This is a genomic window from Acinetobacter sp. YH12064 (genome assembly GCF_013419735.1).
Lineage (GTDB): Bacteria > Pseudomonadota > Gammaproteobacteria > Pseudomonadales > Moraxellaceae > Acinetobacter > Acinetobacter amyesii.
Map to the genome: position 1 here is coordinate 1 of NZ_VOZP01000005.1, position 57671 is coordinate 57671.

Below are 57671 nucleotides of genomic sequence, written 5' to 3' on the forward strand. Positions count from 1 at the left end.
AACCACCTGATCCCTTCCCGAACTCAGAAGTGAAACCTCTTAGCGCTGATGGTAGTGTGGGGTTACCCATGTGAGAGTAAGTCATCGCCAGCTCATTATTCGAAACACCCCCTGATATCTCAGGGGGGTGTTTTTTTATGTGCGGGGAAAAAGGGAAAGTTATCAAAATAGAAAATAATAAGAGAAGCAAATTCAAAAAATAAGAAAACGAGAGATATTTAAAGAAAATAAAACTAAAATGCTCAATCCATCTATATCATTTTAAAATCTTTTGCTAATGAAAATGTGTAATAAATCAATATAATAAAATCGTTTATTTCATTAATAATATATAGGGTATTTAAGATGTTTTTAAAAAAATTATTAACTATAGTTTTATTTGCATTTGTTTCTTTAAATACTACAGCTGGTGTGTATCAGGATAAACTAAGTGAATGTTTGGTAAATAAAATTTCAGCAGAAGAGAGTCAGAACTTAACGGCTTGGATTTATTTGGCATTTTCAGCACATCCAGAAATTTCTAAGTATAGTAAAGTGACGTCCGCTGAGATGCAAAAGATTGATAAAAATATGGCAAATTTATTTCAAGATTTATTTACTAAACGTTGTAATGCTGAAATCAAAGCTGTTACAGAAAATGAAGGAACAAATGCTTTGGGTAAAGCATTTGAACTATTGGGGAATCGTGCAGCTGAGAACCTGATGAAAAATCCAGTTGTTGAAAAACGTATTGCATCATTTGCACAATATTTTGATGAAGATAAAATGCGTGAATCGATGAAATAAATTGAATTGGACTAGGTGAATGTATTTGACAGTTGATATTCGCTTAGTTCATTACTCACTCTTTTTAAAGAATATAATAATTGCCCTAATAATACATTTTTTGATGTCAAGACAACTAATATCATAGGGTGCTGAGGGTGAGAGATCGCTGTGAGTAATGCTTTACCATTTTCTGCATCTAATGTAATGGTTTGACAACCGACTAAATTAATTTCATTAGTAAAAGCTTGAACCATTGCTAAGATTGAACTGCTTACAGCTGCAAGTTTTCCAGAATTTTCAATATTTTTCTTTTCTATAGATTTTAATTCAAAACCATCAGTTGAACATAACATCATATATTCAACACCGGACACATCAGAAATTAACTCCTTCATGAGTTTATGTACCTGTTCAATAAGCTGTAGTGGTGCTGAACGTGTTGTACGAATTGCTGTATTCATAATATCTTCATTAGATTGAAAGTTGAACTTCGGCTTTTGCAATAAGTGCTTCTAGAATAAAAAGAATGTCTTTTTTATTTCTAGCATCGATATAAAAAATGGGGTGATGTATCTGTTGTGAATCCTGCCATTCTTTATAAAGTTTGGTGGATTTATACTGCGTACTGTCTAAATGTGTAATCGCGATGATGATGTTTTCATTATTTTCAGAAAAATAATTTAAATAATCATTCAGCTGATGAATTGGATGGTCATGTGTATGATCAATCAAAATAATTGTACCAATCGCGCCGTTACAAATGGTATTCCATATAAAGTTAAATCTTTCTTGGCCAGGTGTACCATATAAACCAAGTTTAGTACCATCGGCGAGAGTAAGTTCACCGTAATCGATTCCAACAGTAGTCAACATTTTTTGATGCGCATTTTGATCAGTATTAAGCGCTTCTGTACTCAGTACAGGAATATCAGAAATACTTTGAATAGCAGTGGTTTTTCCGGCACCCATCGTTCCGGCAAATACGATCTTGTATTGCTGTAAAATCATAATGAAATTTTAGATTCCTAATTTTTTTCGAAGACTACGGAAAAAACTCTGTAGTGGATTTGAAGATTCTTGAGCTGTTTTTTGGCTATGATATACACTCGCCATGGCCGGTATCTCTTCTATGATTTGAGCTATGTGGCATGCAAATAAATAACGATTAATAAAGTTTTGGCTTAAATGTATTTGTTCAGCAATATATTGAGTAGAACTACCTTCCATAAAAAAAGCGGATATTTTCAATAGTGATTGTCGCTCAGCACAATGTATAGGCTGTGGCCAATGCAAAAGTTTATAGTGGCTTGTGTAATTGGGGGGAGTACCATCTACGTAATCCCAAACAAATTGCCATAATCCATGCTGTAAATTTATTGATTCCAACCCATATTTAAAAGCAACAACTGTATTTGTATCTGCTGGAATGAGTGTGATTTCAGAATTTTGTGTGATTTGAATATTTTGTTCTATCCAAAACTCATTGCTTAAGTTATCAATGAGTAAGATTGGTTTTTGATCTAAAAGCAATAGTTGACGTTGATGTTTATTTAAATCTTTAAAAGCCTGTGAGATCTGGAGTGCATTTAATTTAGGTTTTATGTCTTTAACAACAATAGGATTGGAGACATTTACAGGATTAGTATCACGGAACCTTAACGCAACTAAATGCTCTAACCAATGCTCAAAATGATTGGTATTTGTTAGGGGTAAAAACAGGGTATCGTGTTCGATTTGATTTGCTTTCAATTCATTTTTTTTAAGTCTAAGTATGATTAAAGCTTCGTGCCTTATTTTATTTATATTCGGCAGGTCGATAAAGTCATCATTGATTAATAGGACTTGGAGTTTCGAATCTGCAATGTTTGTCCAATGAATAGTAAAAGTTTCAGATAGCTTATTTGAAATAATAGATTTAATGTCATTGATAACATTTAGATTTAAGCCAAAGACAGAAATATATAATGTGCTATTCACGAAATGGTCCAGAAAAACTGGGTTATTTCTGGTGAAATAACCCAACTTTAAATTAAGAAAAATCTAATTCTTTTTCGAAATGTTTAAGTTCATGGCGCGCCATAGCAAGGTTTGATTTACTACGGTCTAAGACGAGGTAAAGAAATAATGCTTCATTTGAGTCAAGTGGGCGGATTAAGTGATATTGTTTACCCAGAGTAATTAGAATGTCTTCAATAGAGTCATTTAAATTCAACGCTTTGGCAACTTTACGCTTTGAGCGTACAACTTCAGTATTACCAGCAGCAGCTAATTCTAAATCGATGTCGTTATTGCCTTGTGTCGCCATAGCAAGGCCACTTTCGCTGTCAACCAAAGCTGCAGCAATAAAACCGTCAATGTCTGTTAAAGCGTTTAAAGATAATTTGGCCATTATTAACCCCAATAAATTATATGTTAATCAGTAATATAGTTTTACTGACCTATATGATATTAGCTAAAAATAATGAATAAACAATGCTAAAAAAATCAGCTGGTTGATTATTGTTAATAATAAATAAAGTAAAAATGGTCTTTAAACGATTCTTGGCTGCTAATAGTTGTAGGATTGTGTAGAATATTTAAACCTTTTATAGAATTGTTGTATATGAAATTCAATTAAGGTTGTTGTTTTATAAGAGTTTTTTTATTAATAGATTTAATGTATTATTTCATTAATTTAATATGCAAAAAAGATTATATAAGATGAAATAAATATTAAAAATATATGCTGTTTGTTTGTTTATTGCTCATTAATATACATCATATAATATTATTCCAAAATCTATATTTGTGATTTAAGTCTATTAAATTCAAGTATTTGTGATATATGTTAAAAGTTCAATCATGGGGTAATAGGATTGAACTTTACTTCTTATAATGCACTTTTTAAATTATTTCGATGTTGTTTCACTTGTTTTGCATAACGTTTGCCTTGTTTTTTCATTTTTCGATTGGTGTTATAAGCGGTAGGTCCGACATTATAGTAGGCTAAAGCTTTTGGCATGCTGCCAGCGGCATTTTTATATTTAGTTAAAATAAATGACCCACAATTAATATTGGTTAATTCGTCATATAAATCCCCAGGGCATATTGCTTGCCAATAACGTGGCATCACCTGAGTTAAACCGACTGCACCTGCAGGTGAACTGACATAAGGGCGGAAAGTTGATTCTTGGCGAATAACAGCAGCCAGTAGTAAAGGATCTAAGTTGTATTGATCAGCAGTTTGCACAATGTAGGGTGACACTCGATTTGCAGTTTCAGGATTGACTGAATAGGCCTTTTGGATCCCTGATGAAAGTTTAACAGCACGTTTTTCTACAGAGCCACCACCGAGTGATGAACATCCAGAAATCAGGGTTACAGATATAATAACAGTTGAAAACTTTAAGCTGTGAGCGCTTAGGAGCGACGAAAGACGAGTTGAAAGGCGAGTTTTATTCAGTACATTCTGCATTTATATTCACTTTAAAATAATCATGGCTAAGTGTAATTTCTAAAGTGATAGTATGAACTGGAGACTCAGAGGTCAATATTTTCTTAAGTTGCTCTATACAGTGTAATTGTAAAAATTGATGGAAATGTACTCAAATTACATGATTGTCTAAGTGAAGAGAGAAAAGCAGATCGTGTTAATTGAGTTAGTATTTCTCTCTTTACATTCTTACTTACTTAAGATTGTGGGTTATTCAAAAGCGGAGATCTTTAATTATAAAAAACTTGAATATCCACTCATTAAATATCTCTATTTGAAAAAGCTCTAAAACCTTTTCAGCGAAATTAATTAAATCTAAGTTTATTAAAGCGTTTTAAGCATCCAAATTTCACATGCTTGGCTATGACCTGTATTGCCCTTGGGAGCTTGTAAGTGTTGAAATCCTACTTTTTCATAGAGTTTCACCGCTTGCCCAAGTGTATGTGTGGTTTCTAAATAACACGCTTTAAAATTATGATCTTTGGCAAATTGAAAACAAAGTTCTAAAATATCTTTGGCTAAACCATGACCACGTAATTCAGGCAAAAAATACATTTTTTGGATTTCTAAAATGCTTGAATCTCCAGCTAAAGGAGAAAGGCCGCCACCACCTAAAATTGTACCGTGTTGATTTTCAATAACCCAATATTGTGCATTTGCTTGTGCATAAACGTGATATAAATCATCTAAAATTGGATCTGCAACGGCAAATCCTGATTCAGGTGCTAATCCAAATTCTTTGGAAACTGTGCGAATGACATTGGCAATGCTTGCATTGTCTTCAAGTTGAAGTGGTCGGATCTGAAACATAATCATCGAAAAACAAAAAGATGGATTGTTTATAGACTGATCCTATAAAAAAATCCATCTTTAAGTTTCAAATTGCTCAAGCAAAGTAATTATTTTAATTCGCTTGAACTTTTACCCAGTTCACGTCGTGCAACGATTAATTGTTGAATTTGCTGTGTTCCTTCAAATATATCAAGGATTTTTGAATCACGTGCCCATTTTTCCAATAATTCATCTTCGTTATAACCAACTGCAGCTGCGAGCTCTACACATTTTAATGTGATTTCATTACCAACACGGCCTGCTTTTGCTTTAGCGATGGATGCTTCACGTGAGTTTGGTTTTTTGTTGTCAGCCATCCATGCAGCTTTGAGCATGAGTAGACGTGCTGCTTCCCAGTCTGCTTCCATACGGTAGATTTGTGCAGCAATATTCGAGCTTTGTAAGATCGGTGTTGAATACTGCTCATCTAATTCACCTTCAAAGATTTCTTTAATTCGCTCTAAAGATGCCTTTGCACAGCCTATAGCCATCGCAGCAACGAGTGGGCGAGTATTATCAAAAGTTTCCATAACCCCAGCAAAACCCTTTGCTACATCAATTTCAGCATTGCCTAATAAGTTTGCAGCAGGGACACGACAATCTACAAAGCTAATGGCAGCAGTATCAGAGGCTTTAATACCCAATTTATGTTCTAGGCGTTCTACAGTCATGCCCGGCGTACCTTTTTCAACAACAAAGGATTTAATCGCTGCACGACCTAAATTTTTATCTAGTGTTGCCCAAACAACTACTGAATCAGCACGTTCGCCCGAGGTGACAAAGATTTTTTCCCCATTGAGAATGTATTCATCGCCATCTTTCGTCGCTGTTGTCCGAATTGCTGCTGAATCAGAGCCGCAATTGGGTTCTGTAATGGCCATAGCGGCCCAAGTTCCTTTTAAGCGTTCGAGTTGATCATCATTAGCTACTGCTGCAATAGCTGAGTTGCCAAGCCCTTGTCGAGGCATACTGAGCAACAGACCTGTATCTCCATAGCACATCTCGATGATACTGAGGGCTGTTGACATATTGACACCGTTTTTATTACCCGTGTCTGTGTCGCCACGTTTATTGACGGCAGCACCTGCATTCATGCCATCACCGCCATCATTCATACCGTCGACGAGGGAAGACAACATGTCTAACTCTTTAGGATAGGCATGTTCGGCTTTGTCATATTTACGTGAAATAGGACGTAGAACATTTAAAGCAACTTCATGGGCTTGGTCGATCAGCAATTTAAATTTTTTCGGATTTTGTAAGTTCATGGACATTTCCTTGTTTTTTATTTTGCTGAATTACGCATGTAAGCCAGATTGAAGAATCGCTGTGGCACGTAAGTCTCGATACCAACGTTCTACGGGATGTTCTTTGGTAAAGCCGTGACCACCTAATATTTGCACGCCATCGGTCCCAATTTTCATTGACTTTTCAGCACATAGCACGCGAGCTAAATAGGCTTCACGATGAAAGGGCTTGCCAGCTTCGGCTAGACTTGCTGCGTTTAGGATGAGCATATGCATGGCATCAATTTCGATTGCCATATCTGCAATCATAAATGCCACACTTTGACGATGTGAAATTGGCTCTCCAAAAGCTGTACGTTCGTTTGCATATTGAATGCAATATTTCTTGACTGCAGTTGCGGTACCAACAGCCATGGCACACCACATTAAATTGCCAAGATCGATAAATGATGTGTAGTTGAAATCTTGATCGCCTAAGCGTTGGGCAGGGGTCTGATCAAATTTTAACGTTACCGTTTCAGTGGCTTTCAAACCCATAGCAGGTGTTTTTTTTGCGCTAATGCTCTGGTCACGTTGCACAATAAAAACTTCAGGCTGCCCATTGAGCATGGCACTCACTAACAGCACATCTGCCTGTTCACCTAAAAGGACTAAGGTTTTCTCCCCACTGATTTTATACTGCTGGCCATCAGCAATCGCGTGAGTTTTAAGTTGATAGGGATTAAATGCCGCTGTTGCCTCTTGAACCGCAAAGCTTGCATGGAGGGCTGAATCATCTGCAAATGCTGCTAAGTAGGTTGCTTGAACAGATTCTGAACCCCATTGGGTGATGGCATTGATACAGCTAAATGTCGACAGTAAACCTGCTGTTAAACTAAAGTCACCTTCAGCTAGTTGTTCAGCAATTAAGATATTGCTAGTGATGTTTTTTTCTGCTGCGACGCCACCCAAATCTTCAGGTAAGGCATAATAATTTAGACCTAGATCTTGGATATGTTGCCATAACGCTTCAGGAAATTTTTCCTCTTGATCGGCTAGATGAGCAAGTGGATACAAGACTTCTGTGGCAAACTGCTGCATCGCATCAGCAGTCATTTGCTGTTCTTCAGTCAGGTTTAAATCAAATAATGATTTTTGTTGATTTGGCAAACGTTGCTTATGCACACCTTTGTTGGTCTGAAATGCTTTTTGTGTCTGGCTCAGGGTTTTAAAACCAGCTTTTGAGCTTTGATACAAAGATTTTTCAACAAATTTGCGCAGTTTAAACTGATCGAGTACATCACTTCCGGCAATTTTAGTTAAAAGTGAGAGCCCAAATCCTTGAGCCTTGTTTACCATATTGGTCATTGTTGTTTTCCATTTGCGTTGTTCTTATTTAATGCTGACATGCCAAAGATAGAAAAACCATGTCATAAATGACATGCATGATTGTCAAAGATAAACGGCAAGATTAGGTGGGGTTTTATAGGTAAATGATTAATTAAGAATAAAAAAGTAAAAAGGCTTAAAAGGATTGTTATTTTGAAATTGACTTGGCTGACATTTGAGTCAGCCAAGTTTTAAGGTCTGTATTGAATGATTATTGATATTTTTGAATCATACGACGAACATTGGTTTTTGCTTCAATGACGGTCATAAAGGTATATGCACCGATAAATTTACGGCTAATAAACATAAACTCTTTAGGTGGAACAGAGAAGTAACGAGATGCCATCGATTTTGACGCTTGTTGCATCACACGGCTATGTAATTGGCTTTTTTTCCAATCATAGCGTTGTTGTTCGTCCATAACACCAGCAGGGATGTCCGGGTTATTTGCAGTGCTACTAAATGCCTCTGTCGCTAACAGAAAGACTTTGGCCATATCGGGTTTAATACTTTGTGGAATACCATCAAAGAACTCATAACCTGTCATCGCTTTGACCATTCGCTCAGAGCTGTGATGGTAACCCGCGGTAATCAAATTACGCGCAACGCCTAATAGATGCTCATCGAACTGACGGATCGCACCAAAGTCGAGGAGAACAATTTTATCTGGCACATCCGCACCATTGCCTAAACGGACCAAATAGTTTCCGAAGTTAGGGTCGGTTTGCATTTCACCCCATTCAAAAATTTCGCGTACGGCAATTTCAAGTGATGCTTCACCTAAGGCATTACGGCGCTCTTGAGGAAGTGACAGCATTACTGGGCTGTTAATCGGTACACCACGTTCAAAGGTCATACACAGTACTTGAGGTGTTGAATAACCTTCAATGATTTGCGGCACGATATAGCGGGGGTCTTCTTTTAAGCGTGCAGCAAAACGGCGAGTGGTATCTGCTTCGATTTTATAATTTACTTCACGATGCATCATTTCACGAACTTCATCAAACCACTGATCAAATTCACGCGTTTGAGGCACCATTCGTGTCAGTTTGAGCATGTTTTTGAATAGATTCATATCCGAATCGATTGCATCTGCCACACCCGGATACTGGATTTTTAAAACCAGTTCTAAACCATCAGATTTGCGTTTTGCACGGTGAACTTGTGCCAAAGATGCTGTACCAAGTGGCTCATGATCAATCACGAGATCATCAAGCTTTGAGCCAAGTTGATTTTGTAATTGGACTTTGATGGCTGGCCATGCCAATGCAACTGTTTGATTGTTCAGCGTGTTGAGGGCTTGGGTGATTTCTTCAGGCAGAAAATGTTCACCATACAACGCCATCATTTGCCCAATTTTTACAATTGAACCTTTTAATTTACCAATTTCTGCGACGAGATATTCAGCCTGATCTTTCATGGCTTTTTTACGCTTTTTCTCTTTTTCTTCTTCACTCGAAAAAATAGAAGTGGCGTTTGATGCTGCCCAACGAGTTCCCGCAAGTAGCGATGCCTTTGCGATAGATAAGCGTCGATCCATAGAAGACGTTTTCAAGTGTTTGAGCTTATCGTTCTGATCTGACATGTAAATTAAATCCTTTAATCAGCAATTCGCAGAAAAATACATTGTAGCTAATTTTAACGTTTCTTAACGTATTAAAATAGTTCAACTTACTGAATATGCAGTAAGCATTTGCAAACTTAAGCAAGATGCCACGTAGACAGGCACATTGGAAATAAAACTATAAACGATATTTGATTTTTACCGTATCGTTTTGCATCAATGCGGCTTTATGTTTTTCAATATGTTGATGAATAAGATGTTGGACAGATTCGTCTTTAAATCCGGCAGCATAACCTTTGACAATAATAATGCTCGGTAAGCTAAAAAATAGGGTACGTGCGTTTTCTAGACTCGGATCAGGGAAAACTTGATGTTCGATCAGTAGTTGCTGAAAAAATGCCTTTTCGGTTTGCACGTTTAAAGACTGAGTGTCTTCCCAATAGCTCTGACGCATAGCCATGAGGTTATTGTGCTTATAGCTCATTGGAGCCCCGCATTTAAAATTTAACTGTTTGTATGGGGATGATTTTATAAAATTAAAGCTTGGGATCAAGTACAAATTGCTAAACATTTGAGCTTGAATTGGTTTTTATTCGTAATTTTCATCTATTTGGTTTTATAGCATGCTGAAGAAAAGCCTAAAGTACAAATTTCATTTCAGCGAATGTATCTGACCTATATATGCAGGTTATGAAATGCTTGCAAGCGGTGAATAATGCCGTATTTTTATTATAAATAGCATCAAAACAAGGTATCATAGGGCGTTTAAAAAATTATGAACTGGAGACGCCTTAAGTGGATCGACCGACTATTAGCCCTGAACATTTACAGGAAGCAGCTGAAAACCTATCTACAATTCGTGATTATATCCGCTTTGGGGTAACAGCTTTACGTCAATATGATGCCCACTTAGGACAAGGTACAGAAGACTATTTTGCTGAAAGCTCAGCATTGGTTTTACAAACGTTATCTCTAGATTGGAATGCAGATGCGGAAATCTTAGATGCGAAATTATTGCCAAGTGAAGTTGCAGAATTTTTAGCATTGTTAGAACGTCGTATTAATGAAAAAGTTCCGACGTCTTATTTACTAAACTTGTCATATTTCTTTGGTAAGCCATTTTATGTCGATGAACGTGTACTGATTCCACGTTCTCCAATTGCAGAGTTAATTGAAAACCGTTTTGCGCCATATTGCTTAGGTGAAAATGGCGAAATGGGTGCTGCGGTTAATAATCTACCTGAAAATGCCAATCCAAAAACTCCTCAGCGCATTTTAGATATGTGTACGGGTTCAGGTTGTATCGCGATTGCTTTAGCTTATGCATTCCCAGATGCTGAAGTTGATGCAACAGATTTATCTAAAGATGCACTTGAAGTGGCGCAAATTAACTGTGAACACCACAATAAACAATATCAAGTGGCTTTACTCGAGTCTGATTTATTCGCCAAAATTCCAGCAGAAAATCAATATGATTTGATCGTGTCGAATCCGCCATATGTGGATGCTGAAGACATGGCAGATTTACCAGAAGAATTCCACCATGAACCTGAAATGGCGCTTGCTGCGGGTCAAGATGGTTTGGATCTTGTCCGTAAAATGTTGGCACAAGCTGCAGATTACCTGACTGAAGATGGCTTAATTGTGATCGAAGTGGGTAACTCAGAATGGGCAATGCGTCAAAACTTCAATACCGTTGATTTTTACTGGTTACAGTTCCAAAAAGGCGGTACAGGTATCTTTGCATTGACTGCTGCTCAATGCCGCGAATACCGAGATTTATTCATTCAATCTGTTCAAGCATAAGGAGTCGTTTGACATGGCAGGTAATAGTATAGGGCAACTCTTCCGTGTAACGACTTGTGGTGAATCTCATGGCGTTGGTCTGATGGCCATTGTGGATGGGGTTCCACCGGGTATTGAACTGACTGAAGCCGATTTGCAAAAGGATCTGGATCGTCGTAAGCCGGGAACATCTAAGTTTGCAACTCAGCGTAAAGAACCCGATGAAGTTGAAATTATTTCAGGCGTATTTGAAGGCAAAACGACCGGTACATCGATTGGTCTATTGATCCGTAACACAGATCAAAAATCAAAAGATTATGGCAACATCGCGCAAACCTTCCGTCCGGGTCATGCAGACTATACATATACACATAAGTATGGTTTCCGTGATTATCGTGGTGGTGGTCGCTCGAGTGCTCGTGAAACTGCGATGCGTGTTGCTGCGGGTGCGATTGCTAAAAAATTCTTGTTTGAGAAATTCGGCATCGAAATTCGTGGTCATGTAACCCAAATTGGTACCGAAAAAGCAGAGAAATTGGACTGGAATGAAGTTCCAAATAACCCATTTTTCTGTGGTGATGCAGATGCTGTCCCACGTTTTGAAGCTCTCGTAACTTCACTTCGTGAACAAGGAACGAGCTGTGGCGCCAAACTGGAAATTATTGCGACGCAAGTACCAGTTGGTTGGGGCGAGCCTGTATTTGATCGTTTAGATGCAGATATTGCACATGCTATGATGTCCATCAATGCCGTAAAAGGTGTGGAAATTGGTGATGGCTTTGGTGTTGCTGAGCAGTTTGGTCATGAAACCCGTGATGAGTTAACTACGGATGGTTTCTTGGCAAACCATGCAGGCGGCATTTTGGGTGGTATTTCGAGTGGTCAAGACATTCGTGTTGCGATCGCCTTGAAACCAACAGCTTCCATTACTACGCCGGGTAAAACCATTACGATTAATCGTGAAGATACAGATGTGTTGACCAAAGGTCGCCATGATCCTTGTGTTGGTGTTCGTGCAACACCAATTGCAGAGGCGATGTTAGCAATTGTGCTCATGGATCACTTCATGCGTAACCGTGCACAAAATGCGGATGTAGTTGCACCATTTGCCCCAATTGAACCCAAGTGAGGAAACAAAGCGCTGCTTTGTTCCGAACGCGGTTTGGTGAGTAACGTTAGAGAGTCATAGAGGATAAATAACAAAGCACTGCTTTTTGTTCCGATGCGGTTAGTGAATAGCGTTAGCAAGTCACACTGATGAGCACATTGCTTTAAAAAAACCAGACAATTGTCTGGTTTTTTATTTCAGTAAAATAGGCCTATGAAAATAAATAGCTAAAAAATATAAATATAAGACATGCTTTACTTGGTGATATTCAGCAGCTTGAAAGCTTAATGAATACAGCCTATCGGGAAAATTATCCTAAGAGCTGGACCACGGAACATCATATTGTTCGAGGAAATCGAATAAATGTGTCTCAACTCAGTCAACTCTTACAAAAAAGGGATTTTCATTTATATGTGATTGAGTCGGTACATGCGCAGATCAAGGGGTGTATTTGTATTCAAATGCAGGGGATGAGCTGTGAAATTGGTCATTTTGCAATTCATCCAGATAAGCAAGCTCAGGGCTTTGGAAAAAAATTATTGCAATTTGCAGAACAGCAAGCGATGTTGATGGAACCCAATGTTGAAGAATTTGTCATGTATGTGATTGATCGGCGTTTAGAATTAATAAAATATTATCAACGACGTGGCTATAACATAACAGATGAAAATCAAGCCTATCCTCTTCATCTAGAGGTGGGTCAACCGATATATGAACTGACAATTAAACAATTAATTAAACGAATAAAATAAAGATCATGTGATGTATTTGATCAATTTATAAAGCGAGATGAATAAAAAATCCCAAAAGAAAACATACACTAACTTTTGGTATTTTTATTTTAGACTATTTGAGCTTAAGAATAAGCACGTAAAAATAGTCGATAGGCATCTGAAGATTTTTGGTTTTTTAACATATAGTGTGCGATTTCACCTTGGTTGGTATTCATTATCACAGCAATATTTTTTGCGTCCCGAAATTGTTTAAGCACAGCATCTGGGATCATCACGGTATTAGAAGAATCAATCACATTTGAATTATCTAAGCGACGATAATTTGTTTGACCAATTGCAGGATAAGACAAAACTTTGCCGTCAATCACAAAAGATATTTCACTCATATCAAGCTGCTGTTGATCATAAGAATGCAGTGAAAGTGCATACTCACCTTTGTTTTTTTGCCAATCAATTGCAAGTTCAGGACATTTTTGCCCAGCTTCACATAGTAACTGACCCCGAGTAATGGTTCGTTGGATCACTTTGCTGTTTTCAACGGTATTCACACCATTTAGCTTCAAGGTTCTTGTTTCAGGTTTATTTTTAGGTACGGTAATACAACCTGTGAGTAGTAGGAGTGTAAATCCTAGAACTAAATAATTTTTCATGTGTTGTTCCATGTTAGTGTTATTTTTATGAGCAATATTTATTTTGGCGCATATTCACGCAGAAAAACAAAAAACTAAAATACATCACAATTTTCTAGTTTTGTTCGAGCACTGCTTTGATATAAGTAGTGGATATTCAAATAAATAATATTTTTCAGTGATGTTAAGCGAACTTCATAGAAATTTAGATATCTTAAGCAAAATCTGTGATTTCGCGCTATCAACCTGCTCGGGATTGGTTTGTCGAGATAATTGTTCACGTGGTTTTTCACCTAAAAAATATTTGATCCGTTCGGCATTTGCACCTGATGGATGGGGAAGTCCAGCTAAAATCTGTTGATCATTTAAATAGCCTAAGCTGCTTACATAATTTAAAACCTCATCTACACCTTTGCCTAGCGGGATATAAATTGCGTTAGGAAGCTGTTGGACCATAGGAATAAAATAATCATTAATATGTTGTTTTAATAATTCATTTTTTAGCATTGCGGGTGTTGAGCCAGCATAATTTTTTCCATTGACCAAAATGCATTGCTGTAAAACCGAGCACATTTGCACTATATCTTGATGATTGCTAAATAGCTCAGCAGTGGTCTGTATGCCTAATTGATTGTGTAATCGAATATGATCTAGCAGTTGAGTTAAATTTTTACGAATAGGGCCGCTAAAAGCACCACTATTCTTGGCAAGTTTAAGAATGTTTTCCTCAGATAAATGCTGCTCTAAGCCGTCCTTCGCTGCAATTAATGCATTACGCCATTGTTGTTGGCCTGGGCAGATGCCGACAACGACCACTTTTGCATCATGATTTATGGCCTCAAATGGTGTATAAAAACTTTGAATAGTTCCCAGAGTCTTAAGAAGGAGTAAATCACTTTGGGTTAATTCTTCAATAGAATGTGTTTTTATCAAAGATGCAAAGCGAGAGAAAAGCGTAGAATCCGACATAAAACTTCAATCTTTCTAGTTATAAATTTCATTTAATATTTTAAACCTTTATTTTAAAGATGAAGTATTTAGGTGTAGAAAAAAATGATTTTAAATTTATAGACTAACAACTTAAATTGATAAAAAATAATATTTAACAATATTGACCCAAATAGGACTTGAGATTTGGTACAAATATTGCTCATATCTAACTAAGGCAATACCAAGATGAATGCCGAATAAAAACGAATGGATGATTGCAGGAGAGAAGCACAGATCGTGCTCGCCGAAGGAGCAAGTTCCCCCCAGGAAACTCTCAGGCAAAAGGACTGTAATCATATAAAAAATCTGGAGAGAAGTAGGCCGGATCTACTCACCGAAGGGGAAGGTTCACATTGCTTCGCAAGGAACCAAAGCTCTCAGGTACCAATGACAGATGGGGCGAGCATAGGAAATATAATTTCCAAGGAGCCTATATGTGTCATATTGTTGTGATTGGTGCAGGTATTACTGGGGTAACGACAGCTTACGAACTCGGATTACTCGGCTATCGTGTCACTGTGGTCGATAAACATCTTTATCCTGCAATGGAAACGTCGTTTGCCAATGGTGGACAATTATCAGCCTGTAATGCTGAAGTCTGGAACCAAAAAGCAACGGTAGTGAAAGGCATCAAATGGATGTCACAAAAAACCGCGCCATTATTATTAAATCCAAGTTTTAATCTACACAAATATTCATGGCTCTTTGAGTTTATGGGACATATTAAAGATTATCGTGAAAATACTCACGAAACCGTCCGTCTCGCATTGATGGCACGTCAGCGTTTATTTGAAATTGCTGAGCATGAAAACTTACAGTTTGATTTAGAAAAACGCGGCATTTTACATTTCTTTCATAATCAACATGATTATGAGGTAGCGACTCAAGTTAATAATATGCTCTGTGAGGGTGGCTTAGAGCGTCATCCTGTGACATTAGCTGAAATCCGTGATATCGAGCCTAGTCTGACAGGTGAATACTATGGTGGTTTTTATTGTCCGGGGGATGCCACGGGCGACATCCATAAATTTACGACGCAGCTTGCTAAAGCAACAGAACGCTTTGAAGTGAAATATATGTGGGGTTTTGAGGTGACTGACTTTGAACATCATGCAAAAGGTGTCAATGTTCAGTTAAAAGCCAGTGATGAAAATATGGAACATCCTGATGCTGATACCATACTTGAAGCAGATGCCGTGGTGGTCTGTGGTGGCGTAGGTAGTTATGAACTTGCGCACAAACTCGGTGATCGCGTAAATGTGTATCCAGTCAAAGGATATTCAATCACCATTAATTTAAATGATGAACAAAGTCAGGCCAATGCGCCTTGGGTAAGTTTGTTGGATGAAAGTGCCAAAATTGTGACTTCACGCTTAGGTGCGAATCGACTCCGTGTTGCAGGCACGGCAGAGTTTAATGGCTATAACCGAGATATTCGTGCCGATCGCATTCAGCCTTTAATTGATTGGTCGAATCGCAACTTTAATCTATCAACTGAACATGTAGTGCCGTGGGCGGGTTTACGACCAATGATGCCCAATATGATGCCTGTGGTACATGCTGGTAAGCGAGATCATATTTTCTATAATACTGGGCATGGTCACCTTGGATGGACCTTATCTGCGGCAACAGCTGCAATGATCAGCCAGCAAGTGCAGCAAACACATCCGATTTAACTGACATATTGTAGACATCAAAAAAGCCTCAATGTTGAGGCTTTTTTGTATTTTTCTATGTCATTCGAATTTGATCTTAATCATATAAGCGATAAATCCCTGCAAAACGTTCACAGCCTTTTTGTTCGGTTTTTACTGAGAGTAAAGCTTTACTGTAATTGAACTGATATTTGCAGTCGTGTTCATTATCGGTGATTTGATTTTTTTGTTCGGGTGTTGTGTAAGCTAAAAATGGAATGGTTTGTGTTTCAACACGATTGTTCGGATTACGATAGGCAATGCCTTCTATTTTGATGCTGTCTTTGCCCAGTTGATGCACTTTTAAATGTACAGGTGATGTCGCAAAATGACCATTTTCAAATTTAAGATAATGCTGCGTTAAACTTTGGTTCATCGAGGTATAAATATTCAAATCTTCATGGCGAAGCTCAAATTGTTGTTTAAAACACTCCAAGTTTTTGCATTGCTGAACACGACTGTACCATAATTTTTGCGTATCTATCAGTAAGCGTATTGGGGCATCGGTAATTAACTGCGCTGTTAAAAAAAGCCCATCTAACTTTTCACGCTGTTCTTCAAAACCGTCAGAACAGTAATTTTTTTTTGCCTGAGTATTGGCCTGATCACAGTCTATTTTTTCTGCATGCGTAAACATCGCTAGGCCAGAACCTATTAGCAGAACCAGTCCGAATTTTTTGATGATATTTATTTCAGTTTTCAACAGCATGATCGCTTATACTTTCACTATGTTGCGCTTGCCCACACTATAGCGAAATAGAAAGCGTGAATACAAGATTTCAATCATTATTTTCTCAAGGAACTCAAGCATGATAGCTCAAATTCGTATCGGTCAGGGCATGGATGTGCATGCATTTGAAGAAGGTGACTTTGTAACGCTTGCTGGTGTTCAAATTCCACATACACATGGACTCAAAGCACATTCAGATGGTGATGTGGTACTGCACGCGCTTTGTGATGCATTATTAGGAGCTTTGGCACTTGGAGATATTGGTCAGCATTTTCCAGATACAGATCCAAAATTTAAAGGTGCCGATAGTCGAGTACTTTTAAAACACGTCTACCAAATGATTTTAGATCGTGGATATGTACTTAATAATGCTGATATTACCGTAGCTTGTGAGCGCCCTAAACTAGCAAAACATAATTTAGAAATGCGTCAAAGTATCGCAAATGTTATGGATGTTGAAGTTACACAAATTAGCATCAAAGCGACCACCACCGAAAAATTAGGGTTTACTGGTCGCCAAGAAGGTATTCTTTCTACTGCAACAGTACTGATTTCTCACGCAAAATGATCTGGATGGATCAGTGCATGTTGTAAATCTTGAGTTGCTTTACGGCCTTGAAGTTGTAAGGCAACCGCATGGATTAAACCTGTCCATGTTTCATTGGGTTCCCAAATTTGATGCATCAAATCTTGAGCCTTTGGCATATCAACATCCATATAGTATTGACGATATAAATACATCAAACTGCTGACACGGAAGTTTTTCGCACAGTGTAGCCAAACCGTTTGACCTTGAACCAAATGGTCAATCATATCGAGTACTAGAAGGCATTGATCATCTGAAGGGGTATCCCAAGAGATTGGAACTTGGATATAGTTCAGGCCTAGATCTAGGCAAATACGGTCTTCATGCTCGATATGATTGGATGCATCAGTCAGTGCTAAATTAATAACTGTTGAAACACCATATTCTTTGATCGTTTGAAGCTCAGAAGGAGATGGTTGACCGGACGTTAATAAGTGTTCATGTATATATTGGAAGTTTTCAATGTGACTTAACGCATTTTCGATTTCATTCATCTGACAAATAATCCTTCAAAGTAAAACGCCATCTCGAAGATGGCGTTTTTCATTCACTTAGCGTGTCGGTAACACGTCTTTAAGTGCTTCATGCATCTCTAACAAGACTTTTTCAGTCGTATCCCAATCGATACAGCCATCAGTCACTGATTTACCATATTCGAGGTCACATAGGTTGGCAGGAATATCCTGACGACCACCTTTTAAGTGACTTTCTACCATAATACCCACGATTGACTTGTTTCCGTCAAGGATTTGTTCAGTAATATTTTTCAGAACAAGGGGTTGTAGGTACGGGTCTTTGTTTGAGTTTGCATGACTGGTATCAATCATGATTTTGCCACTAACTTTTGCTTTGGCTAATGCCGCTTCGGCATCTGCAACTGAACCTGCGTCGTAGTTTGGTTTACCGTTACCGCCACGAAGTACAACGTGTGCATATGGGTTACCACTGGTACGAATAACAGAAACTTGACCTTGGTCGCTTAAGCCCAAGAAGCTATGACCATGTTTAACAGATTGCATGGCATTGGTCGCAACGGTTAAACCGCCATCTGTACCATTTTTAAAGCCCACAGGTGAAGACAGGCCAGAAGACATTTCACGATGTGTTTGGCTTTCAGTGGTGCGCGCACCAATTGCTGACCAAGAGATAAGATCTTGGTAGTACTGTGGTGAGTTTGGATCGAGTGCTTCGGTTGCACAAGGCAAACCTTTTTCATTCAATTCAAGTAAAAGTTTACGACCAATACGTAAGCCTTTTTCGATGTTGAAAGAATCGTTCATGTCAGGGTCATTAATTAGACCTTTCCAACCCACAGTGGTACGTGGTTTTTCAAAATACACACGCATCACGACATAAATCGTATCTTGGATTTTGTCACTTAAAACTTTTAAACGGTCAGCATAATCATGTGCAGCGACTGTGTCGTGAATTGAACATGGACCAATGACAACAAAAAGACGTTTGTCATTTCCATCTAAAATATTACGTACAGTTTCACGGCCCTTAAGGACTGTTTGATAGGCAGTTTCAGTCAGAGGTAGCTCTTTTTTTAGTTCTGCAGGAGTAACAAGTGGCTGAATGCTTTTTACATTCACGTCATCAATGTCGTTTTGGGTAATAGAATTTGACTGTAAAGTATTCATTGCCGTCACTGGTTTGATTATACAAAAGGTTGTTTCGTGAGCTGAATATAACATGAATATAGCATTCAAATGTTATAAAAAAGATCAATAAGTCTCTGAAAAAAAAGTGATGAATCGGGCAGTTAATTTAAACCTGCTGACTATTCACCGTCGGTGCGATCAACATTGCAGTTGTTGGTTTTTCGACAGGTTTTGATTTTACTGGATTAATGATGAAATTCATGCCTAAAACAAACAAGGTAATGCCTAAGACTTTACGAATAACTTTTTCAGGTAAACGTGAGCTGATCAAAGTTCCGACAACAATCGCTGGAATAGAACCCACCAATAACCAACCCAATAAATGAAAATCGACATTACCTGAGCTCATATGACCCAAGCCTGCAACCAGTGTAAGAAGCACGGCATGTACGACGTCAGAGCCGATAATACGAATCATCGGTAAGTTCGGGAACATAAGTACCAAAGCCATAATACCGAAGGCACCTGCACCCACAGACGATAGGGTAACGAATACGCCTAAAATAATCCCCATGATGATGATATATACACGCTTATTTTTAGCTTGGAAATTGATACGCTCCAGATCAGCACTCATATCATCCAACTGATCAGTTTTTCGAAATTTATTAAAGAATTTTTCGATATGACCACGGAAAATAATTGAGATCCCTGTAATCGTCAGCATAAAACCCAAAAACATGGTTAACACGGTTTTGTAATGTGTCGATTGGCTGAGATAGTTTTCCAGTACCCAATGGGTCGCAAAAGACGCAGGGATACTGCCGACAGCAAGCCAAATAACAATGGTCCATACGATATTCATTTTACGTGCATGAACTAAAGAACCACAAAATTTTGAAATAGCGGCATACAGCAGGTCTGTACCAATCGCAATATGGGGTTCAATTTTATACAGGCTGATCAGGATCGGGGTCATCAATGAACCACCGCCAACGCCGGTAATACCTACGCAGAAACCTACAATTACACCTGCCAGAATGAACTCTAAAGGACCGACCATCGCTGAATGCCAAATATCAAAAAACGTGCATATCTTATGACTAATTGATATAAGTCGTTGTCTCGATTAGTGATTTGCTTGTGAAAAAAATAGATAAAGAATATTTTTAATTTTGAAATAAATGAATTTTATCTAAACTAAGTTATTGATTATGGTTTTCTCAACTGGTTGATAGTTCAAATGTAGATTATGCTGCAGTGAAATCATATATTTTGAATATAAGGCTTTGAATATCTGAAGTGGATATCCAATACCTAAATGCACTGTAGGTTTTCAATTCTAAACTTTTGATTTGATATTTATCGATATAAGCAACAGTGTATATAAATTCCACTGCTGCTAAGTCTCATACGCCTTAAAAAGATAAGGTTTCGCCATTATTCGAATATGAGTAGAAGGACACTAACTAGACATTTTAAACATGCGACAGGGCTACCAATTGTCACATGGTTAAATAATGAAAGACTGCGATATGCGGCTGAATTGCTCGAATTGACAGATTATTCAGTTGATAAACTTGCGGAAAGCACGGGTGTTAAAACCGCAGTGCTATTTCGTAAATTGTTTAAGAGTAAATACGGTAGAAATCAGAACCATTAGTATAAAAATTTTAGTTAGTAGCTAAGCAGCAGTGAGGAATATTTCTAAAATGGTGAATTAACGCTGTGCAGCTTTTTTCAGGAAATCTATTAACTTTGTGAAGGACTCGTATAGAATCTATAACTAAAGAACATTAAGTTAAAAGGACAGACTTTTGCAAAATCGGAAACTTAAAATTGGCATCGTGGTTGGGGAAGTATCCGGGGATACATTAGGCGCCAAGCTTATCCGTAGTTTTCGAGAGCAAGGGATCGATGCGGAATTTGAAGGCATTGGTGGTCCGCAAATGATTGCAGAAGGCTTTAACAGCTATTATCCGATGGATATTTTATCGGTGATGGGGATTGTTGAAGTCTTAAAAGATATTAAAAAACTCTTTGCTGTACGTGATGGTCTGGTTGAAAAATGGACTGAAAACCCTGTCGATGTTTTTGTAGGGATAGATGCACCGGATTTTAATTTGCGTTTATCTAAGAGCATGAAGCAAAAACAGCTACCAATTAAAACAGTGCAATATGTCAGCCCTTCAGTATGGGCGTGGCGTCAAGGGCGTGTACATGGCATTAAAGCAAGTATTGATTTAGTCCTTTGCTTATTTCCATTTGAAAAAGCGTTTTTCCAAAAATGGCAAGTTCCGGCTGCATTTGTCGGACACCCATTGGCAAGTCAGTTGCCTTTAGATAATCCACTCGTTGCGGCTAAACACGAGTTAGGCTTAGATGAGCATCAAAAACACATTGCATTACTTCCGGGCAGCCGTCGCGGTGAAATTGAGCGCTTAGGGCCTTTGGTACTGTCTGCCGCACAGATTTTGACGGAGCAGCATCCAGACTATGTGTTCCTGATTCCTGCAATCAATGATGCACGTAAACAGCAAATCGAATTGTTGCTCAAGCAGTATCCTGAAGCATTACAAGCCAAAGTTCGCTTGATGGAAAACACAGATTCGGAATCTAAAATTGGCCGTCAGGTGATGAATGCATCGAATATTGTTGCTTTGGCATCTGGTACAGCAACCTTAGAAGCGATGTTTTTACACCGCCCAATGGTGACCTTTTATAAGTTAAATTGGCTGACCTACCATGTGGTGAAATTGCTGATCAAAATTCCTTATTATTCATTGCCAAATATTATTGCGGGCAAAAAGGTGATTCAGGAACTCATCCAACATGATGCAACGCCTGAAAAATTAGCAGCAGAAATTGAAAGCTTGATGGATGTTGAAAAATCGCAAATTCAAGTGATGCAGCACATCACCATGCATAAACAACTGCTTTCAGGTAACAGTGAAAACCCTGTGGAAGCGATTTTAAAGCTTTTAGATTAAACCTTTAAGGTGACTCAGTTTTTGCGAGTTGATGCTGCTGTCGATACTGGCTCGGTGTTAGATCATAAAACTTTTTAAAAGTTTGGCTAAATGCCGTTTCAGATGAGTAACCGATACGATGGGCAATTTGCTGAATAGTCAGTTGCCCCGTTTGTAAGTGCTGTGTTGCCAGTCGCAAACGATGTTGCTGCAAATAGGCGAGTGGTGATTCACCGAGCATTTGAGTAAATAAACTGGCAAATTTAGAACGCGACATACAACATTGTTCTGCCAAACTTTCGACGGTCCAAGCATGCTGTGGTTGTTCATGAATCGCGGCTAAAGCATTGGATAATTCAGGATGACTCAAGGCATGCAACCAACTGCTTGAATCTGACAAGGCTGCAATATAATCACGCACACATTCGATAAATAAAATACTCACCAAATGATCCAAAATTTTGTCGCGGCCTGGACGGATCTGATGCGCTTCAACGGCCAGAAAATGTAAGCCAATTTGCAACCATTCCGGTGCGGTACTGCTCATGATATGTGGTGTATGTAACAGCGTGGGGAGGGCATTCACTAAAGGTTTTGCCATAATGCTGTCGACATGTCCACGGATCGCGAGTACAAATAATTCTTCTGCTTCATGAGACTCAGTAGAATTTAATTCAATGGTTTTATTTCGTTGCTCTTGAAACAGTGGCGTGATGTTTATTGATTCGACCAAGATATCAGACTGTATAGATTTGCAGTGGTGGTTTTGCCCTGACGGAATAAGGCAAAGATCGCCAGCTTCAAGCAAAACCTGCTCTTGATCTATATGCACAACACACTGGCCTTGAATCACCACATAAGCAACCATGGCATTGTGATCTTGAAAATGAAAAGCCCAAGGATGCTGTGATCTCAAATAAATATATTCAGATCGGTGGAGATGAATATCATCAAAAATTTTACTTAAAGCATCCATATTTCAAATATTTACTCATATTAATTTTCTATTTATAGATGGTCACTATGTGCTTAAAGGTCAACATTTATCCTTAAATGCCAAAGACGATCACATAGTTTTTTTGGACGCTTAAAACTGTTCTGGCTGCCCATATTTTACGAATATAAACACAGAAGAAGTTATTAGGGAAGTCTAGCGCATGAATGCACCAGTAAAATTAAATGAACAGCAGCTCGCTCAGTTAGAAAGCAAAATCGGTAGTGTTTTAGATAAAAAACGTTATGGTTGGCTATTGAGTCCAGGTTTACCAGTCATTGGTATGGGGATCTTGGCGGGTTATCATTTTGGTCCAAAACCGACAAAAAAACTATTTGCCATGGGTGGGCCGCTTCTACTGCATGTCATTATTCCTGCACTGGATGCACTGATCGGTGATGATGCCAATAACCCGACAGATGATGACATCAAAGTTTTAGTGAATGATCCCTATTATGATCGGATCGTCAAATTATTTATTCCACTGCAAATGGCAGCGAACGCTTTTGCAGGCTATGTAGTTACCCGTAAAGATGTTTCATTATTAGATCAAGTTCTACTTGGGGTTTCGATGGGTGCCATCAATGGCGTTGGCGTAAATACAGCACATGAACTTTGCCATCGACCACATAAAAAAGACCATTACTGGGCACATGCGACGCTCGCACCATTAGGTTATAGCCATTTCCGCATTGAACATCCTTATGGACACCATAGACGTGTGGCAACGCCTGAAGATCCTGCATCTTCAAAAATGGGCGAAACCTTTTATGAGTTTTGGCCACGCACTGTATTTGGTGGAATTAAATCGGCGGTGCAGATTGAGAAACAACGCTTAAAACGTAAAGGTTTAAGTTTCTTTTCGAAGGACAATGAACTGTTTCATGGTTGGGCGATGAGTGCAGGTTTTCATGCCTCGATGCTGAAAATGTTTGGTAAAGGCGTGACACCGTATTTAGTTACACAGGCCTTTTATGGAATCAGCCTTTTTGAAATTATTAATTATATTGAACATTATGGCCTGAAGCGTGAGCAAAAACCGGATGGAAGTTATGCGCGAACCATGCCTGAACATAGTTGGAATAACAATAATATTGTGACCAATCTATTTTTGTATCAATTACAGCGACATTCAGACCATCATGCATATCCGACTCGTCCATTTCAGGCTTTAAGACATTTTGATGAAGCGCCAGAGTTGCCTAGCGGCTATGCCACTATGCTAATTCCTGCTTTAGTACCCTCTATTTGGTTTAAGATGATGGATAAACGTGTCTATGATCACTACCAAGGCGATTTAACTAAAGCCAATATGCATCCTAAACGTCGTGCAAGTATTTTTAAAAAGTTTGCAATTTCAGACGTTTAAATCGAATACCTGATAAGAAGAATCCCAAGCTTGTTTAGTTGGGATTTTTTATTGTGCGTATTATTAACCGATGCTACGCAGTAACATCAGAAGCGCACGTTGATTCAAATAAAAGAACGATACACGGTAACGTCATCCGAAATTGTTTGAGACAAGACTTATTGTAATCAAAAATGTTTCTGCGATTCTTTGAATAATTAGACGTTAGTGAACGAGTTTTGTCGGTGAGGTGCATTGCACCGCAAGATGGTTTCCTTGCGAAGCTTCGCTTCTCATTTTGCCGAATGAGAAACAACGTTTCGTAAGAGTACCTCCAGCCGAAGGCTAATACCTTTATTCAATCCTTAGATGTAAGACACCGTCGCATTGACTTAAAAATCATCTTTAAAATGTAAAAGTAATTCTACGTGCGTAACATCATTTAAAATCCCAAATTTTCTATTTGAAACTTAGTCACTTTTTAAGACCACCAATAGCGCAAAATGTGGAAAAAAATCGGTGCTGAAAAGCAGATGGAATCAATTCGGTCGAGCATGCCACCATGGCCTTGGATAAGTTGTCCCCAATCTTTTACACCACGATCGCGTTTAATGGCTGACATGACAAGACCACCAAAGAAACCGAATATACAAACAATAAAACCAATACATGCAGCCTGTAGATAGCTAAAGGGTGTAAGCCATGACATAGCAACACCTAGTGCAGTGGCTAAAGCAATGCCTCCGATTAAACCCTCAACGGTCTTAGATGGTGAAAGTATCGGTGCGACTTTATGTTTTCCAAATAGCTTGCCACAGACATATTGTAAGACATCGGAGGCTTGTACCACCATGATCAGCCAGATCGCTAGCCAAATTTTTTCACCTTCAAATCCGGGAAGTTTAAGATTTAATAGCGCAGGCACATGCGAAATACAGAATACGCTGATCATCAGACCCCATTGAATTTTTGAACTGCGCTCTAAAAATCGCGTGGTATCTTCGGCTTTGAGTGTAGCGATTGGGATAAGAAGAAATACATACAGCGGAATAAAAATAGAATATAGCCCGTACCAGTCGATATACACCAAGTAATATTGGTATGGAATGACAAAATAAAAAGCGATCAATAAAGGAAGATAATCACCGCGACGGGTTGGCAGTAAACTGATAAATTCGCGTAAAGCAAAGAGTGAAATCAACGCAAACAGGATCACAAAAGCAATTTTGCCTAATGAAATTGCTACACCAAGTACCAACAGCATGACCCACCATGCATTGATCCTTGCATTTAAATTGTCGATGACCGGTGCAGGTGCATAACCCGCTTTAAATTTTAGTATTGAGCCAATAGTTGAGGCAATAATCAAAATAACCGCAAAGATACCAAACAATACATAGGTCATTTGCGCATTGGTGAATTCCATTATTGATACTCCAATGCTTTTAATTTAAGTAATTCTTCCTGAGCGTAGTTTAAAAACTCGGTTTTACTCTGTTCATTATGGGCTTCTAAAGGTTTGCCAAAAATAACGGTAGATAATAATGGCAATGGTATAAGGGCGCCTTTAGGCATAACACGTTTTAAATTAGAGATCCATACCGGTACAATTTCAACATCAGGAAATTGATTTTTGAGATGAAATAAGCCGCTTTTAAAGGCTAATAATTCAACGTCATCATTTAAATTTCGAGTACCCTCAGGAAAGAAAATAATCGAGTCACCTTGAGCTAATACGGTTTTGATCGGTTCTAATGGATCTTGATTTTGCTCTCGATTTCGCTGAATAGTGACGCCAGTAAACGTGTCTTGAATGAGAAAACGTCGAAAGCCATCTTTTAACCAATAATCCGAAGCAGCTACAGGACGCGTCTTTCGTCTGAGATCTGTCGGCAGTGATGACCAAAGCAAAATAAAGTCGATATGGCTATTATGATTTGCATAATAAATACGCTGTTTCATAACCGGTTTGCACCCGACCCATAGACTCCGCGCGCCCGTGAGCAGCCGCGCACCACGACGAGTGAGAAAGGCAATATAGCGAGCAATTGAACGGCTTAAAAAATTACCTTTCATTGGTGAGTGAGCATTCCCTGAAGTGTCTAATGGATTTGGCATAGCTTCAAATTATTGTGAATTATTTATACAGTAAAAATATGCAGATGAATGCGATGTATTGCAAGCAAAGCACAAAGATCTGCCATTTAAATAAAGCCAGACAACCTAACTCACGTAGTTCCCAGGCGCGGCCACATTTATTTGTAGACATTAATTTTAGGTTAATTAAACTTAAGTCCAGCTCTTTGGTGGTTTGTTCAAGGCTTTGGGTTTGGCTGCATTCAGCGACAGTGGCTAAAAGTGCCGAATCAAATTTGATTCTCAAGCTTAAATAATGCTGTATTCCGAGCAAAACTAGACAAATCAATACATATAGCAAATCGAATAGCATCACATTGCCAAACTGGATGATGAGCGAGAGCGTGAGGATCGCTGCTACATAAGCTGAAATGAGCAATCCAGTGGTGGATTGTAACAACTTTGATAGCACCACAAGTTGTAAATTCATGGTGCAAGTCCTTTAAGTTTTAAACGATAAGTATTTAAATGTTTTATTTGCGGTGTTTTAAGCACAACCCAAGGACGGTTATGGCGAATAATTCGTAAAACATCTTCGACTGAATATTCAGGATGTTGTTTCAATAATAATGCGGTAACTACAGCACTACTTCGTGAATATCCCAAAGCACAGAAGACCAAGATGTTTTGTGCTTCATCATTGTTATTAGATGTTAAGAGTAGTTCTAAATACTCTACAGCATTATGCAGCTGATTGGCCTGTAAAGGAATTAGGTCTAAACTCAAGTTTTGGGCATAAGAGCACTTTGGATAAGTGGGTAATTCTGCGCAACAATCGAGTAAAGCATCATATTGTTGCATGACCTGTTTGGACGGATAGCGACCTAAATAAATATAACTCTGATTGATTTTGATGATTTTAGAATCTTCAGGATGGCGATAAGTCCAGATTCGGCTATTGATCCAAGCAAATATAAGGTAGGGTGCGAACAGCATTTTTGCAGCAATGGTCATATCACCATGACTGAGTTTTTGAAAAAAATGCGGTCGATTGAATAAATATGCAAACGAAACTAAAAGCAGACTGCTTGCAGGATAGAGCAGCCAAAGCCACCAACCTTTTGCATGTGCGATTGCGCTACACAATAAGGCAGCAAACAGATAAAGGATGCCGATTTTAATGTGCTTTAAGCTTAGACGACTCTGTATATTTTTAGCCCATGGCGCAGAGCCAGACATTGGGAATAGCCATAAACATAAGGCACCGACCAATAAACCCGTTGGGATATCTATAAAATGGTGCTGCCAAGTGGTTAGAACCGAGAGACCGATCAAAAAGGACCAACCATCTACCAGATATTTTAGCTTGCCTGTGCTATGCCGACGGTAAAAATCCCAAAGTATCACCAGTAGTACAATGTGCAGAGAGGGTGCTTGATTGAACGGTTTATCAAAACCCATCAAGACATCAAACCACAACCCGAAAAAACCTGTGAGTTCGGGGCGTTCAAAGCTAAAGCGTAATGGGAAAAGTAAAAAGCAGCTGATTGAAATGATTTGTGCTGAGAATAGTCGCAATACATGTTGTTTTAATTCAAACTTATTCCAACAAAGTAATAAAGACAAACCATAGAACAGATCAATCGACCAATAAGGCACAATACTCCATGGCCAAAGTGGAATATATTTTTCCCATTCAAAGACGATAACAGGTACAGACGCTAAACCCGCAGCGTATTGGTTGGCAAAACCATAACTTAAGAAGAAAAAAGGTGCCAGAAATGCCAAACACAGTAGGCCGTATTTCCAAGTTCCTGTATCCGTATCCAGTTTATGCATAAGATTGACCATCCAAGCTTAAATTTTTTGTGCAACGGAAACTGTGAAAATACCAAACTCATCAATGACTTGATCGACTTTCTTGAAACCGGCTTGCTCAACCAAGGCATCCATTTCTGCTTGTGAGCGCAAACGCATGACCCATGCATCTCCTTGGCGATGTGAGGTCAGGGCACGGGCGATAAACTCTTGTTGCGGATGCCAAATTTGACCTGTGTAGATGAGATAACCATCTTTCTCAATGGCCTGACTCAAGCCTGATAAGGACTGTCTAAGTAAATCATTATCACTAAATAATTCGTATAAACCTGAGACCACGGCTAGAGTGGGTTTAGGTTCAACACTGGCTAAAGAAGTGGTATCAAATGCATCCGCTTCTACAAATTTGGCAATCTGGCTTAAACCTCTTTGCTCAATCATTGCTTGACCCGCTTGTACATTGATCGAGCTATAGTCTCTAAGCAAGATGGATTCAGGCTGTTGAGGTAGTTTTTGTACAGCATCTAAAATATATCGGCCATGGCCTGCAGCAATATCCATAATCCGTACCGCGTGTTGGGCATCATGTAACTTAGAAGCATATTTCGTTAATAGTGCTTCAATATTTTGTTTTCTAACGCGAATACCACGCCAACCGATCGCATTTAAATATTGTCGATCGATGATGTTACCAAGAGCATTTTGGCTTTCTGATTGATCTCGATAAACAAAATCTAAGGTGCTGCCAGAGTCATATCCTGTCTCTTCACCAATTTTTAAGCCCTTGGAAAAGAGACTACCAATTTTAAGATTTTGTTTGGTTAAGCTCCAAAATGCATGTTTTAAAGAATGTTTTGGAAGCGTTGAACTTAAGGTTTCTGCTACAGCACAGCTCGGGCCAATTTTATCTGCATCTAAAAGTTTAGGTGCGGAATAGGGTTGTTTAAAACATTGTTGAATAAAGCGATGGATTTTATCTGTGGCGATTTTGCGATGTTTTTCACCCAAGGTATCATGATAAAAACCATCTAAGACGTGAAATTCCTTCATTGGATGAGGGAGTTTTTGATAAAACGCCAATTGCGGTTTTTGATGCACCACGTAGTCAGATCCCGAACATAAAACCTGTGTAGGAACAAAAATATTTTGTGCATCTTTAACGATTCGATCTGAGGCTGCATATAGCCCCAGCAGCATCCGGACTGATATGGCCCGAGCGATCTGCGGGTCTGTGTCATAACTCTGCGCACGTGCAGTATCGTGCGTCAACATTTTGGCTTTGACATAACTATTAATAAAAAAGTTGCCAGCGAATTTATTTATGAGTGTTAAGCCGGGTTTTGCAAAAGGCACATAGAGTTTGATGTCAAATGCAGGCGAGGCAAGGCATAAAGCACGGATTTTAGGGGCATAATCATGCACCCATGTCGCGGCTAAAACAGCGCCAACGCTTTGAGCTACAATTGCTATATTTTCTGATCGGATTTGGTAAGTCTGTTCAATATGCTGAACAAAATATTGAATGTCTTGAACGCATGCGGAAAAACTAGGAGCATCACCACGTTCACCTGGGGTATTGCCGTGACCTCGCGCATCCCAAGCGAAAAAATCAAAATCAGGCAAATTCAATTCATTGACCAAATGCGCCATTCGTCCCGAATGTTCATGGCCACGATGAAATAAGATCACCGCTTTTTTCTTACGGTTGCTTTTTAAACTGCTATTTTCCCAATGTTGATAAAACAAGGATGTTCCATCATGGCTCGTAAAGGTATGCTGAGTATTGTTATACATTGTGTTGTTCTCAAAATAATGAATCGACTGACGATCTAAACTGAAATTTATTGTGGGTTGATAATGCTATTTTTAATGCGGTTATAAATCGTGATAAATAATAAAAAGATGATAATAATCAAAATACTATTGCAAATAAGAGACAATGTATTTAAACCGAAGTTAAATATAGAAGAAGTCACGATCACGATACAGATGATGCTAAATACAAAAGCACGGTCACTTTTTCCCATTGGACCATCGTAGCGACGTTCTTGACCCACTAATGGCGCCATCACACCTGTATATTCAGCAAGTATGGCGAGAAAACAGGTCAAAATTAGCAGTTCGGCTTGAATAAAAGCAAAACAAATTAAACTAAAATAGAGTGTTGAGTCAGAAATCACATCACATAATTCATTATAAAAAGCACCGAGTTTGGATTGTTGGTTGAACTCACGTGCCAGCATGCCATCTATAGCATTGAAACCCATACGAATAAGCATCCATACGGGGAAAATCAACAGTAAAATACCAATACCGTTGTGAGAGAAATAGATATAAATAAAAAATGCCACAGCTAGCGAAATGAACATTGCCAGTAGGGTTACTTGATTTGCTGTAATACCAAGATGATGAAGTGATTTAACCAAAGGTCGAAGCAGTTTTTGAAATGCAGGTTTAAGTTGGTAGATCGAAGGCATATTATTGTTATAGCGGTATGATTTGCATGAATTTTATACGCTTGATGCTTAACTTAACAAGAATTTGAATGTTAAAGATTGTCACAAGGCTGACGATTCGCCTGTATAACGCATTAAATTTTCTTGTGTGGTGCTTGCGACTAATTTTCCATCTTGCCACATTTGCCCATGAGTAAGCCCACGTGATTGCGAGATTCGAGTGGTATTCATGTCATAGAAAATCCAATCATCCACCCGAAAGGTATGATGAAAATACATCGAATGATCAAGGCTGGTTGCGATGAGTTCAGGAGACAGATAATTTAAACCATGTGTTTTGAGCGCCGCAGAATATAAATTATAGTCTGAATAGTATGCTGCAATGGCCTGATGTATAAGAAGTTGGTCAAATTGTGCATCCAAGGCATCATGGAGTTTTAAATATTCTGCATATTGATTTTGATTTAAGACAGAAGCTTGACCGGACGGTGGCAAATCTGTCAGCACGTATTCAATTGGTTTAGATATAAGCTGAAAAGGCTGTAAAAATGTGGATAGATATTCAGGTGAAATAGATGATTGGATTTGCGCTTTATAGAATTGCTCTTCTTTGAGCATACTTGGTGGAAACTGTTGGATCAGATCTGGTTCGGGTATTTGATACTCCATGCCCGTTTCGTTTTTCATATAGGACAACATCACCATATATATTGGTTTGCCATGCTGTATGGCGGTCACTTGTCGTGTAGAAAAACTATGGCTATCACGTAAATTTTCGACTTTAAATAATACGGGATGATTTGCAAGACCCGCAGAAATAAAGTTGGCATGTAAAGAGTGGAGTGGGAGTGTGCAGGTAAAGGATGCACTGACTATGCTCTGAGCAAGTAATTGCCCACCAAAAATATGGTCACCAAACAGAGGTTTGCTCTGTGCCAAAAAGTAGCCCTGATCTTTGGGAACTACAGATAATAATTGGGTGAGGTCTTGAGTCAGCGTTGTCATATTTTTTTGAAATTTTTGCTTTGTTTAAATGTATTCAACTCAAACTTATTGCACAAGTCATGTTCATGAAAAATATAAAAGTCTTCGCCGGTCTTTCGAGAATAGGCTTATAATTAAGTTTTACTAGTTGTCCGAATGGAATGACGATAAAGCAATGACACCTGCATGTAAACTCTTAAAATCTAATAAAATCGACTTTACAATTCATGAATATGATCATGACCCAGAAGCAAAAAGTTTTGGTTTAGAAGCTGCGGAAAAACTTGGTTTAACGGTCGAAGAAGTCTTTAAAACCTTGATGGTTACGGACGATAAAAATTACTTTGTTGCCGTATTGCCAGTTGAATATCAGCTAAATTTGAAAAAAGTAGCCACAGCATTTGGCTGTAAAAAACTCAAAATGGCTGACCCAAAAGATGCAGAGCGTTTAACCGGTTATTTGGTTGGTGGTATTAGTCCAGTTGGACAGAAAAAACGCTTAAAAACTGTGATCGATGCTTCTGCACAGAACTTAGCTAAAATCTATGTGAGTGGCGGTAAACGTGGTTTGGATATTGGTTTAAAACCCGAAGATTTAGCAAAAGTTTTGGGCGCAAACTTTGCTGATGTGATAGATGTTTAATTACTGTTTATGACTACTTAAATTTAAGTGAATTTAGAGTTAGAGGGAATACCTTCCACTTCACAATCTATAAAATAACAAAAGTCGCATTGAGCGGCTTTTTGCTTGATGACGCATCGAGTGTCACGGATTTATTGGACATGGTGCAGCTTTTTATATTCGATATACAGGGTACTAAATTTAGGATTGTAGGCTAAATTTGATTATTAGTAGGTATATATATGGTGCTTCTTGAATTGATATGAGAAATACCGAGCGCGCACAAATTGATGCCAGATTTGATGTGAAATGAGGGTTGGCAGCTTTGCATATATATTAATAATGTTGTAAACCAACCATGGGCTGGTTTTTTTGCATTACATTTGGGATTTGTAATTATCTAAGATTGATTTTCTACCATCAGGAATAGTTTCTATTTCATAGAGCGACTCATATATTTCTTTGTCTTCTGGAGATTTTTTTGAGTCCACAAGCTGCTTTAATTTAGATTTATATTCTGTTTTACCTGCATGGAATAAGCTCGCATAGTAAGCCCATTCTGTTTGGTCGTAATAGAGATCATTTTTGGGCATATTATCTAACTGTTTTTTATATAAATTAGCGTTGTATAAATAACAGTCTTCAATATCCTTTTTTGGTTTGTTTAAAACTTCAATGAGTAAACATTGAAAATTTTTCATATTGGTTGTTTCTTTTTTTTCTAAAATTCTATTTGTAATAGCAAAGGCTTCTTCATAATTGCCAAGACGTATATTGATGTTTAGTGAAAGGTTATTTTGTTCATTCTCTGAGTTAATTTTAGAAATTTTAGGTAGAATTTTTTTGAGCTTTTGATTGGTTTTTTGAGGGTCCAGTTCACTTTGAGATTGAATTAGTATCTGATTATATTCATTGATGATTTCTTTACTTTCTGGAGAAAGCTCAGCATCAGCTCTACTTGTTGAGCTTTGTGCAGGGGAGGCTGTTTCACTTGAATTTCCACAAGCTGAAAGTGGAAGGATTGATAGTAATAATGGAAATATTATTTGTTTCATTAGTTTACACGTTTAGCTGCTGAATTTAGTTTAAAAGTATATTTCTAATATGGAGGAATAGGGGTTACGTATCCAACACTATCTGCTGGTTTCACTGTGTATCCTAATGTTAATTCAACCTCAACGAGTTGTAAGTTTGGCTCTGGTAAAGTGATATTGCAACTTCCAAGTGATGCTTTCTTTTTATCTGTATCCCACCATTGGAAGTAGTTGTAAGCTCATCTAGAAACAGGTGGGCTTTTTTGCTGTTTTCAGAGTTAGCTTTGAGTAACGAAAATGTTTGTAGTCGCAGAAGTAGAATTTAGTAAAACTTCATGTTTAGAGGTTGATTCATTAATAGCACTTAAAGGTGTTTAATTATAAAAATACTTATAAAAAATAGGTATTTAAAATCAGACTAAAATAGTTGTATTTTAATTTAAAAGCTGTAATTTGAAAGTGTGATCAAATTAAGAGACAACAAAATGCCTTATTCAAATACTAAAGCGATTATTGAGCAAATCTATAATTTTGTATTAGAAAAACACAGTTTAGCATCTAAAAGTCGATTTATGCAGTTATCGATCTTCTTTAGAGAATTGCATGAAGGGGATGACTCAAAATTTACCGCAGATAGGTCTTTTTATTACAAAGGAATCTTTAACAACAAAGAAAAAAGTATATTTGCAAATGCTGCACCTGACTTTTTTGATAAGCACAAGTTTTTGGATTGGGTTGTTAAATCAATTGATTGATTTCAACCCAATCGTTTGAGTACATATTCATTACTCATGCTGTATAGCCAGTCTGAATAGAAGATATAGATCAGAAATCAGTAGGTGTTTGTTATGAAATACATGCTTATTGGTAATAAGGATGTAAGGCCAGTATGGTGTTAGTAAAGTCTTCAATGATTAAAATTTAACTGCACATTTCGTTCCTTGATTTAAATAAAAGCTTGGTTAAAAGCAGAATATAAAAACCCATGTAAAAGACATGGGTTTTTAGTTTAAGTTGCACAATGTGATAATTCGGCTAAAAAATAAGCAATATGATTTATTTGTTCAATGCTAAATGAGAAAATTATCATTTAGTTCCATTTCAGAAAATTGTATAAATAAAAACAGAAAAGTTCATATTAAAAAAATTAATTTTTAAATACATAGAGATAAGACCAAATTTGCAATCCTGTAGCAAATCTTCACAAAAATGCAATTATTAACAATAATGATTATCATTAACATGGTTTCACGCTGGCGAGCGTACTAAGGATTACTTGCACAGTTAAAGAAACATAATTACATGACAAAGCTTGGAAAAGCTTAAAAATAGAGGATATGGTCAGATGAAAGAGCTTGCAAATCGCTTGGCGATGCAGCATCTTGTCAATGCATACTCACAAGAAACCGGTAAAGGTATTTTACTGGAAAAGTATCAACAGAATTCATCACAATTGACGTTTAGCCAAGGCTTGACGTTGTTATGCATCCCTTTAGATTGCATACAATCACAGTTATTTGTACCACTATCTTATGTCAGCCTTGTTGGTAGACATCGTCTTGCAGATCTCCCACACGTCTTTAACAAGGGACAGAAACAGTCATTTAGTATCACCGCGATCGCGAGCTTATTACTTGAACAGCTCGTACAAGAGTCAGGTCATACACTGGATGCTTCATCATTATTGGAGCGTTGGATCGAAAGTCGTGAAGCGCTTATTCAATTTTTGACACTACGTGAACATGATTTTGAGGCTTTGGTCCAAGCGGAACAAAGTTTCATTGAATCGGAACAAGCTTTAATTTTAGGGCACAGCATGCATCCTGCACCGAAAAGTCGGGTCGGTTTTGTGCATGAAGATTGGGAAAGGTATTCGCCAGAAGCCAAAGGTCTAAGCCAACTGCATTATTGGTTGGTAGCTCCAGAATATATTCAAGAAGGTTCAGCTTTAGATCAAGCTGTATCAGCGCAATTGAAAAGTGAATTGCAATGGCATTTATCAGAAACTGATCAAGCACTACTGAATGCCTATTCACATTATAAGTTATTGCCTTTGCATCCTTGGCAAGCACGTTATTTACAGTCAAAAACATGGTTTAAAAACTTAAAAACCAAATTAAAAATTATCGATTTTGGCGAGAAAGGTTGGGCATTTTCACCAACAACTTCGGTACGCACTATGGCAAGTTTTGCAGCGCCGTGGATGTTAAAACCATCACTATCTGTAATGATCACCAATTCAATTCGGGTTAACCTTGCCAAAGAATGTCACCGTGGTGAAATGACCCATCGACTTTGGCATTCAAGTCTTGGTGAACGTATTTTACAACAATGCCCAACGCTCAAAGCGGTGAATGATCCTGCATGGATGGCATTGAACATAGATGATGAAATCGTCGATGAAACTATTTGCATCTTCCGTGATCAGCCTTTTAGTGAAAAGCAGCAGGTGAGTTGTATTGCATCATTATGCCAAGATCATCCAGCACAGCCGAAAAGCCGTTTTAATGCCTTATTTGAACAAATAGCAAAACAACAACCTGAACTTGATCAAAGCGCCATTGCGATCAATTGGTTTAAACAATTTTTGGCAATTAGTCTGAAACCACTGATGTATATGTACCATCAATACGGAATGGCTTTTGAATCACATCAGCAAAATGTCTTACTTGAGCTTGAACATGCAATGCCTAAATATCTATGGCTGCGCGACAATCAAGGCTTTTACTATATTGAAGAACTTGCAGGTGAAGTCTTAAGCGTATTTCCAGAGTTGCAAGAAAAAGCGCATGCCGTGGGTTCCAAAGCCTTTGTCGATGAGCGCTTTAGCTATTATTTCTTTGGTAATACTTTATTCGGCATTATCAATGCAATTGGTGCAACTGGATATGTCACAGAGCAAGTGTTGATATCGATATTGCAAAATGAACTTTTGGACTTACATCGGGCATATCCAGAAAGTTCATTGATTCCTTCATTACTGTATCAGCCGACCTTGCCGTATAAGGGTAATCTGTTGACGCGCTTGTATGAGCTGGATGAATTGATTGCCCCAGTCGATCAGCAATCGGTTTATGTACAGTTGCCAAATCCTTTATGTGTGGAACAGAAGGATGTGCAATATGCTTGATTTTATTGGGATAGGCTTAGGGCCATTTAACCTTAGTTTGGCGAGTTTGCTACATAAGCAAAATCATTTGCAGTATCAATTTTTTGAAAAGAAACCACAGTTCGACTGGCATGCGGGTATGCAATTGCCCAATACAGTACTGCAAGTGCCGTTTATGGCCGATCTGGTTTCCATGATCGATCCAACCAGTCCTTTTAGTTTTTTAAATTACTTAAAGGCGCAGCAGCGTTTATACAAATTCTATTTTTTAGAACAAGCTCAGATTCCTAGACGTGAATATAACCATTATTGTCAATGGGTTGCAGACCAACTAGAGCATATTCAATATCAATCAACCGTAAAAGCCATTTATGCCCAAGAGCAAGGCTTTGAAGTCATGGTTGAACAAGATGGACGTTTTAGACGTTATCAATGTCGAAATTTGGTCATTGGTTCGGGCAATATTCCGCATTTACCACAGTGTCTAAAAGACATACAACAGCAATATCCGGAGCGCTGCTTACATTCTGCAAATTATTGCAATGCAGCGTTAAATCACTTGAAAGGGAATGTGGTTGTACTGGGATCAGGCCAGTCTTCGGCCGAAGTTTTTATGGATCTGTTTGATCGTCAATATTTGCAGGATCAGACGACAACAGCGCAGTTTAAATTGCATTGGCTGACCCGTTCTAATGGTTTTTTCCCGATGGAATATGCGCCGCTGGGTTTAGAGCATTTTAGTCCGGATTATACTACGCACTTTTATCAACTAAGTCCTGAAAATAAAGCCGAACAACTGAAACAACAAGGTTTGTTATATAAGGGCATCAGTGCAAAAACCATCCGTGATATTTACCAAAAACTGTATCACCGGAGTATTGGTCAAAATATTCAACAGACGCATTTACATGCTCAGGTGGGTTTGGTCGATGCCGAGCCTCATGGTGCGGGCATCCGTTTGCAGTTTCAGCATAAAGTCACGGCAGAACAATTCTATCTAGATGCGGACTTTGTCGTGGCTTCAACGGGATATCACAGTCCAGAGTGGCAATATCTCAAATATCTAAAACCACTGATTCAATGTGATGAATTCGGTCGCTGGAAAATTAGTCAGGACTACCGCGTACAGCATGACGCTGTCGGTGAAATTTTTGTTCAAAATCAGGAAATGCACAGCCACGGCGTAGGAACACCAGATTTAGGGCTGGGTGCTCACCGTGCAGCGGTCATTGCTAATCAATTATTGGGTTTTGACTTATACGATTTAGGCGATCAAGCACAAAGTTTCCAACATTTTTCACCCAGTGAAAATACTGAAATGCACAGTATGGGCATTGTGAAGAAATCAGCGCCAACCAATATCCAAAGACCTTTATCCGTTAAAAAAACCATTGCCAACTATGCAATGAACCGCAATACGACCATGCCGAATAAGCAAGAACAGAATGCGGTTAAACTCGAGAAATTATAATGACATTTGCAAAATTACAGATAAATCAAACGCAGTGGCGCCGTGCAGGGCAAAGACTGATTGAAATGGCGATTGCTGAATTCTTATATGAAGAAATTATTCAGATTCAGCAAGTGGAAAATAACACTTGGCAACTCAATCTGGATGACAAAACGTATCAATTTGAAGCGACTCAGTTTCTGCTTGGGCATTGGCGTATTGTTGAAGGGAGCGTTCGAGAGTTAAGTGAATCGACAACAGAGCCCGCATGGAATCTGCATGAATTTATTCGTGCTTTTTCAAATCAAGCTGAGGTGAAACCATTTACCAAGGCCTATTTGATTAAAGAAATGAACAATACATGGTTGGCTGAAGCACACGTTTTTGATGAACAGCGATTGCTGAGTCAGGCTGTGCTGTCAGCACCGCACTATCAAATTGAAGGTATGTTGCGTGGACACCCTTGGCTCATTATGAGTAAAGGCCGTATGGGCTTTGGCTATGATGATTATTTAAGCTCAGCACCAGAGATTTCTCCAACGGTTAAAGTTCTGTGGTTAGCTGTTCATCGTGATTTAGCTGAGTTTCGTTCGACCGAGGCTTGGGATGCGAAAAGCTTATATCGCCATGAATTGAATTCTGCGCAATTACACGATTTTCAACAGCAATTGGCGGACAAAGCCGTAGATGCTGCTGAGTATTATTTTATTCCTGTACATGCGTGGCAGTGGCATCAGTGGTTAATCCCGACCTATGCCAATGAAATCGTCGATCAGCGCATTGTAGAGCTGGACATTGGACAAGATGACTATGTGCCAATGCAATCCATTCGTACCTTATGCAATACCAGTCATCCTGAACGTCATTATGTGAAGTTACCTGTCAGTATCTTTAATACGGCGGTCTATCGAGGTTTGCCTTCAAAACGAAATTTGGCTGCACCTGCGGTGACCGCTTGGCTGAAGGACATTCAATATCATGATGTAGACCTGCAAAAAACACAGGTAGCATTTTTGGGTGAAGTTGCAAGTTTAACTTTGCAACAGCCATGTTTTGATCAGATAGACGGTGCGCCTTACCAATTTAAAGAATTGTTTGGGTGCTTATGGCGTGAAAGTGTAGAGCCATGTATTGGTGAACATGAGATGGCACTTTCCCAAGCCGCATTGTTACATCGAGACATAAACGGTCAATCTATTTTATCCGTGTTGATTCAGGCTTCAGGTTTGACGCCTTTGCAATGGCTGAAACGATTTGCCGAAGTTTGTGTAACACCGCTACTAATTTGCTTATACAAATATGGTTTAGCTTTTTCTCCGCACGGTGAAAACACCATGTTGATCCATGAAAATGGCTTACCGAAAAAAATGGTGCTGAAGGACTTTATTGATGATGTCAATTTAGTTGATGAAGATTTTCCAGAACTCGAAAATTTACCACCCGAAGGGCAAATTTTACTGCGCCATCCTGCTGAAGAACTTAGTCACTTTATCTTTACAGGTTTATTCATGGTGCATTACCGCTATATCTGTAATGTCTTCCTTGAAGATTATCCAGAGCATACAGAACTTGAGTTTTGGCAAACCATCTCCAGCGTGATCGACGAATTTCATCAAGCACATCCTGAATTGGCAGATCGTATTGAAAAATTCAGTATGTTCCGTCCAAGTTTCGAGAAAATTTGTCTGAACCGAGTTCGACTGTTTACTACCAGTTATAACGACGAAGCAGAACGACCGGTACCTGTATTTTTAGACCCAATTGCAAATCCTGTGAGTCCAAACACATTAAATCAGTGGGCGAAACAACAGCATACGGCTGAGCAGAAAACGACAACCAACCGTATTGCGTCATAAGCAGATTTTTGAGCTAAGAACAGAAAAGATTAAATAAATTTAAAGGACGACATCATGACAACGTTATCACGACAACTACCTGATTTTTATGAATACTATGAGAATGAGACGCAATACTACTTACGACAAATGCAATATCCAGAAGATATGGCTTTGGTTCATAAATGGATGCATGAACCGCATGTGATTCCACAGTGGCAACTCAATAAGTCAGAAACTGAACTAAAAGTGTATTACGAAAAAATGCTGGCAGATGATCATCACCGAATTTTGATCGTAGGGGTAAACGGTAAAGATGTGGGCTACACAGAGATTTACGAGGGAAAACGGGATCGATTAGGTTTGTACTACGACGGTGACGAGCTAGATCTAGGTTGGCATTTGTTATTTGGTGAAAAGTCCGTTTTTGGTAAAGGCTATTTACGTCCCGTCATGCGTTTATTGAGTTTTTATATCTTTGAAAATGCCGCATCAGCCAAGATTGTGGGAGAGCCTGATCATAGTGTGAAGCCTTATGCCGTCGTAGTTGAAGACATGTGCTATGAAGCGCAGCGCCTAATCCCAATGCCTGAAAAGACTGCCATGTTGTATTACTGCTTTAGAGAAACTTTTTATGCAAAATTCGGTCATTACTTAAACGACTCCAAGGCATTTCAGCATCAGCAACTAGCTAAGGCGGTGTCATGAGTTATCGCTGCACCCACATGCACATACTGGACATGCGCTTTTCAGCGCATGTTTCAGTGGAAGAGTTTGAACAATGGTTGACTCAAGTTGAGCGCTTTTTTCTGAAAAGTCAGCCCTTTGTTTTGGTTATGCAAACGGCTGAGGGAACAACTTTTCCAGAAGAATATCGGCAAATACAGGCCGTTTGGTACAAGAAGTTTAAACATCTCTTTTTTCAATATTGTTTGGGTCTGGTGCGTATTGCGCAAGATCCAGATGACTTCAAACGTTTAAACACACCCGCACTGCATGCAGCGTGGCGTGTGCCTTATTACGTTTCATTAGAACAGTCTGATGCGCTGCAATGGGCAGTGCAGAGGTGGATATGCAACAACACTCAAGAAAATTAAATCATGCAATTTCACCATCTCAAATTTCAGTCCTGAGTTTGAGCGTCGTGATCATTTTGTACTTAGCACATGCATTACCTTTGTATTTTTACAATGTAGCTTTGCCTGCCATTTTACGACATCAAGGGGTAGATTTACGTTGGATTGGCATGTTATCGCTGCTTTACATTCCATGGGCATTCAAGTTTTTTTGGGCGCCTTGGATCGATCAGCTCTATGTCAAAAAACTCGGTAAACGTAAAACATGGCTGTTGTTTACGCAAATCGCATTGGTACTGGGGGTACTGGTTTTAGCCTTTACGCAGTTTTCTTATGGGCTGACTTTATTTGTCATTGTTGGTTTATGGATTTCAACGTTTGCGGCAACGCAAGATATTGCGATTGATGGTTATACCGTAGAGAAATTTACCGAAGGCAATTACCGTCTGGGCAGTATGGCACAAAGTATTGGGGTGGCCGTCGGTAGTATGCTCGGTGGCGCTGCGACTTTATGGATTTACCAATATTGGGGTTGGCAGTCAGCGCTCACAACTTTAGCGCTGCTGACATTTTTAACCATGTTTGCTGTGTTTTTTATTCAAGAAGAGCCTCAAACTCAAATTGCCAAAGCCAAACCAAGCCTACGACAAGCGTTTAAACGACCTGAGATTCGTTGGGCCTTGCTGCTCATTGTTTGTTATCGCGTGGTGGAAGCACCCGCTATGGCAATGCTGAATCCCATGTTGATCGATCAAAAATGGTCACTGTCTCAGATCGGGGTGTTGATGTCTGTGGTCGGTGCCGGTGTCGGCCTGATTGCAGCTGTTAGTGCAGCTGTATTGCTGAAAAAAATCAAAGCGACGCAATTGTTGGTCTGGGCAGGATGGTTACGTACATTGCTATATGCCGTCATTGGGGCAGCCGTTGTATTGGGATGGTTGAATCAATGGCATCTGCTTTTAGGTGTATTTGTCGTGTTGATGCTAGCCATTCGTTATATCGCCATGACATCACTCTATGCCTATTTCATGCAGACCAGTTCTAAAGAACAGGCGGGTACCGATTTCACTATATTAGTTTGCTTTGAATTGCTTGTGTACTTCATTGGCGGCGCATTTTCAGGTTTTCTCGCAAAATCATTAGGCTATGGATATTTTTACTGGGTATTGGCAATCGGCTCAGTAATCAGTGTCTTACTTAGTCAACGCATTGTTTTAAAAACACAAAATTTAAAAACTCAAACTCTTCCGACTCAATCGGAACTCTAAGAAATGGAAAAGAATATGAAACGTTTAGCTCTACCGATGCAACTGACTTGTCTCAGCTTAGCAATTTGCACTCAGCTTTATGCGCAAGACGTCACGACAGACACTGCACAAAATACAGCAGTTGAAACACAAACTACAGAAGCTACTAAAATGGAACCGATTGTTGTGACGGCAACCCGTTCTGCGAAAAGCATTGCCGATATTGCGGGTACGGTGTACAGCATTCCTAAAGAAGAAATTGAAAAACAAGCTAATGCAGGTAAAAGCACAGCCGATATTGTCGGTTTATTGGTGCCATCACTGACTCCATCGAGTGGTACAACGTCTAACTATGGGATGACCATGCGTGGACGTGTGGTGCAATACATGATCGATGGTGTGCCGCAAACGGGATATCGTGATGGATCTCGACAACTGGCAAGTATTAGCCCGTCGATGATTGAACGAATTGAAGTGGTCTCAGGTGCAAGTAGTATTTATGGTTCAGGTGCAACAGGCGGTATTATCAATATCATCACCAAACGTGGTGGATCGGAACCGCTGAGTTTTGAAACGAAAGTCGGTGTCACTTCTGGTAATAACTTTAAGTCCGATGCGTTAGCTTATGAAGCTGCTCAAACCATGAACTTTAATCAAGGCAATTTACGCGGAACTTTAGGTGCTAGCTATACCAAACGTGGTGAAATACAAGATAGCCATGGCAACCGTATTGGACCTGAAATTGCGCAAACAGACCGTCAAGATACCGACACCTTAGATCTAAATGGTCGCGTCAGTTGGAAAATTGCCGATGGTCAAACGCTGAGTTTCGGTGCGCAATATTATAATGATGAGCAAGATAGTGACTATGGCCCTGACTATGGTCCAAATTTAAATGCGCTGCGCTCACAGCCCGTGGGTGGCAAGCTGCCGTTGTCATTAAATGCGGTAAAAGGTTTACAACTTGCTGAACAACCACAAACTGAACGTTATAGCATCAATGCACAATATGAAAATCAGGATATTTTAGGGCATCGTCTAAACGCTGAAACGTATTATCGAAATGAAAAGGCACGTTGGTTCCCATCTGCACGTCAAATGACCCCTGAACTCTTCTTGGTGTATCAGTCAGAAACCGATATTGATGTGTTAGGCGCACGTGTTGCTCTACAAAAAGATCTTAACTTAAATGGTCGTGAACTGGGGCTAACCTATGGTGTGGACTATGAAAATGAAAAAGATCAACAAAATATCCAGATGTATGACAGCGCAACCTTTATTCAAAGTAATGGTTTGAGTTATCAGCCGTTTAACTACTATGCCTTTGGCCCAGATGTTGAAACAGAAAAACTTGGGGTATTTGCCCAAGTGCAATATGAATTAACCGACCGACTTGGCTTACAAGCTGGTATTCGCCATGAGCGGGTAGAAAGCGATGTCGATTCATCTGTGCCTTATATGGAAGCCATTACTGCAGATTTAACCCCAGGCTATGTGGCGAAAACACTGAATGGCGGCAATGTAAAACATGATGCAACGCTGTTTAATGTTGGCGCGGTGTATCACTTAACAGATGCACAGCAAGTGTTTGCTAATTTCTCACAAGGTTCAAACTTGCCCGATGTGCAACGTATGCTGCGTGATGTGCCTGCAAATTCTGTGATTAATAGCCAAACCATTGACCCGATTAAAGTCAATAACTATGAACTCGGTTGGCGTGTACAAAATGCCGGTGGTTTAAATGCAGGAGTGACAGCTTTTTATAATGACTCAGATAAAAGCCTGAAATTTGGTGCGCCGAATTACACCATTGATGTTATTGATACCGATGAACGTATCTATGGTGTCGAAGCCAATGCCAGTTATGAAGTTCAACCAAATTGGACAGTTGGCGGCACAGTTGCATATACCACGGGCCAATTTAAAAATACCCAAGGTGACTGGCAAGAATTGGATGCCATTCGTGTAGCACCTTTAAAAGGTACAGCATTTTCAGAGTGGCAATTTGATAATGACATGAGCCTACGTGTTCAAGCTTTAGCGATTGGCGGTACAGACAAAGCCCAAAAAGACGCTGTGAAATATGGATCTGCTCCAGCAGCGTCAATTAAAGGCTTTGCAACGATGGACGTGATTGCCAATGCAAAAGTAGGACCGGGTAATGTGGGCTTTGGTGTCTACAACGTGTGGAATACGGATTATAAGTCGGTATACAGTCAGTCGGTTGAAACTGTCTATGGCCCAATTTCTAGCCTAGCGGCTCAAGGTCGCACCTACGGTTTAAGTTATACGGTGAAATACTGATTTAAAGCCTGAATCAGGTTTAAAGCACGGTATCGTGACTTACAAAATAGAGGTAGCTTAAGTCACCTCTATTGTTTATAACGTAGCCATTAAAAATGGATAACAAAAATAATGGATCGAAATAACAAACTGTTTATTGCTGCCAGTCTTGCCAATGGTGCAAGTTTCTCGATGATATTGCCGCTGTTGGCGCCATTGGTTCGTGAGTTAAAACTTTCTGAACTACAAGGCGGTGCGATGGTTTCCGTCGGTGCGCTGCTGATGGCTGTTGGTGCGATTTACATTTCAAAAAATCAATCTAAGTTTTCGATTTATCAACTCTTGAGTATCGGTTTTGTGGGCATGGCTGTGACATGGGGGATATTTACAGCCGTGTTGATGTATGGCCTTACTGTTCATATAGGGATGTTGCTGCTATTTAGTTTATTAATGTTGTCACGCGCAGCGACTGGGGTATTTATGGCGATGCCACAGATTGCCTTGCAAACTTATGTGATGACCCGTTTTAGCAATGAGCAGCAGCGTTCACAAGCAATGTCAAAATTCGGTGCATTAAATAGTGCAGGCGTGATCATTGGTCCATTTCTAACCACCTTGCTGCTGGGCTTTGGTGGAATCATGACGCCACTGTGGGCAGCAATTATTATTTTAGCGTTGATTTCTGTGGTCTTGGTGTTCAGCTTTGACCGACATACCGAACAGCATAGCGTTGAAAAGCCAGTGACAGAAAAGCATGAGTCACCATCTACAGATTTGAGCATTCAGCAATGCTATCCATGGTTAATGTTGGGATTCAGTCTCTATCTTGCCATCGTGACCGTAAATTTAACGGCCGGGTTTTATATTCAAGACCGCTTTAATATGACTGCTGCAGAAGGTGCAGTGCATTTTGCAGAGTGTTCTCTCGTCGTGGGTATCGCTTTGGTGATTATGCAAACGCTGATTTCTAAGTATTTAAATTGGTCCGTATATCGCTTACTGTGGGTTGGGCTGTTTAGCATGGCAGCAGCCTTGCTGATTTCGGTTTTCACTACTGAATTACAGATATTTCAAGCTACATATCTTTTATATGGTATATCGGTTGCATGTTTAATCCCTGCATTTACAACGGGTGCAGCGCAAACGGCGCCCAGTGCGTTACAGACTAAGGTGGCAAGTTGGTGTACAGCCACTCAGGCTTTGAGCTTTGTTGTCGGGCCACTGATTAGTACGGGTTTATATCAATGGCACAAAGAATTTCCGTATTATTTTTTATTTTTAGTGATGCTTGGTTTAATCGTATTCTTTTTATTTCAAATCAAAACTCAAACCGTGAAGCGAGTACCTGAGTGAAATATGCAGAGACTTGTAGACTTACTTCAATAGGTCGGTGTGAAGATAGGACTATCCTGACAATAGTGGGCTTTGATTACATGATGTTACTTGATCGGTGATTGATCTTACAAAATAGATGTTTAAAGCAAGCACTTTGATTAAAAAATAATCACAATTGTTTCATTAATTCTCAAAGTACTGAATCAATAGTTTTCTCCGTTATTCTTTTCACATAAAAAATAACGGAGGTTAAATGCTTAAATTTAATAATGATTTGGTTCTGGGCGCCATTTTTGATATGGATGGAACAATGTTTGATACTGAACGTTTACGGTTTCAAACATTGAAACAGGCATCTCTTGAATTGACCGGTGTTGAGTTTTCCGAATCATATCTGATGAATTGTTTGGGGCTAAGTGCACAAAGCGCGCATCGATTGGCCCAAGCCGAATATGATGAAAACATTCCATACGCAGATATTCGCAAACGCGCAGATGAATTAGAGTTGGAGCATGTTCGTCAGTTTGGTGTACCGATCAAAAAAGGTTTGGTTCAAGTATTAGAACGCTTACGCAAGTCAGGACTGAGGATGGCCGTGGCAACATCGAGTCGCCGTGCAATCGCAGAAGAATATCTCATCAATGCCAATGTGTATAAGTTCTTTGATGTCTTGGTTTGCGGTGATGAAGTTGAAAATGGTAAGCCACATCCTGAAATATTTATGCGTGCTGCCGCAAAGCTGAATTTAAATCCTGCTGATTGTTTGATGTTTGAAGACTCGGAAAATGGTGTGACTTCGGCCTTTGACGCTGGCGGTATTACCGTACTGTTTAAAGATATTAAATCGCCCAATCAAAACATGCTGTCCAAAGCCAAATATTATTATGAATGTATGTATGACTGTTTGACGGAACTTGACCCGTTCACTGCGCATTTAGAGATGCCGCATGTGCAAGAGGCTTTTCCACAAACCCTTAATCAGCTCACTGTTGGTATTCATGGTTTTGGGGCGATTGGTGGTGGTTATTTAGCACAAATTTTGTCGCATTGGGATGGTTATACTCGCCCGAAAAAAATCTATGCTTCGACACGTAACCCTTTATATCGCTCTGCGGTCAATGCATTTGGTACCTATTGTATTCGCTATGGTCAATTGTCTTATGACGAACGCATTGAAAACATGGCAGTCATTGATGCTGAAAATATTCAGCAGATGCAAGAGATGTACACAGAGTCGAGTTTGGTTGCCATCTGTTTGCCTGAAAAAGCGATTGCAGAAGAAGCCAAAACTATTGCGCAAGGCTTGTATGCACGACATATTGCACATGATGAAAAAGCCATAGAACCCCTAACGATGCTCATTATTTTGAATAAAGTTGGGGCAAAACAATTATTAATGACACATTTAAAACAGGCTTTAACTGAGCTTGCAGGGGCGGTCGTTGCAGAGAAAATCATACAACAACACTATTTTTGCGATACCGTGGTCAACCGCATGGTATCTAAGTTAAGTGACCAAAACTTATATCGTCAGCTCCGTATAAAATATAATATCTTCAAACAGTTTCAATTAGATGAAGTTGAAGTGGATGCTCAATTAGACTTAGAAGATGCGACGAAATTAAATCCTGATCAAGAACGTCAAGCCACTTTATATGTTGAGGATATGCGCCGAAATTTCCACCCAAGTCATATATTGCAAAGCATGGATTTAATTTTATTTAACGCAGAATCTGACATGCCGATCTATGTAGAAAATAACAGTCCTTTGTTAGAAAAAATGCGTCAAATGATTTTGGTCGATCATATTGAAGATATTCAGCTAATCAAAAATCGCTTATGGAATGGCGTACATGCCATGTTGGCTTGGCAATCTGCACTGTTCAATCATCAAACCATAGGTGTGGCACTTGCAGATCATCGTGTTGATCAATTTATGCATGAACTCATTGACGAGGTGAAGGCTGGTTTAGCACTGCGCTTACCAAATCGTGCTTTTGATTTAACACGACTGGCAGAAAGCTTTATAAACTCTTGTGAACATGCGTATAAAGATCCGTGTGCGCGTGTGGCACGAGATCCTTTACGTAAACTTGCAATTAATGAACGAGTGTTGGGCTCGTTGGCGACCAATGTGAAATATGGACTGGAGACAACGCACCTACAGCAAGGTATTGTCTATGGTTTGATGTATGCCGTGAGTGTTAATCAATGTTCGATGGATCAGGCTATCAACTTTATCCAGTTGCAATTTTCAGAACTGAAAAAGACAAACGAGCTTGAACAACTGGAACGTATTGAACAGATTGAGGCCAATGTAATGATACAGTTGCAGCATTTTTCTGATCAGTCCACAGAGCAGTTTACATCTTGGAAAAACCATGCTGTAACGCAAGATCAGAAAGATACTGCGAAATTTGCCTAAAATATAATGCTTATCTGTGCGCAATATATATTGAATCAAAATGCTGAGTATGACTCGGCATTTTTTTCTTACAAAGATGCTTTAGATGAATGAATTTCAGCTTTAAATGAATATTACTAAATCAAAATTGGGCAAAGTCTGTTTTGATTCATGCTTTAATAAAGCAGATTGAATTTAAAGTGATTTATCTGTGTTTTTAAAACCCTCAATGCAAGTCGTACCGACGCTCAATCAGGATTATCCCGATTGGCATCAAGGTCGTCAGCACTATGCTTTGTGGTATATAGAAATACAGGATCCTGAATTATTGGCATATCTTACAGCACTTCGAGCGCAGTTTTCAGATCTTTTATACACGCCGAATACGCGCCAATTTCATATTACCGTGTTTATTTGTGGTTTTTTTCAAGAGCTGAATAAAACCCAATTATTCGATCATTCTGAACAACGATGGAATGATAATTTCTCAGCAGATGAATTGGCACTGCACCAACAACAACTTCGACAGTTATCGCTATCTAATATTCGGTTATGTACAGGTCAGATCAATAGCTTTCAAAGCGCGCTGTTTATTGAAATTGTGGATGTAGAGCGTAAGTTAGACCATCTACGTCAAGCTTTGAATTTAAGTTCGAATGAAATTGCACCAATCGAATATTGTCCGCATATCACATTGGGCTTGTATAAACAGGCATGGAATAGCGATGATATTTTTGAAAGAATCCAACAAATTGAACAGCACAGCTTTGATTTTGAAAGCGAGCAGCTGACTTTTGGTCATTATCAGGCTCAAGTATTACAAGGGGTGTTGAGTCCTTATTATCAACATCAGTTTAGACAAAATATAGAGATGGCACAGTCATGATTCATTTCATTTTGGGTGGGGCACGTTCAGGTAAGAGCCGACTTGCAGAACAAAAAGCCAAAGAAAGTGCTCAAGCCGTCATCTATGTGGCTACAGCACAAGCCTATGATGAGGAAATGCAGGAGCGAATTCAGCATCATCAAGCGGACCGACCTGAACATTGGGGGCTGATTGAAGAGCCTTTGTATTTAGCCGATCGCTTAGTTGAAATAGACCAAGCTCATCAAACCATTCTTATCGATTGTTTAACGCTGTGGATGAGTAATGTATTGCTGCATGAACAAGCAGACTTTCAACAGCATCAATGCCAAAAATTACTTACGGTGCTGCCAACATTAAAGTCAGACATTATTTTAGTCAGTAACGAAACTGGACTAGGCGTTGTTCCCATGGGACAAATCAGTCGAAAATTCGTCGATGAATCTGGGCGCTTACATCAACAAATTGGTCAAATTGCTGACCATGTGGTGTTTTGTGTTGCAGGTTTTCCAATAATCTTAAAAGGAGATAAAGCATGAACTGGTGGCAAGAACCCTGTCAAAATCCGAGTATCGAAGCTAAGCAACAGGCGGTAAATCACCAGTTACAGCTAACTAAACCTACGGGCTCGCTTTCAGAACTTGAAAATGTAGCGGTGCAACTTGCATCATTACAAAACACGGATCAGCCTAATATCGATTTCCCATGGATCACCATCTTTGCAGGTGATCATGGCGTGATGGAAGAAAATATTTCGGCCTATCCTCAAGCTGTCACACGCCAAATGCTACAAAACTTCACGACAGGTGGTGCATGTATTAGTGTCATTGCACGTGAGTATCAAGCCAAACTACAAGTGATTGACTGTGGTTCGGTAGGCGAAGCTTATGAATATGCAGGGGTAGAGCGCTACTGTATTGCAGCGGGTACAGCAAATTTTGCTAAAACTGTTGCGATGAGCGAATCACAATGTATTGAAGCGATGAATCTTGGTCGTAAAAGTGTTGAAGATGCTATCGCTGCAGGTGCGTCTATTTATGTCGCAGGGGAAATGGGCATTGGTAATACCTGTTCGGCTTCTGCTGTTGCATGTTTTTTATTTAATGAGCCGGCCGAAAAACTGACAGGTGTTGGTACAGGTATTCGTGCTGAACAATTGGCACATAAGAAACAAGTGATTGATCAAGCTTTAGCTTTACATCAGGACTATGTCGGCCAAGATGTCTTTAAAGCTCTATGTGCTGTAGGTGGTTTGGAAATTGCCGCAATGGTTGGAGCATACATTCGCTGTGCGCAATTGGGTTTGGCAATGGTCGTGGATGGATTTATTAGTACGGTTTCTGCCTTGGTCGCTGTTCGTTTAAATCCTGCTGTACGTGAATGGATGCTTTTTGGTCATCAATCGGCTGAATATGGGCACCAACGTTTACTTCAAGCCCTTGAAGCTGAACCACTTTTAAAGTTGAATTTACGTTTAGGTGAAGGCAGCGGTGCCGGTGCGGCATTGGGTTTAATTCGTTTGGCATGTCGTTTACATAACAACATGGCGACTTTTGCACAAGCTGCTGTGATTGGTGAAAAAGTTTAAATGGAACATTTCCGTTTAGATATATTGCGTCATGGTGAGACTGAACTGAGCCATACCTTACGTGGCTCTACAGATGATACTTTGACGCAAAAAGGTTGGCAGCAGATGCAGCAGACCATAGATGATGTATTGAGCGTCATACATACACACGGTTTAGCGAGCTGGGATGTCATCATCACTTCTGACTTACAGCGCTGCCGTTTATTTGCTTTAGATTTGTCTCAACAACTTAAATGTCCAATGTTTGAAAATGCGAAGTTTCAAGAAATGCATTTTGGCGACTGGGAAGCGGTATCAACCAAGCATATCTATGAAAACACTCCAGAGTTACTCGCACAGTTTTGGCAAAGTCCCAGCACATTTACGCCACCGAATGCAGAAAGTCTTCAGCAATTTCAACATCGGATATTAAGCGGTCTAGATGAGTTAGTCTTGCAGGCTCAACAGCATCATTGGCACCGCGTTTTATTGGTTTCCCATGGCGGCGTGATTAAATTATTGAAATGTATGGCACAGCAAAGTCACTTAGATGATTTATTAAAAATGACTGCCGAATTGGGACAATTAAATTCATTCATTGTGCAAAATCGTACAAATATTCGTCTTTTGGAGCAAAGTGAATGACACCTTTTTGGATTGCTCTACAGTTTCTCACGACTTTCCCGATTCAACTTAAAGCGATGCCATCGAAACAGCAAAATGGACAGTCTTTGTTGTTTTATCCAGCGGTGGGATTGTTGATCGGTTGCATTCTTGCCTTGCTTGCTTTTACATTGCATAGTCTGCCGATTATCTTACTCAGCAGTATTTTGCTGGTAGTTTGGATTTGGCTCACAGGTGGATTACATCTAGATGGTTTAGCTGATACGGCAGATGCGTGGGTCGGTGGCTTTGGTGATGCCGAGCGTACACTTAACATCATGAAAGACCCTGCATGTGGGCCGATCGGTGTTTTGAGCCTCGTCGTGATTTGCTTACTCAAATGGTCGGCACTTTATGTTTTGCTACAACAGAAAATGTATTTGGCATTGATTGTATTTCCAATGTTGGGTCGTTTAGCCCCTTTATTTTTGTTTTTAACAACTCAGTATGTCCGTGAAAAAGGCTTAGGCTCATCGATAGCAGAAACTATTCGACGCAAGTCGGCATACATGGTCTTTATACTCTGCCTAAGTGCATGTTTGTATTTTAGCTGGCTTGGAGTGGTCAGTATTCTTACATTTATTTGTACTTTATTGTATTTGCGATGGAAATTTATTCAGCGTATAGGTGGTGTGACAGGAGATACAATTGGTGCCGCGATTGAAATCACAGAAGTGTCGAGTCTTTTAGCGTTTGTCATAGCAATACATTATTTAGCTGTATAGTTTTACAGATGAAACAGTTTAAATCATCATTTAAAAAGCCCAGAGACTGCACTGGGCTTTTTATTTTATCCCAACAGATAAATGACTAAATGAATAAGCGATGGCCCAAGCAATACCATAAATACTCCAGCAAGTACCATGCTCAAGCAGGCTGCAACACCTTCTTCTTTATGACGTGATAATGCTTTACTTGTACCAAATCCGTGTGCAGCATTGCCAAGAGCCGCACCTTGTGCAAAGCGTGAATGCAATTTAAGCCCAGCCAAAACTAGGTCAGCCATAGCCACGCCGGCAATCCCAGTAATCATGGTAAATAGAATCACCAATTCTACTGAACCTCCAATATTCGAGGTAAGTTCCATGGCAAAGGGCGTAGAAATGGAACGTGCCATTAAGCTATAAGACGTTTCTTGGTCAAACTGAAACAACTGTGCCAAATAAAAAGCACTAATAATCCCAGCTAACATGCCAATCACGATGCCTAAACTAATGCTCAGCGCATGCTGACGGATAATTTGCCGATATTCATAGATGGGAATAGCAAAGGCCACAGTGGCAGGGCCGAGCATCCATACAATCCATTGGCTTTCTTGCATATAGGTGTCATATGAAATATGAAAGCAAAGCATGAGTATAATCAGCACAAACGGGACGAATAGTGCAGGGGAAAGAACCATATACGGTAACTTACGATGTAGCTTTTTCGCCAAAATATAACCGATTAGGGTCAGGACGAAAAACAATACAGAGATGCTGTTCAACCCAAAATCGTTCATAAGGTTTTTCCTGCTGTGTTGACATCATGATCTGTCGCAGTTTGGTGTTTCGCTTTAAGTTTTGCCTCGAGTTTAAAGCCCCAATAAACCGTAAATGCTGTAAACACCATGACACAGACGGTACCCAGTACCACGGCTAAAATTAACTGCCAGCCAGAGCTGAGTAATAAATCTTGATATTTAATTAATCCAACTACACAGGGGATAAAGAATAGAACCAGTTCAGCCAAAATAAAATCTGAGCCTTGTTTGACCCACTGCATTTTAAATAAACCACTCAACAATGCGGCTAAAAGGAGCAATAAACCAATCACGCCAGCAGAGATCGGCAAGTTAAACCATGATTGAATGCAAGAGCCGATCCACCAGATCAATATCAATAAACTTATCTGCGCTAAAGTTTTAAGAAACTGGGTAAATTTTGAAGTAGATTGTGGAAGCGTATCCATGAGACAACAGCAGAATAGGAGATGACGCTATTTTAAAAGTGCATAACCTGTATAATTATGAATAATTAATTATTAATTATGCTTGAATGGAATAATAATGGACATTAAAAGCCTAAAAGTCTTTGTGACCATCGTACAAAAACAGAGTTTTAGTCATGCAGCAGAAGCGCTTTTTGTCACTCAGCCGACCATTAGTAAATTAATTCGTCAGTTAGAAGATGAGATCGGCGTGCCTTTATTTCATAAAGGTGAAGCAGGGCGTAAAAGGGAAGCGCAGCTCACCTATATGGGAGAGCAGATTTATCAGCATGCTTTAGTGATATTGAATGAACAACAACGGATGCTTGATACAGTCACCCAAGTTCGTGCCTTAAAACAAGGTAAATTGACTCTAGGTTTACCGCCATTGGCATCGGTATTGTTCAGTCAGTTAATTGCGCTGTTTCATAAAAAATACCCCAATATTGAACTGAGCTTTTTTGAGGTAGGGGCGACGGGTATTGAAAATGCCATTTTAAAAAAACAGGTCGATGTGGGAATTATTTTGGGTCACTTGAAACCGGTGTTGAGCGGTATTCCGGTGATGGAGTCACCTTTATGTTTATTATCTAAAAAAAACTCACAGTGGCGTAAGCGAAAAACCGTTTCGTTGATTGAATTAAAAGAAGAATCTTTTTTATTGTATGACGATACCTTCACACTCAATGACATCATTATACAGGCGGCAAATTACGTCGGATTTGAGCCAAATGTAGTGTGTAAAAGTAGCCAGTGGGACTTCATCGCCAAAATGGTAGATTCAAATGTCGGGATTGCACTCCTGCCTAAAATTTATTGTGAACAACTTGATGCGGCAAAATACCATATGGCTGAATTAGAAAATCCAAACCTAGACTGGAAACTCAGTATGGCCTGGAATACCACTGTTGCCATGAGTCCCGCAACGCGTGCATGGCTAGAAATAATTGAGGACAATAAAGACAAAATACATTTTTAGTTCATTTACAGATCAAGCAGATAAAATGAATGCGTTGAAACGATGGTGGATTTATGATTTGTACATCAAAGATTATTGAAAAGGATTTTGCAAAATCAACAGGCATGAATTAAATTGGGTGTTGGTCGTTATTTTTGATGGTTCATAAAATGAAATGGGATGATATTGGTCAACAACCGTGTTCAATCGCTCGTGCACTTTCAGTGCTAGGAGATCGTTGGACCATGTTGATTATCCGTAATGCATTTATGGGCATTCGACGTTTTGATGACTTTCAACAAAATCTCGGTGTGACGCGTCATGTGTTATCTGACCGATTAAAGCGTTTGGTTGAAGAAGGTATTTTAACCAAAGTTGCTTATGTCGAGCGTCAGGAACGTTTTGAATATCGACTGACGCAAAAAGGCTTAGACTTGTATCCAATCCTTTTAGCTATGACCCATTGGGCCGATCAATATATGGATCAGGGCTTAGGATCACCTGTTGAATATGTGCATCAGGCATGTGGGCAAAAATTTAAACCGATTTTAGTGTGCTCATGTTGTGCTGAACCGATTCAAGCCAAACAGGTCAAACCGATATTTACCCAAGCCTATTACATTGCTCTAAATCAATTAAAACCTGCCTAAGCTGTTTGATGGCTTTATTTAAGATGCTGATTTGCATCCATATAGTCAAAATAGCCTAAGCGGTATTTAGATTACTTTAAAATTACAAACAATTTGCAGGCTTAGGGATTCCCGCTAAACGACTTAAATGCCGAGCGACCAAACCCGTATTAAATTTGTCCTGTAACACCGCATTATTAATATCAGCGCTCACCGTTTTCATTAAAAATTTAATGAGTGGGCGAGTTGCCGGTGAGTGACCAAACTGTTGATAAAACTGTCGTACAGCTTGTAAAACTTCAAAATGCCAAGGGCTTAACTCAAGCTCTAAACTTTTAGCCAGTTCTTGGGCAACAGCTTCATTCCAAATAGTGTAATCCACCAAATGGCCATCTTGGTCTAATTCAAGATTCATATTCATTCCAAAAGAGAAGATTGTAGAAATGGATCGCTTTTACTCAAATTATTTGAGTGAAATACATCGTTTAAATTTTAGGCATAGATCAGCAAAAGCGGCATAGTCGATCACTTTCATATGACTATAATTCATAGTTTTACCTAAAATTTCAGCATCATTTTCGAGTACATAACATGTGCCAAATTGCTGTATTTGTTCATGTGCAATATGTAAGACTGCTTCACCCATCAAGATGATCGCATCTTCAGGGTTGATTAAACTGGCTAACTGCTGGATGTGCTGTAGGGTATTGGCATAGCTGGCTTGGACTAAATACAGCGTAGAATTTGACATCATCATTCCTCTTTTACCAATACAACACATGATCAAATTGTTGAATTAATTCGGTATTAAATTGAACAAACTCAAGCTCTTGTTCACTGTTGATCACAAATGGATGCTGTGAATTTTTTTGTTCAATATAAATCGGGGTGAGATCATAAAATTCAAAGCTATCAACCATGTTGGATGCGAGTTTAAATGCATGCTTGAGTTGACTAAACTCTTGTTCGGCTTGAAGTAAGCTCAGCGCAGCATCTTTGAGCAACACTTTAACGTCACAGCCGAAGGTTGCAAGCACCATGGTCGCAGAAAGACTTTCATGTACTTGTAAGCTTGCAAGATTTGCATGGGTTAAAACAACCAGTACAGATTTCACGTAATTTTCCTTTTCAATGCTACAAATGCGCGGCAATCAAAATACTTAGAATTGCAATAAACGGTCTGCAGTTTGTACGGCATCGGCAAGTTCACCTAAGCCCACAAGTTCAAAATGCTCAGCTAGATTATGTTGCTGAATATTGTGACGGTGTGCATTTTCCTGATCTGTGATCCCACGTGCGAGCGCTGCACTTACGCAAACAGGTAAACGAATGCCGAGTTTTTGCCATTCACTGCTGAGTTTGCGCTGATCATCTGGCACCCATTGCAGGGCATTTGCGACATTTACACCATCTTGATAGAAAAAAACCCGAAAGTTTTCGCCTTTCTGCTTCAACGCTTGTGCAAGACCTAAAGCATGCCAAGCCAATATCGAAGTAGGTGAGGAGGTAATTAGTAATAGAGTACTCATCGAAATTCACTAAATGAATAAACGGTCTAGATCGACAGTTTGTTCTGAGTTCAGAAGAAAAAGCTAGTATACAATGATTTACTCAATGATCTGAATATTTGCACAGTTTTGCTTATTTAGGCGGCGAAGTCATTGCCAATTTTTCTTCAAATATAGCTATAGGTATACCTTGGGTTTATTTTGGATTCAGCCTCAAGCCATCACTTTTCATAAATAAACTGTGCGGTTACATACTGAAAAATCTTTATATGAATAAAACGCAATTTTTGATTTTACAGAGTGCTATGATCTTTTCATTTTTTAAACCAACTCATGAATATAGAGAAATTTAATTTAAGTTTATTTAATTCAATCAATGCTTCGGATTTCACCATTTCTTTCGCCATATTTATAGCCAATGATCTATTTTATATCGTGATTCTTTTGATGTTTTTGGCTTGGTTTAAAGGCAATTTTGACACCAAAAAACAAATCGTTAAAGCTACTGTGTTTACTATCGTCGCTTTTCTTATCAGCCAAGTGATTTCAAGTTTCTTTTACTATCCTAGACCCTTTGTCTTGGACGTTGGACGCACGATTATAGAACATTCACCGAATGGATCATTCCCGAGTGATCACATGCTGTTTTTTAGTACGATTGCATTTTCTTATATTTTTTCAAAGCAAAAAGCTGTCGGCTATGTATTTCTCGCATTCGCTTTTCTTGTGGCGTGGTCGAGAGTCTATTTGGGTGTGCATTATCCAATGGATATGGCGGGAGCGCTGATCATTGCGGTTTTGCTTAATTTTGTTGGACTGTCTTTATGGCGAAAATATGGGTCATATTTGGTGAGCCTGATCTTAAAAGTTTACGAGTTCCTATTCTCAGCCATGATCAAAAAAGGCTATATCCGCTAAATTAAGTTGCTTAGATATTTGCGATTTCAAACTTTTGCTGCTGTTGCAGTTACATTGCCAACATCTTGCTAGATGAGTAATTCTAATGATTCATCTGGCATTCACATCCAGATCCTATACCTCAAAAATAGTCAGACTGCTCAATTCAATTTGCTCATTCGATCAAGATCATTTCTAATATTTTGTTGCTGTGTAATATGTTTGCCGTGCGACTATTTTTAAATATCTTCTTCTAAACGCGTTCACTCAAATGCCACGAATAATTGTGATGTCTTCAAATTGGATCGCTAGCGAGGTCATTTGTCGTAAATCAAATACAGTTAATATCCATAACTGCAACACAGTCAAAATTCTAAAGCAGTAAGATAAAACTAGAATGCTCTTGCAGATTATTCGGCTCATGAAAAATGCTGAGGCGAAGTTTCAAAATTTAGATCTGTAGATA

59 protein-coding genes, 1 rRNA gene and 1 riboswitch are annotated in these 57671 nt (G+C 39.1%); of the genes, 29 read left to right on the forward strand and 31 right to left on the reverse strand.

The features are described 5' to 3' along the window. Positions 1 to 93, forward strand: a 5S ribosomal RNA gene (gene rrf, locus FTU13_RS06100); the annotation flags it as partial. 252 nt (positions 94 to 345) lie between these two features. After that, positions 346 to 786, forward strand: coding sequence for a hypothetical protein (locus FTU13_RS06105; RefSeq protein ID WP_180035693.1), 441 nt, complete (start codon positions 346 to 348; stop codon positions 784 to 786). Positions 787 to 797: 11 nt separating this feature from the next. Here the strand turns inward: FTU13_RS06105 and FTU13_RS06110 are convergent, their stop codons facing one another. From FTU13_RS06110 to FTU13_RS06155, 10 genes are all read right to left on the reverse strand, one after another. Further along, entirely contained in the window at positions 798 to 1229 is a 432-nt protein-coding gene (locus FTU13_RS06110; RefSeq protein WP_180127745.1) for a roadblock/LC7 domain-containing protein, read from the reverse strand. A 10-nt stretch (positions 1230 to 1239) separates the two neighbouring features. Beyond that, positions 1240 to 1776 carry an ATP/GTP-binding protein gene (locus FTU13_RS06115; RefSeq protein ID WP_180127743.1) on the reverse strand — a complete coding sequence of 179 codons (537 nt, stop codon included), beginning with the start codon at positions 1774 to 1776 and terminating at the stop codon, positions 1240 to 1242. 9 nt (positions 1777 to 1785) lie between these two features. Beyond that, positions 1786 to 2745, reverse strand: a complete 960-nt coding sequence (locus FTU13_RS06120) for a hypothetical protein (RefSeq protein ID WP_180127741.1) — start codon at positions 2743 to 2745, stop codon at positions 1786 to 1788. Positions 2746 to 2797: 52 nt separating this feature from the next. Further along, positions 2798 to 3157: a hypothetical protein gene (locus tag FTU13_RS06125; RefSeq protein WP_078193877.1), complete on the reverse strand. Its 360-nt coding sequence runs from the start codon at positions 3155 to 3157 to the stop codon at positions 2798 to 2800. A gap of 480 nt (positions 3158 to 3637) precedes the next feature. Continuing rightward, complete coding sequence (locus tag FTU13_RS06130) at positions 3638 to 4222, reverse strand: lytic transglycosylase domain-containing protein (protein ID WP_180127739.1); 585 nt, start codon at positions 4220 to 4222, stop codon at positions 3638 to 3640. A 342-nt stretch (positions 4223 to 4564) separates the two neighbouring features. Further along, positions 4565 to 5050, reverse strand: coding sequence for a GNAT family N-acetyltransferase (locus tag FTU13_RS06135; protein WP_078193892.1), 486 nt, complete (start codon positions 5048 to 5050; stop codon positions 4565 to 4567). Positions 5051 to 5139: 89 nt separating this feature from the next. After that, positions 5140 to 6339: an acyl-CoA dehydrogenase family protein gene (locus tag FTU13_RS06140; protein WP_180127737.1), complete on the reverse strand. Its 1200-nt coding sequence runs from the start codon at positions 6337 to 6339 to the stop codon at positions 5140 to 5142. Between the two features lie 30 nt (positions 6340 to 6369). Continuing rightward, positions 6370 to 7656, reverse strand: a complete 1287-nt coding sequence (locus FTU13_RS06145; protein WP_180127755.1) for an acyl-CoA dehydrogenase family protein — start codon at positions 7654 to 7656, stop codon at positions 6370 to 6372. A gap of 241 nt (positions 7657 to 7897) precedes the next feature. Next, positions 7898 to 9271, reverse strand: coding sequence for an AarF/ABC1/UbiB kinase family protein (locus tag FTU13_RS06150; protein ID WP_180127735.1), 1374 nt, complete (start codon positions 9269 to 9271; stop codon positions 7898 to 7900). 157 nt (positions 9272 to 9428) lie between these two features. Beyond that, positions 9429 to 9734, reverse strand: coding sequence for a hypothetical protein (locus tag FTU13_RS06155; protein ID WP_180127733.1), 306 nt, complete (start codon positions 9732 to 9734; stop codon positions 9429 to 9431). Between the two features lie 311 nt (positions 9735 to 10045). Between FTU13_RS06155 and prmB the strand changes: the two genes are divergently transcribed. The 3 genes from prmB to FTU13_RS06170 all read left to right on the forward strand — a co-directional run bounded on the left by prmB (position 10046) and on the right by FTU13_RS06170 (position 12895). Further along, on the forward strand, positions 10046 to 11056 hold the full coding sequence (gene prmB, locus FTU13_RS06160; protein ID WP_078193871.1) for a 50S ribosomal protein L3 N(5)-glutamine methyltransferase: 1011 nt from the start codon (positions 10046 to 10048) through the stop codon (positions 11054 to 11056). 13 nt (positions 11057 to 11069) lie between these two features. Continuing rightward, positions 11070 to 12164, forward strand: a complete 1095-nt coding sequence (gene aroC / locus FTU13_RS06165) for a chorismate synthase (protein ID WP_168378684.1) — start codon at positions 11070 to 11072, stop codon at positions 12162 to 12164. Positions 12165 to 12430: 266 nt separating this feature from the next. Then, the gene (locus FTU13_RS06170) at positions 12431 to 12895 is read left to right on the forward strand and encodes an N-acetyltransferase (protein WP_180127731.1); all 465 of its coding nucleotides are present in this window, start codon (positions 12431 to 12433) and stop codon (positions 12893 to 12895) included. A gap of 104 nt (positions 12896 to 12999) precedes the next feature. On the opposite strand, the gene FTU13_RS06175 is transcribed toward FTU13_RS06170, so the two are convergent. Next, positions 13000 to 13527, reverse strand: coding sequence for a hypothetical protein (locus tag FTU13_RS06175; RefSeq protein ID WP_180023579.1), 528 nt, complete (start codon positions 13525 to 13527; stop codon positions 13000 to 13002). Between the two features lie 174 nt (positions 13528 to 13701). Beyond that, entirely contained in the window at positions 13702 to 14475 is a 774-nt protein-coding gene (locus FTU13_RS06180) for a hypothetical protein (RefSeq protein WP_180127729.1), read from the reverse strand. A 229-nt stretch (positions 14476 to 14704) separates the two neighbouring features. Continuing rightward, positions 14705 to 14796, forward strand: a riboswitch (glycine riboswitch). A gap of 134 nt (positions 14797 to 14930) precedes the next feature. Between FTU13_RS06180 and FTU13_RS06185 the strand changes: the two genes are divergently transcribed. Beyond that, entirely contained in the window at positions 14931 to 16172 is a 1242-nt protein-coding gene (locus FTU13_RS06185) for a D-amino acid dehydrogenase (protein WP_180023581.1), read from the forward strand. A gap of 76 nt (positions 16173 to 16248) precedes the next feature. Here FTU13_RS06185 and FTU13_RS06190 read toward each other — a convergent pair whose 3' ends face one another. Continuing rightward, positions 16249 to 16899 (reverse strand): hypothetical protein, encoded by a 651-nt coding sequence (locus FTU13_RS06190; RefSeq protein ID WP_180035702.1) that lies wholly within the window; start codon positions 16897 to 16899, stop codon positions 16249 to 16251. 100 nt (positions 16900 to 16999) lie between these two features. On the opposite strand from FTU13_RS06190, the gene ispF reads away from it, so the two are divergent. Beyond that, a complete protein-coding gene (gene ispF / locus FTU13_RS06195) occupies positions 17000 to 17488 on the forward strand; it encodes a 2-C-methyl-D-erythritol 2,4-cyclodiphosphate synthase (RefSeq protein WP_078193864.1) in 489 nt (162 codons plus the stop codon). Here ispF and FTU13_RS06200 read toward each other — a convergent pair. The 3 genes from FTU13_RS06200 to FTU13_RS06210 form a co-directional block, all read right to left on the reverse strand. Further along, positions 17476 to 18000 carry a protein tyrosine phosphatase family protein gene (locus FTU13_RS06200; protein WP_078191020.1) on the reverse strand — a complete coding sequence of 175 codons (525 nt, stop codon included), beginning with the start codon at positions 17998 to 18000 and terminating at the stop codon, positions 17476 to 17478. The genes ispF and FTU13_RS06200 overlap by 13 nt on opposite strands. 57 nt (positions 18001 to 18057) lie before the next feature. Continuing rightward, the gene (locus tag FTU13_RS06205) at positions 18058 to 19149 is read right to left on the reverse strand and encodes a 3-deoxy-7-phosphoheptulonate synthase (protein WP_143221612.1); all 1092 of its coding nucleotides are present in this window, start codon (positions 19147 to 19149) and stop codon (positions 18058 to 18060) included. Positions 19150 to 19276: 127 nt separating this feature from the next. Then, positions 19277 to 20173, reverse strand: coding sequence for a sulfite exporter TauE/SafE family protein (locus tag FTU13_RS06210; protein ID WP_111884308.1), 897 nt, complete (start codon positions 20171 to 20173; stop codon positions 19277 to 19279). 387 nt (positions 20174 to 20560) lie between these two features. Here FTU13_RS06210 and FTU13_RS17620 point away from each other — a divergent pair, with 387 nt between their 5' ends. Together FTU13_RS17620 and lpxB are read left to right on the forward strand one after the other, a co-directional pair. Continuing rightward, positions 20561 to 20773 (forward strand): helix-turn-helix domain-containing protein, encoded by a 213-nt coding sequence (locus tag FTU13_RS17620; RefSeq protein WP_180127727.1) that lies wholly within the window; start codon positions 20561 to 20563, stop codon positions 20771 to 20773. 154 nt (positions 20774 to 20927) lie between these two features. After that, entirely contained in the window at positions 20928 to 22100 is a 1173-nt protein-coding gene (gene lpxB, locus FTU13_RS06220; RefSeq protein ID WP_180127725.1) for a lipid-A-disaccharide synthase, read from the forward strand. 4 nt (positions 22101 to 22104) lie between these two features. Here lpxB and FTU13_RS06225 read toward each other — a convergent pair whose 3' ends face one another. Next, the gene (locus tag FTU13_RS06225) at positions 22105 to 23055 is read right to left on the reverse strand and encodes an AraC family transcriptional regulator (protein WP_180127723.1); all 951 of its coding nucleotides are present in this window, start codon (positions 23053 to 23055) and stop codon (positions 22105 to 22107) included. Positions 23056 to 23236: 181 nt separating this feature from the next. On the opposite strand from FTU13_RS06225, the gene FTU13_RS06230 reads away from it, so the two are divergent. Next, the gene (locus FTU13_RS06230) at positions 23237 to 24442 is read left to right on the forward strand and encodes an alkane 1-monooxygenase (protein ID WP_180127721.1); all 1206 of its coding nucleotides are present in this window, start codon (positions 23237 to 23239) and stop codon (positions 24440 to 24442) included. A gap of 460 nt (positions 24443 to 24902) precedes the next feature. Here the strand turns inward: FTU13_RS06230 and FTU13_RS06235 are convergent, their stop codons facing one another. The 7 genes from FTU13_RS06235 to FTU13_RS06265 all read right to left on the reverse strand — a co-directional run bounded on the left by FTU13_RS06235 (position 24903) and on the right by FTU13_RS06265 (position 31776). Then, positions 24903 to 25847: a phosphatidate cytidylyltransferase gene (locus FTU13_RS06235; RefSeq protein WP_078191012.1), complete on the reverse strand. Its 945-nt coding sequence runs from the start codon at positions 25845 to 25847 to the stop codon at positions 24903 to 24905. Further along, a complete protein-coding gene (locus FTU13_RS06240) occupies positions 25847 to 26497 on the reverse strand; it encodes a 1-acyl-sn-glycerol-3-phosphate acyltransferase (RefSeq protein ID WP_180127753.1) in 651 nt (216 codons plus the stop codon). Before FTU13_RS06240 ends, FTU13_RS06235 begins: the two co-directional genes overlap by 1 nt. 61 nt (positions 26498 to 26558) lie before the next feature. Continuing rightward, complete coding sequence (locus tag FTU13_RS06245) at positions 26559 to 26987, reverse strand: hypothetical protein (protein WP_180023587.1); 429 nt, start codon at positions 26985 to 26987, stop codon at positions 26559 to 26561. After that, positions 26984 to 28336, reverse strand: coding sequence for a phosphatase PAP2/dual specificity phosphatase family protein (locus FTU13_RS06250; RefSeq protein ID WP_373423871.1), 1353 nt, complete (start codon positions 28334 to 28336; stop codon positions 26984 to 26986). The genes FTU13_RS06245 and FTU13_RS06250 overlap by 4 nt, the downstream gene beginning before the upstream one ends. Positions 28337 to 28354: 18 nt before the next feature. Further along, the gene (locus tag FTU13_RS06255) at positions 28355 to 30109 is read right to left on the reverse strand and encodes a bifunctional alpha/beta hydrolase/class I SAM-dependent methyltransferase (protein WP_180127717.1); all 1755 of its coding nucleotides are present in this window, start codon (positions 30107 to 30109) and stop codon (positions 28355 to 28357) included. Between the two features lie 47 nt (positions 30110 to 30156). After that, positions 30157 to 30792, reverse strand: a complete 636-nt coding sequence (locus tag FTU13_RS06260) for a CDP-alcohol phosphatidyltransferase family protein (protein ID WP_180127715.1) — start codon at positions 30790 to 30792, stop codon at positions 30157 to 30159. Positions 30793 to 30873: 81 nt separating this feature from the next. Then, positions 30874 to 31776, reverse strand: coding sequence for an acyl-CoA thioesterase II (locus tag FTU13_RS06265; protein ID WP_180127713.1), 903 nt, complete (start codon positions 31774 to 31776; stop codon positions 30874 to 30876). A 154-nt stretch (positions 31777 to 31930) separates the two neighbouring features. On the opposite strand from FTU13_RS06265, the gene ybaK reads away from it, so the two are divergent. Continuing rightward, the gene (gene ybaK / locus FTU13_RS06270) at positions 31931 to 32398 is read left to right on the forward strand and encodes a Cys-tRNA(Pro) deacylase (RefSeq protein WP_180022788.1); all 468 of its coding nucleotides are present in this window, start codon (positions 31931 to 31933) and stop codon (positions 32396 to 32398) included. A gap of 356 nt (positions 32399 to 32754) precedes the next feature. On the opposite strand, the gene FTU13_RS06275 is transcribed toward ybaK, so the two are convergent. After that, positions 32755 to 33432 (reverse strand): hypothetical protein, encoded by a 678-nt coding sequence (locus FTU13_RS06275; RefSeq protein WP_180127711.1) that lies wholly within the window; start codon positions 33430 to 33432, stop codon positions 32755 to 32757. 464 nt (positions 33433 to 33896) lie between these two features. Between FTU13_RS06275 and FTU13_RS06280 the strand changes: the two genes are divergently transcribed. From FTU13_RS06280 to FTU13_RS06350, 15 genes are all read left to right on the forward strand, one after another. Then, positions 33897 to 34166: a hypothetical protein gene (locus FTU13_RS06280; protein ID WP_111884321.1), complete on the forward strand. Its 270-nt coding sequence runs from the start codon at positions 33897 to 33899 to the stop codon at positions 34164 to 34166. A gap of 590 nt (positions 34167 to 34756) precedes the next feature. After that, positions 34757 to 36541 (forward strand): IucA/IucC family siderophore biosynthesis protein, encoded by a 1785-nt coding sequence (locus FTU13_RS06285; RefSeq protein WP_180127709.1) that lies wholly within the window; start codon positions 34757 to 34759, stop codon positions 36539 to 36541. Then, positions 36534 to 37991: a lysine N(6)-hydroxylase/L-ornithine N(5)-oxygenase family protein gene (locus FTU13_RS06290; protein ID WP_180161100.1), complete on the forward strand. Its 1458-nt coding sequence runs from the start codon at positions 36534 to 36536 to the stop codon at positions 37989 to 37991. The genes FTU13_RS06285 and FTU13_RS06290 overlap by 8 nt, the downstream gene beginning before the upstream one ends. Further along, positions 37991 to 39826, forward strand: a complete 1836-nt coding sequence (locus tag FTU13_RS06295; protein ID WP_180127705.1) for an IucA/IucC family siderophore biosynthesis protein — start codon at positions 37991 to 37993, stop codon at positions 39824 to 39826. The genes FTU13_RS06290 and FTU13_RS06295 overlap by 1 nt, the downstream gene beginning before the upstream one ends. 54 nt (positions 39827 to 39880) lie before the next feature. Further along, positions 39881 to 40513 (forward strand): GNAT family N-acetyltransferase, encoded by a 633-nt coding sequence (locus FTU13_RS06300; protein ID WP_111884324.1) that lies wholly within the window; start codon positions 39881 to 39883, stop codon positions 40511 to 40513. Beyond that, entirely contained in the window at positions 40510 to 40902 is a 393-nt protein-coding gene (locus FTU13_RS06305) for a hypothetical protein (protein ID WP_078190999.1), read from the forward strand. The genes FTU13_RS06300 and FTU13_RS06305 overlap by 4 nt, the downstream gene beginning before the upstream one ends. Further along, on the forward strand, positions 40878 to 42149 hold the full coding sequence (locus tag FTU13_RS06310) for an MFS transporter (RefSeq protein ID WP_257226733.1): 1272 nt from the start codon (positions 40878 to 40880) through the stop codon (positions 42147 to 42149). The genes FTU13_RS06305 and FTU13_RS06310 overlap by 25 nt, the downstream gene beginning before the upstream one ends. 15 nt (positions 42150 to 42164) lie before the next feature. Beyond that, positions 42165 to 44432, forward strand: coding sequence for a TonB-dependent receptor (locus FTU13_RS06315; protein WP_180127701.1), 2268 nt, complete (start codon positions 42165 to 42167; stop codon positions 44430 to 44432). 111 nt (positions 44433 to 44543) lie between these two features. After that, on the forward strand, positions 44544 to 45764 hold the full coding sequence (locus FTU13_RS06320) for an MFS transporter (RefSeq protein WP_180127699.1): 1221 nt from the start codon (positions 44544 to 44546) through the stop codon (positions 45762 to 45764). Positions 45765 to 45999: 235 nt separating this feature from the next. Further along, positions 46000 to 48171, forward strand: coding sequence for a bifunctional mannitol-1-phosphate dehydrogenase/phosphatase (mtlD, locus tag FTU13_RS06325; RefSeq protein ID WP_180127697.1), 2172 nt, complete (start codon positions 46000 to 46002; stop codon positions 48169 to 48171). A 190-nt stretch (positions 48172 to 48361) separates the two neighbouring features. Beyond that, positions 48362 to 49036, forward strand: a complete 675-nt coding sequence (locus tag FTU13_RS06330; RefSeq protein ID WP_373423872.1) for a 2'-5' RNA ligase family protein — start codon at positions 48362 to 48364, stop codon at positions 49034 to 49036. Beyond that, complete coding sequence (cobU, locus tag FTU13_RS06335; RefSeq protein ID WP_180127695.1) at positions 49033 to 49554, forward strand: bifunctional adenosylcobinamide kinase/adenosylcobinamide-phosphate guanylyltransferase; 522 nt, start codon at positions 49033 to 49035, stop codon at positions 49552 to 49554. Before FTU13_RS06330 ends, cobU begins: the two co-directional genes overlap by 4 nt. After that, a complete protein-coding gene (gene cobT / locus FTU13_RS06340) occupies positions 49551 to 50603 on the forward strand; it encodes a nicotinate-nucleotide--dimethylbenzimidazole phosphoribosyltransferase (RefSeq protein WP_180127693.1) in 1053 nt (350 codons plus the stop codon). Before cobU ends, cobT begins: the two co-directional genes overlap by 4 nt. Next, positions 50604 to 51227 (forward strand): histidine phosphatase family protein, encoded by a 624-nt coding sequence (locus FTU13_RS06345; RefSeq protein ID WP_180127691.1) that lies wholly within the window; start codon positions 50604 to 50606, stop codon positions 51225 to 51227. It abuts the gene before it with no gap. Further along, positions 51224 to 51970 carry an adenosylcobinamide-GDP ribazoletransferase gene (locus tag FTU13_RS06350; RefSeq protein ID WP_180127689.1) on the forward strand — a complete coding sequence of 249 codons (747 nt, stop codon included), beginning with the start codon at positions 51224 to 51226 and terminating at the stop codon, positions 51968 to 51970. Before FTU13_RS06345 ends, FTU13_RS06350 begins: the two co-directional genes overlap by 4 nt. A gap of 65 nt (positions 51971 to 52035) precedes the next feature. Here FTU13_RS06350 and FTU13_RS06355 read toward each other — a convergent pair whose 3' ends face one another. Both FTU13_RS06355 and FTU13_RS06360 read right to left on the reverse strand, forming a co-directional pair. Beyond that, the gene (locus FTU13_RS06355) at positions 52036 to 52746 is read right to left on the reverse strand and encodes an LrgB family protein (RefSeq protein ID WP_180026276.1); all 711 of its coding nucleotides are present in this window, start codon (positions 52744 to 52746) and stop codon (positions 52036 to 52038) included. Next, on the reverse strand, positions 52743 to 53195 hold the full coding sequence (locus tag FTU13_RS06360; protein ID WP_180127687.1) for a CidA/LrgA family protein: 453 nt from the start codon (positions 53193 to 53195) through the stop codon (positions 52743 to 52745). The genes FTU13_RS06355 and FTU13_RS06360 overlap by 4 nt, the downstream gene beginning before the upstream one ends. A 97-nt stretch (positions 53196 to 53292) precedes the next feature. On the opposite strand from FTU13_RS06360, the gene FTU13_RS06365 reads away from it, so the two are divergent. Beyond that, positions 53293 to 54192, forward strand: coding sequence for a LysR family transcriptional regulator (locus FTU13_RS06365; RefSeq protein ID WP_180011413.1), 900 nt, complete (start codon positions 53293 to 53295; stop codon positions 54190 to 54192). A gap of 149 nt (positions 54193 to 54341) precedes the next feature. Then, entirely contained in the window at positions 54342 to 54821 is a 480-nt protein-coding gene (locus FTU13_RS06370) for a helix-turn-helix domain-containing protein (protein WP_180127685.1), read from the forward strand. A gap of 82 nt (positions 54822 to 54903) precedes the next feature. Here the strand turns inward: FTU13_RS06370 and FTU13_RS06375 are convergent, their stop codons facing one another. From FTU13_RS06375 to tusD, 4 genes are read right to left on the reverse strand one after another with little or no spacing between them, the layout of a single operon-like run. Then, positions 54904 to 55215: a TusE/DsrC/DsvC family sulfur relay protein gene (locus tag FTU13_RS06375; RefSeq protein WP_111884335.1), complete on the reverse strand. Its 312-nt coding sequence runs from the start codon at positions 55213 to 55215 to the stop codon at positions 54904 to 54906. A gap of 48 nt (positions 55216 to 55263) precedes the next feature. Continuing rightward, a complete protein-coding gene (locus FTU13_RS06380; protein ID WP_180127683.1) occupies positions 55264 to 55551 on the reverse strand; it encodes a DsrH/TusB family sulfur metabolism protein in 288 nt (95 codons plus the stop codon). A gap of 13 nt (positions 55552 to 55564) precedes the next feature. After that, positions 55565 to 55915 carry a hypothetical protein gene (locus FTU13_RS06385; protein WP_078193833.1) on the reverse strand — a complete coding sequence of 117 codons (351 nt, stop codon included), beginning with the start codon at positions 55913 to 55915 and terminating at the stop codon, positions 55565 to 55567. Positions 55916 to 55960: 45 nt separating this feature from the next. Beyond that, positions 55961 to 56329, reverse strand: a complete 369-nt coding sequence (gene tusD, locus FTU13_RS06390; RefSeq protein ID WP_180127681.1) for a sulfurtransferase complex subunit TusD — start codon at positions 56327 to 56329, stop codon at positions 55961 to 55963. 312 nt (positions 56330 to 56641) lie between these two features. Between tusD and FTU13_RS06395 the strand changes: the two genes are divergently transcribed. Beyond that, positions 56642 to 57226, forward strand: a complete 585-nt coding sequence (locus FTU13_RS06395; RefSeq protein WP_180127679.1) for a phosphatase PAP2 family protein — start codon at positions 56642 to 56644, stop codon at positions 57224 to 57226. Positions 57227 to 57671: the final 445 nt, after the last annotated feature.

Bases quoted from the DNA above. Each gene is read 5' to 3' on its own strand.
- FTU13_RS06105 (WP_180035693.1), top strand. From the start codon at position 346: ATGTTTTTAAAAAAATTATTAACTATAGTTTTATTTGCATTTGTTTCT.
- FTU13_RS06110 (WP_180127745.1), bottom strand. From the start codon at position 1,229: ATGAATACAGCAATTCGTACAACACGTTCAGCACCACTACAGCTTATT.
- FTU13_RS06115 (WP_180127743.1), bottom strand. From the start codon at position 1,776: ATGATTTTACAGCAATACAAGATCGTATTTGCCGGAACGATGGGTGCC.
- FTU13_RS06125 (WP_078193877.1), bottom strand. From the start codon at position 3,157: ATGGCCAAATTATCTTTAAACGCTTTAACAGACATTGACGGTTTTATT.
- FTU13_RS06130 (WP_180127739.1), bottom strand. From the start codon at position 4,222: ATGCAGAATGTACTGAATAAAACTCGCCTTTCAACTCGTCTTTCGTCG.
- FTU13_RS06135 (WP_078193892.1), bottom strand. From the start codon at position 5,050: ATGTTTCAGATCCGACCACTTCAACTTGAAGACAATGCAAGCATTGCC.
- FTU13_RS06140 (WP_180127737.1), bottom strand. From the start codon at position 6,339: ATGAACTTACAAAATCCGAAAAAATTTAAATTGCTGATCGACCAAGCC.
- FTU13_RS06145 (WP_180127755.1), bottom strand. From the start codon at position 7,656: ATGGTAAACAAGGCTCAAGGATTTGGGCTCTCACTTTTAACTAAAATT.
- FTU13_RS06150 (WP_180127735.1), bottom strand. From the start codon at position 9,271: ATGTCAGATCAGAACGATAAGCTCAAACACTTGAAAACGTCTTCTATG.
- FTU13_RS06155 (WP_180127733.1), bottom strand. From the start codon at position 9,734: ATGAGCTATAAGCACAATAACCTCATGGCTATGCGTCAGAGCTATTGG.
- aroC (WP_168378684.1), top strand. From the start codon at position 11,070: ATGGCAGGTAATAGTATAGGGCAACTCTTCCGTGTAACGACTTGTGGT.
- FTU13_RS06170 (WP_180127731.1), top strand. From the start codon at position 12,431: ATGAATACAGCCTATCGGGAAAATTATCCTAAGAGCTGGACCACGGAA.
- FTU13_RS06175 (WP_180023579.1), bottom strand. From the start codon at position 13,527: ATGAAAAATTATTTAGTTCTAGGATTTACACTCCTACTACTCACAGGT.
- FTU13_RS06180 (WP_180127729.1), bottom strand. From the start codon at position 14,475: ATGTCGGATTCTACGCTTTTCTCTCGCTTTGCATCTTTGATAAAAACA.
- FTU13_RS06185 (WP_180023581.1), top strand. From the start codon at position 14,931: ATGTGTCATATTGTTGTGATTGGTGCAGGTATTACTGGGGTAACGACA.
- FTU13_RS06190 (WP_180035702.1), bottom strand. From the start codon at position 16,899: ATGCTGTTGAAAACTGAAATAAATATCATCAAAAAATTCGGACTGGTT.
- ispF (WP_078193864.1), top strand. From the start codon at position 17,000: ATGATAGCTCAAATTCGTATCGGTCAGGGCATGGATGTGCATGCATTT.
- FTU13_RS06200 (WP_078191020.1), bottom strand. From the start codon at position 18,000: ATGAATGAAATCGAAAATGCGTTAAGTCACATTGAAAACTTCCAATAT.
- FTU13_RS06205 (WP_143221612.1), bottom strand. From the start codon at position 19,149: ATGAATACTTTACAGTCAAATTCTATTACCCAAAACGACATTGATGAC.
- FTU13_RS06210 (WP_111884308.1), bottom strand. From the start codon at position 20,173: ATGGTCGGTCCTTTAGAGTTCATTCTGGCAGGTGTAATTGTAGGTTTC.
- FTU13_RS17620 (WP_180127727.1), top strand. From the start codon at position 20,561: ATGAGTAGAAGGACACTAACTAGACATTTTAAACATGCGACAGGGCTA.
- FTU13_RS06225 (WP_180127723.1), bottom strand. From the start codon at position 23,055: ATGGATGCTTTAAGTAAAATTTTTGATGATATTCATCTCCACCGATCT.
- FTU13_RS06230 (WP_180127721.1), top strand. From the start codon at position 23,237: ATGAATGCACCAGTAAAATTAAATGAACAGCAGCTCGCTCAGTTAGAA.
- FTU13_RS06235 (WP_078191012.1), bottom strand. From the start codon at position 25,847: ATGGAATTCACCAATGCGCAAATGACCTATGTATTGTTTGGTATCTTT.
- FTU13_RS06240 (WP_180127753.1), bottom strand. From the start codon at position 26,497: ATGAAAGGTAATTTTTTAAGCCGTTCAATTGCTCGCTATATTGCCTTT.
- FTU13_RS06245 (WP_180023587.1), bottom strand. From the start codon at position 26,987: ATGAATTTACAACTTGTGGTGCTATCAAAGTTGTTACAATCCACCACT.
- FTU13_RS06250 (WP_373423871.1), bottom strand. From the start codon at position 28,336: ATGCATAAACTGGATACGGATACAGGAACTTGGAAATACGGCCTACTG.
- FTU13_RS06255 (WP_180127717.1), bottom strand. From the start codon at position 30,109: ATGTATAACAATACTCAGCATACCTTTACGAGCCATGATGGAACATCC.
- FTU13_RS06260 (WP_180127715.1), bottom strand. From the start codon at position 30,792: ATGCCTTCGATCTACCAACTTAAACCTGCATTTCAAAAACTGCTTCGA.
- FTU13_RS06265 (WP_180127713.1), bottom strand. From the start codon at position 31,776: ATGACAACGCTGACTCAAGACCTCACCCAATTATTATCTGTAGTTCCC.
- ybaK (WP_180022788.1), top strand. From the start codon at position 31,931: ATGACACCTGCATGTAAACTCTTAAAATCTAATAAAATCGACTTTACA.
- FTU13_RS06275 (WP_180127711.1), bottom strand. From the start codon at position 33,432: ATGAAACAAATAATATTTCCATTATTACTATCAATCCTTCCACTTTCA.
- FTU13_RS06280 (WP_111884321.1), top strand. From the start codon at position 33,897: ATGCCTTATTCAAATACTAAAGCGATTATTGAGCAAATCTATAATTTT.
- FTU13_RS06285 (WP_180127709.1), top strand. From the start codon at position 34,757: ATGAAAGAGCTTGCAAATCGCTTGGCGATGCAGCATCTTGTCAATGCA.
- FTU13_RS06290 (WP_180161100.1), top strand. From the start codon at position 36,534: ATGCTTGATTTTATTGGGATAGGCTTAGGGCCATTTAACCTTAGTTTG.
- FTU13_RS06295 (WP_180127705.1), top strand. From the start codon at position 37,991: ATGACATTTGCAAAATTACAGATAAATCAAACGCAGTGGCGCCGTGCA.
- FTU13_RS06300 (WP_111884324.1), top strand. From the start codon at position 39,881: ATGACAACGTTATCACGACAACTACCTGATTTTTATGAATACTATGAG.
- FTU13_RS06305 (WP_078190999.1), top strand. From the start codon at position 40,510: ATGAGTTATCGCTGCACCCACATGCACATACTGGACATGCGCTTTTCA.
- FTU13_RS06310 (WP_257226733.1), top strand. From the start codon at position 40,878: ATGCAACAACACTCAAGAAAATTAAATCATGCAATTTCACCATCTCAA.
- FTU13_RS06315 (WP_180127701.1), top strand. From the start codon at position 42,165: ATGAAACGTTTAGCTCTACCGATGCAACTGACTTGTCTCAGCTTAGCA.
- FTU13_RS06320 (WP_180127699.1), top strand. From the start codon at position 44,544: ATGGATCGAAATAACAAACTGTTTATTGCTGCCAGTCTTGCCAATGGT.
- mtlD (WP_180127697.1), top strand. From the start codon at position 46,000: ATGCTTAAATTTAATAATGATTTGGTTCTGGGCGCCATTTTTGATATG.
- cobU (WP_180127695.1), top strand. From the start codon at position 49,033: ATGATTCATTTCATTTTGGGTGGGGCACGTTCAGGTAAGAGCCGACTT.
- cobT (WP_180127693.1), top strand. From the start codon at position 49,551: ATGAACTGGTGGCAAGAACCCTGTCAAAATCCGAGTATCGAAGCTAAG.
- FTU13_RS06345 (WP_180127691.1), top strand. From the start codon at position 50,604: ATGGAACATTTCCGTTTAGATATATTGCGTCATGGTGAGACTGAACTG.
- FTU13_RS06350 (WP_180127689.1), top strand. From the start codon at position 51,224: ATGACACCTTTTTGGATTGCTCTACAGTTTCTCACGACTTTCCCGATT.
- FTU13_RS06355 (WP_180026276.1), bottom strand. From the start codon at position 52,746: ATGAACGATTTTGGGTTGAACAGCATCTCTGTATTGTTTTTCGTCCTG.
- FTU13_RS06360 (WP_180127687.1), bottom strand. From the start codon at position 53,195: ATGGATACGCTTCCACAATCTACTTCAAAATTTACCCAGTTTCTTAAA.
- FTU13_RS06365 (WP_180011413.1), top strand. From the start codon at position 53,293: ATGGACATTAAAAGCCTAAAAGTCTTTGTGACCATCGTACAAAAACAG.
- FTU13_RS06370 (WP_180127685.1), top strand. From the start codon at position 54,342: ATGAAATGGGATGATATTGGTCAACAACCGTGTTCAATCGCTCGTGCA.
- FTU13_RS06375 (WP_111884335.1), bottom strand. From the start codon at position 55,215: ATGAATCTTGAATTAGACCAAGATGGCCATTTGGTGGATTACACTATT.
- FTU13_RS06380 (WP_180127683.1), bottom strand. From the start codon at position 55,551: ATGTCAAATTCTACGCTGTATTTAGTCCAAGCCAGCTATGCCAATACC.
- tusD (WP_180127681.1), bottom strand. From the start codon at position 56,329: ATGAGTACTCTATTACTAATTACCTCCTCACCTACTTCGATATTGGCT.
- FTU13_RS06395 (WP_180127679.1), top strand. From the start codon at position 56,642: ATGAATATAGAGAAATTTAATTTAAGTTTATTTAATTCAATCAATGCT.